Consider the following 56,613-nt stretch of genomic DNA (forward strand, 5'->3'; position numbering starts at 1 on the left):
CCCTCCCCACAAGGGGGAGGGTAAAAGGTGAGGATAGCCCCTCAAAACTCAATCCCCTGCTGTGCTTTAACGCCGGCCGAAAAATGATGCTTGGTCACGCCCATCTCCGTCACCAGATCCGCCGCCTCGACCAGCGCCGGCTTGGCGTTGCGGCCGGTGACGACGACATGCAGACCTTCGCGCCGCGCTTTCAGCGCCGCCACCACTCTGTCGAGATCGAGATAGTCGTAACGCAGCGCGATGTTCAGTTCGTCCAGCACGACGAGGCTGATCGAGGGATCGGCGATCAGTTCCAGCGCCTTGGCCCAGGCGGCTTCGGCCGCCTTAATGTCGCGCTTCAGATCCTGCGTCTCCCAGGTGAAACCCTCGCCCATCGTGTGCCAGACGACGCGGTCGCCAAACGCCGCGAAGGCATCCTTCTCGCCGGTGTGCCATTTGCCCTTGATGAACTGGACCATTCCGACGCGCTTGCCATAGCCGAGCATGCGCAGCGCCAGCCCGAAGGCAGCCGTGGTCTTGCCCTTGCCGGGTCCGGTGTTGACGATCAGCAGCCCCTTCTCGACCGTCTTTTCCGCGACCTCGGCGTCCTGCACCGCCTTGCGCTTGGCCATCTTGGCGCGATGGCGCTCTTCGTCTTTTGTGTCGATATCGGTCATCTCATTTCACCTTGAGCGGCAGCCCCGCCACCATCAGAAGCACCATATCAGCTACGACCGCGATCTGCTGGTTGAGCCGGCCGGCGGCATCGCGGAACCGGCGTGCCAGCGCATTGTCGGGCACGATGCCTTGTCCGACTTCGTTGGAGACCACGAACCACGGTCCGCGCGGCCGCGAAAGCACATCGGCCAGCCGCCGGCACTCCCCCTCCAGATCATGATCGGCCAGCATATGATTGGTTAGCCAAAGCGTCAGGCAGTCGACAAGCACCGGCTGGTTGTCCGGCAATGCCTCGAGCGCACCTGCAAGATCAAGCGGGGCATCGATGGTCGCCCATCCCTCGCCGCGGCGCGAGCGGTGCTGCGCGATGCGCTCGCGCATTTCGCCGTCATAGGCTTGCGCGGNATGCGCGCTCTTGCCGGAGCGCGCACCGCCGATGATGAAGGTCAAACTGCGATCAGGCAAAGCTGTCGCGCAGGCTGGTCGCGGTGCCGGTGAAGCGCGCGCGCACTATGCCGACAACTGCGCCGAGCACCAGCCAGAACACCAGATTGGTCAGCGTCACCGCCACCACGAACTGATGATGCAGGCCCTCCGGGATCGGCGTTACGAAACTGTCAGGCTGCGGCGCGCCGACAATATGCGGGGCGACGATCAGGACGACGGCGAGCACGGTCAGGGGCGCCGACGTGCGGAAGGTGATAAGGGCAAGACCGATCGCGGTTGCCATCACCGTTGCCCACCACCAGATCTGGCGCTGTATGAGATCGGCCGCCGGCATTGCCGGCAGTTCCGGCGGCAGGCCGAGGCCCGGCGCCAGCGTGAACACGGCAAAGCCGGCCAGGCCCCAGAACACGCCCTGGCGCCAGCTGCCGATGCCGCCGGCGAATTCGGAAACCGCCACCAGGACCAGCGCGAAACCGATGCCGGTGACGATATTGGCGACGACACTGAAGGCGAAACGCTCGAAGCCGTCGGCCGGCGCCCAGCCTTCGTCCTCCGCCGGCGCGGCTGCTTCAGCCGGGGCTGCGCTGCTCACGGCATTTTCCGCCGGCGCGGCGGTGCTCATGGCATTGGTGTCCGCAGCGTTGGCGGCGGGCGCCGCGGCATGCTCATGCTCATGGCCGCCATTAGCCTTTTCGTAGACCTCCGCCTTGAGGATCAGCGGCACGGTGGCGTAGGCCTGCATGCAGGCGAGAGCGACACCCGCCACGAGCCCTGCGATCGCCGCGATGAACACGACGTTGCGAAACAGGTTCATGATGTCAGATCCTCGTCAGTGGCAGGGAAACGCCATCGAATGGCGATAGTCGTGCGCCGCATTGTGGACCGCATCGATATGCGAGAAACCGACAACGCCGACGACGAAAATGCCCAGAAACGCGCTAAGCACGAGCTGCATGAAGCGCGACTGCGAGGAGACGGAAGCGCCGAGGGAGACGGAAGCGGAATTCATATCTTGTCCTTTCGCCCTCCACCCGAGGGCATCGAAGTCAGTTCCCTGTCGCCGGCAGGTCTCCTGGCTCGCGGATCAGCGCCCTTCCCCACCTTCCCGAAGAAAAAATCCCCAGTGGCTTGGAGAGGACTACCGCACACAGTTGCGGGGGCAGCCACGGCATTGGGCAACAAGTCAGCCCTCACCGCATTCCCTCTTGGTCCCTAACGGAACCGACGACATGCATGACTATAGGCTGAAAAGGCCGCATCCGGCAAACCAAATTCCGCCGGCCAACAGCGCGAATGCGCCATGCGGCGTTACGGGTTCAACGCGGTGATCCGTTCGGCAACCAGCCGCTGCAGCCGCCACAGATGGCGATCATGAATGCCGCGCTCTTCAAGGTTTTTCACCGTGTTGTAGAGATAGTCGGCGCCCGACCCCCAGTGCCCGCAGGACGTGGCCAGCCTTTCGACGACCTTGCCCTCGTCGAGCGGGCCGGAATAGGTCAGGCCGTTGCGGTTGATGACGAAGGCCAATGCCCTGAGCGGTCCGGCCTCGCTTGCAAGCTTCAGCATGCGCGGCCGGTAGCTTGTCGGCTTCAGCGTGATTTCGCGCCGGAAAAGCCGGCCCAACTGCCCGCGCCGATTACTGTCGGTCAGCCGGAAGGCGACGCCCTTGCATTGTCCGCCACGGTCCAGCGCCATCATCAAGCCGGGGCTGTCCTTGGTGCCGCGCCAGCGCGTCATGTTCATGCAAAAGGACCGATGCCAGCCGCGCGCCAAGGCAACGCGGTCCTCGACATAATCTATTTCCGGTTTCCAGATCAGCGATCCATAGCCGAACAGCCATAGCGGTTCGCTGTCCGGGAGTTCGACCTGCAATTCATCCAGCAGCGCGTCATAGTCGGCTTCATCGAGATGCATCGCGTCCGGATCCGGCCCGGGGTCCCTGATCTCGCGCCAGCAGCGCGCGACCAGCTCCGGCGTAAGCGACATCTGTCGTGCGGCCACTTTCCGAATCCCCCCAATTTCCGAATGTCCCATGTCCACGACATGATTATGCGCCGCGCCTGCAACCGGCAATGCGGCACTCTGATTGACAAACGATTTGCCGGGGTGTCGGCTGACGCTTCATAGGAAGCCAGCCATGCATCCCAGCCCGAGCGAGCGCGACCCCTATAACGGCCTGAGCCGGGCCGAACCGACGCTACCGTCGTCGGCCTATTGGGATAGCGAGGCTTACCAGCGCGATCTCGACGCCATCTGGCACAAAAGCTGGCTGCTCGTCTGCCGCGAGGCCGACCTCGCCCAGCCGCTGGCGTTCAGGACATTCCGCGTCGGCACGCAGGAAATCGTCATTCTGCGGGACGAGACCGGCGAGTTGCGCGCCTTCCACAACACCTGCCGGCATCGCGGCTCGCAGCTTTGCCAGGAAAGCGAGGGCCGGCTGAAAGCGCGGCTCATCACTTGCCCTTACCATGCCTGGTCCTACTCGCTGCGCGGCGATCTCGTGCGCGTTCCCTCGAAATCGCTGCCAGATGGTTTCGACAAGGCAGATCATCCGCTCTACCGGGTGGCGCTGTCGGTGTGGCGCGGCTTTGTCTTTGTGAACCTTCAGCAGGCTGCGGCCGGCTCCGCCGGGACCTCCTTCGATCCCGCATCCGGCGACCTCGCCAACTGGCCGCTGGAACCGCTGGTATCAGGGCATGTCCTGCGCAAGGTGATGAACTGCAACTGGAAGATCTTCTGGGAGAACTTCAACGAGTGCCTGCATTGCCCGGGCGTCCACAAGGACCTGTCTCGGCTGGTGCCGATATACGGCCGCGGCCTGATGAGCCGGCACGACGACCCCGACTGGGTCCGCCATGCCGACAATGACGCGCCGGAGTTTTCGGGTGGCCTGCGCGCCGGCGCCGAGACCTGGTCGCGCGACGGACATGCCCATGGCCCGGTCTTACCGGGCCTGACGCCAGCCGAGCGTGCGGCCGGACAGACCTATGCCACCAGCCTGCCCTCGATGTTCATCGTCGGCCATGTCGATTATGTCAGGACGGTGCGACTGATGCCGCTCGGTCCCGAACAGACCGAACTCACCGCCGAATGGCTGTTCGCGCCCGAGGCGCTCGCCGAGACCGACATCGACAATGTCGTCGCCTTCGGTACCCAGGTGCTGGAGGAGGATGCCGCGATCTGCGAGGTCAACCAGAAAGGCCTGCGCTCGATGCGTCACGCGGCCGGCGTGCTGATGCCGGAGGAGTATGATCTGCATCGCTTCCACAACTGGGTGCGCGAGCGGCATGCGGCCTCCTGATCAAAGCGACTTCGGCAGATAGCGCCAGGTGATAAAGCCGCAAACCGCGGCCAGAATGCCCAGCGTCACGAACACCGAGCCGAGGCCGAAAAACGCCAGCACCACCGAATAGACCAGCGGCGGCGTCAGCTCGGAAAAGTCGAGATAGGTGCGGTAGACCGCGGCCATCTGCGCCCGCTCATAGGACCGCACCGAGCGCATGAAGGCGGTCGAGCCCAGTGCATCGAGCGCGATGGTGAAGAAGGCGCCGCAGAGCAGGAAAAAGCCCGTAAGCAGCGGCGCGGTAGTGCCGACCGCGCCCGCCGCAAGCAGCGTCGCCGACATCGCGAAATAGGCGAAGGTCATGGTGCGCCGGCCGCCGAAGCGTTTTCCAGCCTTGCCCCAGAAGATCGCCATGAACAACAGCGCATTGCCGGCCGAAACCAGCAGGCCGCCGGCAAGCTCGCCCTCGCCGGTAATCACCATGAACAGCGGCCCATAGACGAAGAACGTCGTCCAGAAGCAGGAGCGGCCGAAGGCGATCAGCCAGGCCAGCCTGAGCCTGGGTTGTGCTACGAAGCGGCCGATATTGGCCAGCGGATTGGCCGGCCGCGTCTTGCCAGGCCGGATCGACTGGTTGTCGCCCAGCCTGTAGGTCCAGAACAGCGCCAGCAAGGCCAACGCAAACACCGCCACCGCGCCATGCGCGGCATAGATGCCGTAGCGTGTGTAGAGGAAGATGCCGAGTGTCGGCCCGCCGGTCCAGGCAAGCATCGACCACGCCATGCGCAGCGATTCGGCCTGCATGAAATCGGTCTTGCGGATGTGATCCATGATGTAGAGGTTGAGCGTGATCGACAGCGCGCTCGCCCCCATGACGCGGCACAGCATGCCTGCCAGTTGCCCGGCAAGCGTGTGGGTGACGAAGAACAGCGAGCCCATCGCCAGCAGGCAGGCGCCGGCGGTATAGACCCAGCGCCGGGCAAACCTGCGGATCAGCATCGGCATGAACAAGGTCACCGACAGGCCGAGCAGCGCCACGATGGTGTATAGGATCGAGACGATCTGCTCGTTGTGCAGAATCTCATAGGCCTGGATCGGGATGACGCTCGATACCGTGGCGCGGGCGAAGGATTCGACCGCATAGAGCGAGGCAAAGGTGCGGGCATCCGCCGGACGCAGGGCCGGAAGCCAGATCGGATGGCGCACATGGGTGGACATTTGATCCCCAAATCAGACTCGCAGCCCAAATCTGCGCTGGCGCTTCCTCCGCCGGTAACAGGAAACCGACCCCTTCCCGGCAAAAAGCGAATTCGGCCAAAGGCTTTCCGGCTCTGGCCTAAAGCGCCGCCCGATGCAGCCGCACGGCGCGACCCGGAGCGTAGAGGGCGGCCTTCTTTTGTCCGGTGCAACCGTGATAGTCGTCTTTGGGGCTGAATCAGATCGCGAGACCATGAGCATCCATACCGCACCCCCTGGAGATCAACTGAAGCGAGATCAACCGAAGCGTATCGTCGCCATCGATGTCGTACGCGGTATCGCGCTGATCGCCATGGCGAGCTACCACTTCACCTGGGATCTCGAAAATTTCCACTACACCGACCCCGGCCTCGCCGCCGTCGGCTGGTGGAAGATCTATGCGCGCTGCATCGCCTCGACCTTCCTGTTCCTGGTCGGCGTCAGCCTGTTTCTCGCTCATGGCAGGCAGATCCGCTGGACCGGCTTCTGGAAACGTTTTGCCATGGTCGCCGTCGCGGCCGCCGCCATATCGGCGGTCACGTACTTCATCACGCCGGACAGCTTCATCTTCTTCGGCATCCTGCATCAGATCGCGCTGGCGAGCCTGCTCGGCCTTTTGTTCTTGCGGCTGCCGTCCTTGCTGACGCTTGTCGTGGCGGCGGTGGTGATCGCCGGGCCGATCTATTTCCGATCCGAAGCCTTCGATCATCCGGCGCTGTGGTGGGTCGGCCTGTCGGCGATCAACCCGCGCTCCAACGATTACGTGCCGCTGTTTCCCTGGTTCGGCGCCGTGCTTCTCGGCATCGCCGCGGCAAGGTTTGCGTCCACCACCGGCCTGCTGGCGCGGCTGGCCACGCTGGCATCGGGAAGCTGGACCAGGCCGCTCACCTTCATCGGCCGCCACAGCCTGGCTTTCTACCTGATCCACCAGCCGCTGCTGTTCGGCTGCGTCTGGCTGTTCTCGCAGATCGCGCCGGCGCCGGTCGAGACACGGGAAGTGGTCTTCCTCAAGGAATGCCAGGTATCCTGCGAACAGCAGCGCGACACGGAGTTCTGCACCAGCTATTGTGTGTGCATGCTGGACACGCTGCAAAGCGAAGCGGCATTCGACCGGCTTTACAATGGTGACCAGACCCCGGAGTTCAAAGCGCATCTCGGTGAACTCGCCGGCATCTGCACCGCAAGGACGGAGGAGAGTCCGATGACGCAGGGAGGGCAACAATGACCGACAAGCTAGCAAAACCCGGGCTGGCAAAACCCGATCTACCGAGACCACGGCTGATCCCGTGGCCGCCGCTGATCTACATCGCCGCCATCGCCATCAGCATCGTGCTCGGCCTGTTCTATCCCCTGCCCTGGATCGGCGACCTCTTGGGCGACCTTTTGTTTGCCGCCGGCTTTGTGGTGCTGTTTGCCGTCGCAGCCCTCTGGTTCACCGCTATCCGCACCATGATCCGGGCCAAAACGACGATGAACCCCAATGGCGTGCCGGAGCATCTGGTGACGTCTGGCCCGTTCGGCATCACGCGCAACCCGATGTATCTGGCCAACACGCTGCTTTTGATCGGCGTCGCCTTCGTCTCGGGGATCGTATGGTTCCTGCCGCTGGCCCTGATCGCGGCTTTTGCAACGCAGAAGGTCGCCATCGAGAGCGAGGAGAAGGTGCTGTTCGCCAAATTCGGCAAGAAGTACCGCGACTATGCGAAGCGGGTCAGGCGCTGGATCTGAGGCGGGTGTGATCGCTGGCAGGGTTCGCATGCCTTGGCGACTAGCCGAAACGCCCATCTCTTCGTCATCCACGGGCGAAGCAAGGAGCGTAGCGGCGCAGCGCAGACCCGAGGATCCATGCCGCGACGTACAGGCGTTGCCACGTCCAGAATTCTGCACCGCTGCACTCCACGGCCAATGTCACGGAATGGATTCTAGGGTCTCCGCGACGGAGCCTCGCTCCTGCTTCGCCCTAGAATGACGAAGTGTGGAAGGGCTCCGCTAATCGCGAACGTTTGCGACGGGCGCGCAAACGCTCGACGATCCGCTCAGGTATTTACCCCCAACTCCACCAGCCGCTCGACGCAAGACTCCTCCGCCTGGTGGAGCTCCGCCAGCGTCTCCTCGAGATCGCGGCGCTTCTGGCGCAAATCCTCGCGCTTTTCCTCGATGCGCTTGATCATCAGGTTGAGTTGACCGACCTCGCCGGGCGGTTCCTTGTACATCTGGATGATTTCGCGGATCTCGTTGATCGAGAAGCCGAGCCGTTTTCCGCGCATGATCTGACGGATCAGATGCCGGTCAGATGGGCGAAACAGCCTTGTGCGGCCCCGCCGGACCGGTTGCACCAGCCCCTCGTCCTCATAGAAGCGCAGCGTCCGCGTCGACACGTCGAATTCGCGGGTCAGTTCGGTGATCGAATAATATTCCCGCATCTTTGCTCCAAATGTCGGAACATCGGAAAACGCCCGGTCGCCCGGGATTTCCAACGCATTCCGATCAACCCCGTTCCAAGCCGGACTCGCCATGAAACCCCGCGCAAGCCTCGCACCACATTTACGTAAAAGTCAATTGAACCCGCAACGCCTCTTTCTCAAGGGATAGCGAACCACCAGGTGGCCAGCCCGAGGAAGGCAAAGAAGCCAACGACGTCGGTGACGGTGGTAACGAAAACCGCCGACGCCACCGCCGGGTCGATCTTGAACCGGTCGAGCAATAGCGGGATCAGGATACCGGCAAGGGCTGCCACGAACATGTTGATGATCATCGCCGCCGCTATGATGCCGCCCAGATTGGCATCGCGGAACCAGACGGCCGCGACGATGCCGATCAGCACGGCGAAGATGATGCCGTTGATGGAACCCACGCCCATTTCGCGGCGGATGATGCGGCCGGCATTGTAGATGTCGAGATCCCTGGTCGCCAGCGCGCGCACCGTGACGGTCATGGTCTGCGAGCCGGCATTGCCGCCCATGCCGGCCACGATCGGCATCAGCACGGCCAGTGCCACAATATGCTCGATGGTGCGGTCGAACAGCCCGATCACCGATGCCGCCAGGAACGCCGTCAACAGGTTGACCAGCAGCCAGGGAACGCGCGAGCGCGAGGTCGAAAGAATGCTGTCGGACAGCTCTTCGTCGCCGACGCCGCCCATGCGCAGCAGATCTTCCTCGGCCTCCTGCTGGATGACGTCGACGACGTCGTCGATGGTCAGCACGCCGACCAGCCGCTCGTTCTCGTCGACGACGGCGGCGGACAGAAGATCGTATTGCTCGAAGTCCCGCGCCGCCTCTTCCTGGTCCATGGTTGCCGGAATGGCGTGCCTCGTCTCGTGCATCACGTCTCCGACCTTGGTCGTGCGCTTGGTGCGCAGGATCTGGTCGAGGTCGATGGCGCCGAGCAACTTGAAGCTTGGATCGATGACGAAGATCTGGCTGAAGCGCTCGGGCAGGTTCTTGTCTTCGCGCATGTAGTCGATGGTCTGGCCTATGGTCCAGAACGGCGGCACGGCGACAAATTCGGTCTGCATGCGGCGACCGGCGGTCTCTTCCGGGTAGTCGAGCGAGCGGCGCAGCCTGATCCGCTCGGTGAACGGCAGCTGCGACAGGATCTCGTCCTGGTCTTCCTTTTCAAGGTCTTCGAGAATGTAGACCGCGTCGTCGGAATCGAGGTCCTGCATGCCCTGGGCAATTTGCTCATTGGGCATATTGTCGACGATATCGCGGCGGATCGCCTCGTCGACCTCGGTCAGCGACGAGAAGTCGAAGTCGGCGCCGAGCAGTTCGACAAGGGCGCGACGCTGTTCGGGGTGCAGGGCCTCGAGCAGATCGCCAAGTTCCGACTGGTGCAGGTCGTCGACTTCGCGCTTCAGCGTCAGCGTATCGCGATCGGCGATCGCCGCCCCGATCTGGGCGAGGAATGATGACAGAACGGCGCCGTCCTCGCCATAGATGTCGGCGTGGGCATCGTCAGCGGCTTTGGCGCCGGTCGTGTGGTCGTCCTGGCGTTCCACCAGCGGCTCCCGCCATGGGAATTTCGGAAAAGGTGCCTGTCAGGTCTAGCGCGCAACGCACGGTAATATCAAACGAAATGCGCCCCGCCCTGCATATGGGCGAGAGCGATTTCATCAGGATATGACGCCGCCCAGGATTCAGGCGGCGCGACAGCGCATGTCGCTGGGGAAAGAGCACCCCAGCACGGTTGGGGCAGAATTGTCATGATGCAGGTTCAGGCAAAGGCCGGACCCGCCCAGGCGACAACCAGAACAGCCGGAAGCCCTTGAAGATCAGGTCGCAGACGCAGAAAGCAATCGAGGAACGGCGCGTGCGCGTGGTCGTGGCCGAACGCAATCCGCTCGTGATATCGGCGCTGCGCGACATGCTGGACTGCGACGGGCGCTTCGAGCTCCTGGCCTGCGTGCAAAGCGGCAGGCATTTTCTTGAGTTGGCAGCGGAAGGCGAATTCGACGTCGCAATCATCGGGTGGAAGCTTGCCGACATGGACGGCGCCGATGTGCTGGCCGAGGTTCACAGCCGCAAGCTCGGCGTGCGCATCGCGGTGTTTTCCAACGACCACGACATCGGCATCCTGAAGCAGTGCGTGCGGCTCGGCGCCCAGGGCTACTGCTTCCAGTTCGACGATCCGGCGATCATCTTCGAGACCATCCTGGCCGTCGCGCATGGCCGCATCTGCATCCCCTACATCGACATCAACAAGGTCAACGACACACCCTTGTCGCTGCTCACCGTGCGCGAGCGCGAACTGCTGGCCGTGCTATCCGACGGCTGGACCAATTTGCAGATCGCGACGCGTACCGGGATTTCCGAGAACACGGTGAAGTATCACCTCAAGAATCTCTACGACAAGCTCGACGTCCGCAACCGGGCGATGGCCGTGGCGCTCTACGCGCGGGAGAGGCGTACCCAGAAGCAGCCGTTCGGGTAGGCAAGCGCTGAGCCGCGGGTAGGTCACCCGGGTAGGCAACCCCCACCCACGCGCGGCAAGATGTTACCCCTTGAGGTGTTGTCGCCTTTAGCCGTCGAAACGAAACTCCCCATCACCGCTTTGCTGGATCAGGAGGAGTTCGCGACATGGCCGGTTTCACCCATCTTTTCATTCCCGGACCGACCAACATCCCCGAACAGGTCCGCCAGGCGATGAACCTGCCGATGGAGGACATGCGTGCAGCATCCTTCCCCGATCTCACGCTACCGCTGTTCGAAGACATCAAGACGGTGTTCAAGAACGAGACCGGCCGCGTCTTCATCTATCCCTCCTCCGGCACCGGCGCCTGGGAAGCGGCGATGACCAATGTGCTCAGCCCCGGTGACCGCGTGCTGATGTCGCGCTTCGGCCAGTTCTCGCATCTGTGGGTCGACATGGCCGAACGGCTCGGCTTCGAGGTCGATGTCATCGACTGCGAATGGGGAACCGGCGTGCCGCTCGAGCTCTATGCCGAGCGGCTCAGGGCCGACAAGGCGCACCGCATCAAGGCAGTCTTCTGCACCCAAAACGAGACCGCGACCGGCGTGACCAGCGACGTCGCCGGCTGCCGCGCCGCGCTCGATGACGCCAACCACCCTGCTTTGCTCTTCGTCGACGGCGTCTCGTCGATCGGCTCGATCGACTTTCGCCAGGAGGAATGGGGCGTCGATTGCGCGGTCAGCGGCTCGCAGAAGGGTTTCATGCTGCCCGCCGGCCTCGGTTTCCTCTCCGTCAGCAAGAAGGCGCTGGTGGCCTCGCGGAGCGCCACGCACCGCCGCTGCTTCTTCTCCTTCGAGGACATGATCCGCGCCAACGATGCCGGCTACTTCCCTTATACGCCGGCTACACAGCTGCTGCGCGGCCTGCGGGCCTCGCTCGACCTGATCGCCGAGGAAGGGCTGGAAAACATCTTCGCCCGCCACCATCGTCTCGCCGAAGGAGTGCGCAAGGCGGTCGACGCCTGGGGCCTGAAGCTCTGCGCCAAGGCGTCGAAATGGCACTCCGATACGGTCAGCGCCATCCTGGTGCCGGACGGCGTCGACAGCGGCGATGTGGTCAAGCGCGCCTACCAGAAATACCAGACCGCGCTCGGCGGCGGCCTCAACAAGGTGATCGGCAAGGTCTTCCGCATCGGCCATCTCGGCTGGTTGAACGAGGTGATGGTGCTGGCCTCGCTCTCGGCCGCCGAAATGGCGCTGCTCGACTGCGGCGTACGGCTGGCGCCCGGCTCCGGCGTCGGCGCCGCCATCCAGCACTTCCGCGCCTCGGCCGCCGTGCCGGTCGCCGAAGCCGCCTGAGGAGCCGACAATGAGCCACACCATCAACCACCTCAAGAAATTACGGCTGCAGCGCAGCGAGCTGGCGGTTCCAGGCTCCAGCCCGGAAATGATCGACAAGGCGGCCAACAGCGCCGCCGACTTCATCTTCCTCGACATCGAGGATGCGGTCGCCCCGCCCGACAAGGAACGCGCCCGCAAGAACATCATCCAGGCGCTCAACGACATCGACTGGCGCGCCAAGGGCAAGACCGTCTCGGTGCGCATCAACGGCCTCGACACGCACTACATGTACCGCGACGTGGTCGACGTGATGGAACAGGCCGGTGACCGGCTGGACACCATCCTGGTGCCGAAGGTCGGCGTGCCGGCCGACCTCTACATGGTCGAGGCCATGGTCAACCAGATCGAGATGGCAAAGGGTTTCAGGACCCGCGTCGGCCTCGAAGCGCTGATCGAGACCGCGCTCGGCATGGCCAATGTCGAGGCGATTGCCGCGACACCCGGCCGGCTGGAAGCCATGCATTTCGGCGTCGCCGACTATGCGGCAAGCTGCAAGGCGCGCACCGTCAACATCGGTGGCCTCAACCCCGACTATCCCGGCGACCAGTGGCATTTCGCTTTGTCGCGCATGACCGTCGCCTGCCGCGCCTATGGCTTGCGCGCGATTGACGGGCCGTTCGGCGACTTCTCCGATCCGGAGGGCTACATCGCTGGCGCCAGGCGCGCGGCGGCCCTCGGCATCGAAGGCAAGTGGGCGATCCACCCCTCGCAGATCGCGCTTGCCAACGACGTCTTCTCGCCACCGGAAAAGGAGGTCACCCGTGCCCGGCGAATCCTTGAAGTGCTGAAGGAGGCGGAGGCGCAGGGCAAGGGAGCAGCCGCCCTCGACGGCAAGATGATCGATGCAGCGTCGGAACGCATGGCGCGCAATGTTCTGGTGGTCAACGAGGCAATCGAACGCGCCGGTCAATTCTCTAGCGAGCCGCGTGTCGCCGCGCATTGACCGTTCAGGGAGGACAAAATGGACATCCACGAATATCAGGCCAAGGAACTGCTGGCACGCCACGGCGTGCATGTGCCGCGCGGCGGGCTGGCCTACAGCCCCGAGCAGGCGACCTACAGGGCGCGCGAGATCGGCGGCGCCAAATGGGTCTTGAAGGCGCAGGTGCATTCCGGCGCCCGCGGCAAGGCCGGCGGCATCAAGCTCTGCGCCAATGACGAGGAGATCTCCAACGCTGCCGAAGCCATGCTCGGCCGCAAGCTGGTGACCCAGCAGACCGGCCCGCGCGGCAAGCTGATTTCGCGCCTGTATCTCGAGGAAGCCGTCGATATCGCGCAGGAGCTCTATGTCGGCTTCGTGCTCGACCGCAAGGAAGAGCGCGTCATGATCGTGGCGTCCGCGGCGGGCGGCATGGAGATCGAGGACATCGTCGAGAAGGCGCCCAATTCCATCCTGCGCACATCGGTCGATCCCGGTGTCGGCATGCAGCGTTTCCAGGCGCGCGAGATCGCCTTCGGGCTCGGCCTCGACCACAATCTGATCGGCAAGGCGACCGAGACCATCTTCAGCTGCTACCGGGTGTTTCGCGACTACGACGCCTCGATGCTGGAGATCAATCCGCTGGTGGTGACCCGCGACGGCAATCTGATCGCGCTCGACGCCAAGATGTCGTTCGACGAGAACGCGCTGTTCAGGCGGCCGGAAATCTCCGAGCTGCGCGACAAGAGCCAGGAAGACCCGCGCGAGACCTTCGCCAGCGACCGCGGCCTCTCCTATGTCGGGCTCGACGGCAACATCGGCTGCATCATCAATGGCGCCGGGCTGGCGATGGCTACCATGGACATGATCAAGATCGCCGGCGGCGAACCGGCCAACTTCCTCGACATCGGCGGCGGCGCCTCGCCCGAGCGGGTGGCGAAATCCTTCCGCGCCGTGCTCGGCGACAAGAATGTCGAGACCATCCTGGTCAACATCTTTGCCGGCATCAACCGCTGCGACTGGGTCGCCGAGGGCGTCATCAAGGCGATCCGCGAGGTCGGCGTCAACGTGCCGCTGGTGGTCCGTCTCTCCGGCACCAGGGCCGAGGAAGGCCGCCGCATCCTGGCTGATTCCGGCGAGGCGGTGATCGTCGCCGACACGTTGGCGGAAGCCGCCGAAAAGGCCGTCGCCGCATGGCGCGCGGCCACCAAGAAAAAAGCAGCCTAGAGCCGGATGATTTCAGGTCGAATCGACCTGAAATCTGAATCCGTCTCTAAAATCAAACAGATGGAGCATGATGTCGTCCGAAAACCGCTTCACACTTTTCGGCATCATGCTCTAGGGAGGTCGAGAAAATGGCAATCCTGCTCAACCGCAGCACCCGCGTCATCGTGCAAGGGTTCACCGGCAAGATCGGCAGCTTCCATGCCGAGGACATGAAGCGCTACGGCACCAAGCTGGTCGGCGGCGTTACGCCCGGCAAAGGCGGCCAGAAGCATCTTGGCCTGCCCGTCTTCAACACGGTCAAGGGCGCGGTGCGCGAGACCCGCGCCGAGGCCAGCATCGTCTTCGTGCCGCCGCCCTTTGCCGCCGATTCGATCATGGAAGCGGCGGACGCCGGCATTAAACTCTGCGTCTGCATCACCGACGGCATCCCCTCGCAGGACATGATGCAGGTCAAGCGCTACATGCTGCGCTACCGCTACGAGGACCGCATGCGGCTGATCGGCCCGAACTGCGCCGGCGTCATCACGCCCGGACAGGCGCTGATGGGCATCATGCCCGGCAGCATCTACCTCCCCGGCCGCGTCGGCATTGTCGGCCGCTCCGGAACCCTGGGCTACGAGGCGGCGTCGCAGATGAAGTCGCTCGGCATCGGCGTCTCGACCAGCGTCGGCATCGGCGGCGACCCGATCAACGGCTCGTCCTTCAAGGACATGCTGAAACTGTTCGAACAGGATGACGACACCGACGCGGTGGTGATGATCGGCGAGATCGGCGGACCGCAGGAAGCCGAAGCCGCGATCTGGGCGCGCGATAATATGCGCAAGCCCCTGATCGCCTACATCGCCGGCCTCTCCGCCCCCAAAGGCCGCCGCATGGGCCACGCCGGCGCCATCATCTCGGCCTTCGGCGAGTCGGCGCAGGAAAAGGTGGAGATCCTCAAGGACGCCGGGGTGATCATCGTGCCGACGCCGTCGTCGTTTGGTGAGGTGGTTGCAGAGACGCTGGCGGGGATGAAGAAGGCCGCCTGAACAGCGGCCTTCGCGTTCGACCGCGCCTCATGCCGCCTTGTCGGCTGCCGGCTTCGCGACCTTGGTGCGGGTGGCGCTGCGGCGGCCGTCGACGCTGACCGGAATGTCGCCGTCGACCGTGGCGCGACGCACCACCCGGTGCTGGTCGCCGTAATCGTTGACGGCGTAGTGCTGCGTCGCGCGGTTATCCCAGATCGCCACATCGCCGGCCTTCCAGCGCCAGCGCACGGTGTTCTCCGGCGCCGTGACATAGGACTGGAACACCTCGTAGAGCTTCGCCGAATCGCTTTTGGAAAGACCGATCAGCCGTTGCACGAAATTGCCGAGCAGCAGCGAGCGCTCGCCTGTTTCGGGATGGACGCGGACAACGGGATGCTCGGTCTCGTAGATCGTCGAGGTGAAGATTTCCTCGAAGTGCTTCTTTTCCGCAGCACTCGCACGCGGCCGCACCGCGGCGTAATCGTAGGCGTTGCTGTGAACCGCCCAAAGATTGTCGGCGAGCAGCTTCAACGGCTCGGGCAGATCCTGATAGGCGGCCGCGGTGTTCGACCAGATGGTGTCGCCGCCGGCCGGCGGTATGACGACGCCGCGAAGAACGGAGAATTTCGGATAGGCGTCGACGAAGGTGACATCGGTGTGCCATTGGTCGGCGCGACCGCCGCCACGGCTGGAATCGAGTTCGAGAATGGACGCCGTTCCCTTGACGGGACCTTGGGTCGGATGCGGGACGAGGTCGCCGAGACGCTGGGCAAAGCGCTCCTGCCCGGCATCGTCGAGATGCGCCTGGTCGCGGAAGAACACCACCTTGTGCCGCAACAGGATCTGGTTGATCGCCGCGACCGTCTGCTGCGGCAGATCGCCGGAGAGCCGTATGTTCCTGATCTCTGCGCCGACGCGTCCGGTAAGAGGGACGATATCGGCATCCGGGATGATCTGCTCTACGGGGGTAAGTCTGGTCATGGGAACCTCTGTCCTCTAAGGCCGCGGGGCTGGTGGCAATGCTCCGCCGTCTGCCGGCCGCATAGCGATCGGCGGAGCAACTCCCTCATCGAGAGCCGACTTGCCTGGTAACGAGAGCACTGATCTCAACTCAGGAGGCGAAGGCCGCCAAGGCTGGCGAGCAGTACCGAGATCCCATTCAAAGCGTAATTCTACAAATTCCATAGACATTTCTTTTCAAAGTTCGGCGGCCCTGAGAAAAATGCCTTCTGTCCAGTTCGTTCGTGAGCGGCAGGCGGTGGAGCGCTGCGCGACGCGGCCCGCACCAGTAGTGACGCTGTCGTATCCCCTTCGATATTGGAGATGGCGGGTGAATTGCATGCCTGATATTGATGGCTTCCACGCATCACGCAGGCGCCGAGATGACAGACTCCGATAAGGCTGACGCTGTCGAGCAATTGCTCGATACGCCTGACCTCGCCACCGCGCTGGAAAGCGACCAGTTCAAGAAATTTCTCGACCAGATGCCGATCGCGATCGCCGTCTCGGAATTGATCGCGAAGGAGCGTGTCGTCTACGCCAATCCCGAATTCGAGAAGCTCTCGGACCTCAAGGCGCCGAAGCTTGCGCGGGAAAACTGGGCGGCCCTTTCCGGCAGGGGGCTTCATCGGCAGAAGGACAGGCCGCTCGCCGAGGCTGTCGTTGAAGACACCGATTTCGTCGGCACATTTCGCCTCGAGCGCGGCGAGGACAAGCCGGCAATCGTCGACGTTTATTCCAACGTTATCGAGGACGACAACGGCAAGCTCTGCTTCCGGCTGGTGGCGCTTGTCGACGTCACGGCACACGGTGAGACCGAGGACGCGCGACCCGCGGAGGAGCTCATCCGGGAGAAGGACACCCTGTTGCGCGAACTGCAGCATCGGGTGAAAAACAATCTGCAGATGATCACCGCTTTGATCCGGATGGAAACCCGCAACGCCACCGAACCGGACCAGAAGCGTTTCGAAAGGCTTGCCGGCCGGGTAGACGCATTGGCAATCCTCTACCAGACATTGTCGGCTGACCAGCAGAAGGATGAGGTGGATCTTGGCGTGTATCTTAGCCAGATCGCGTCCGCCGTCATGGCGTCGCACGCAGTCGAAGGTATCCGCCTCGACCTTAAGGTGGATACCTATCCGGTATCCATCAACGTTGCCATGCCGACAGGCCTGGTCGTCAATGAGTTGCTGACCAACGCTCTCAAACATGCATTCGTCGGGCGCGATGGCGGCACGATCACGCTGCACAGCGTCGTCAGCGGCGATGGTTGCCGGGTGACTGTCGCCGATGATGGGATCGGTCTGCCGACGGGTGAGACCTGGCCCAGGCCAGGCAAGCTCGGCTCTTTGATCGCGCGGTCGCTGACCGAAAATGCCAAGGCGCAATTCGACGTCAAGTCGAGTGCCGGCGAGGGAACCAGGGTCACCATCGTCTTCAAGCGATCGGCGGCGACGGACTGAGGCTATGCAACGGCGCGCCGGCAAATCCCGGCCGGACAGGTGCTTCGGGCGCTCGCGGGTGTGGCCTTAAGTCGCAAACGATTTGGCTGCAGAAGCGGGGCGCCGGGCTTCTTTGACGGTGCGATAAGCACCATATGTGGTCCACAGCCCTCCAAAACGAGAGAAGCTCGCTCCGGCGGGTCGCACCGCGGCCGTCAGCCGGCAATGGCTATGAACCAGGAAATTGAAAACCATCATGCATGAAAATATCAGACCAGCGTCTAGAGACGTCCCCCTCATTCAGCTAGGCCTCAACCAGTGCCGCTTCCCGGTGAGCGAAGACCGCTCGGTACCCGGTGGCTACCGTTTTTGTGCCGGGCCAACGTCGCCGGATCGCGTCTATTGCGATCACCACCACACCGTCGTGACGGCCGTTGACCCTCGTCGAGCCCGTCCGGGTCTCCATTTCCCTCAACGACGCGCCGCTTAGGTCACCCACATCCCCTGCCCGCCACCGCCAAAGCCGGGGACTCGGGTGCAGGAGGCTGGCCGGTGCGAGCCAAGCGGCGTTCGCGTGCGGCTCTGCGACCTCTTGTTGCAACTCTGCTGCGGCCGGTTCAAGCGCCAAAGGCGATGATTTGGCGTCGACGGCCTGAGAAGTCGCAATGAATTCAATGGCCGAAAAATTATGGTGCGGTCGAGAAGACTCGAACTTCCACGGGTTGCCCCACAGCGACCTCAACGCTGCGCGTCTACCAATTCCGCCACGACCGCCCGTGGTAGGAGCCGGAACGAACCGGCTCGCGGCGTGTAGCAAATCGTTTCCGGCGAAACAAGGGCGCGGCGCGCAATAATCGCCGCGAATTGGCATATCGGCCTCTACAGCGCCGCGCGTCCTGTGGGACGCGCAAAGGACGCAGCAGCACTTTGATTTGGCGCATGATCCTTTCCGAAGATCGTTCCTATCTTCGGGGTCGTGCGCGAAGGCCGAAATGCGTGGCGAACTGGACGTTTCAGCCGGATACCGCCATATGAAGGGCAAATGCATTTGGCCCCAGAGCGCAAGGCGGTTTCGCCAAGCCGGCGTGCATCACGCGAAAAACGAAAAAGCCATGACCGAACGCAGCCAGATCGCCACGTCGTTCCTGCCCTTGCCGGGTTCGGCGCCGGTCGAATGGCGCATCGAGCCTGGCCTGGCCGGCTACACCGATGCGCTGGCCCTGATGGAAGCGCGCGCCGAGGCGATCCGCACGGGTGCGGCCGCCGAGATGGTCTGGCTGGTCGAGCATCCGCCGCTTTACACCGCCGGCACCAGCGCCCGCATCGAGGATTTGATCGACCCCGACCGTTTCCCGGTGTTTGCCGCGGGGCGCGGCGGCGAATACACCTATCACGGGCCGGGGCAGCGGGTTGCCTATGTCATGCTTGACCTGAAGCGCCGGCGCGAGGATGTGCGCGCCTTCGTCGCCGCGCTCGAGCAGTGGATCATCGGCACGCTTGCCGCCTTCAATGTACGCGGCGAACGCCGCGAGGACCGCGTCGGAGTCTGGGTGGTGCGGCCCGAGCGCCCGTCCCTGCCCGACGGCTCGCCGGCTGAAGACAAGATCGCGGCCATCGGCATCCGGCTGCGGCGCTGGGTGAGCTTTCATGGCATTGCCGTCAATGTCGAGCCGGATCTCAGCCATTTCAGCGGCATCGTGCCATGCGGCGTGCCGGATCACGGCGTCACCAGCCTCGTCGACCTCGGCCTGCCCGTGACCATGGCCGATTTCGACCTGGCGCTGAAATCCGCCTTCGAGGATGTTTTCGGGGCAGCGGAGTCAACTTCTGCAGAACCGGCTCGCAAGGCCGGCTGAGTCTCGCCTCGACCAACGCTCAAAGCAACCGCGCCGAGGCCCACAACAGCCCGAAACCGTGAATGGCGAAGACGGCCAGCAGCGCGCCGGCCATGGCGAAACGGTCGAAGATGCGGATCGGCTTCAATTCGTGGCGCGGTTTTACCCCGCTACCCACTGCCATCAGGCTGAGGATGGCAAAGACGGCGCCCGCCACCAGCAGAAAGCTTTGGGAAAAGCCGGCCAGCCAGCCAAGCCATAGCAAGGCCGAGAGCAGGGAAAACGAGGCGAGCGCCAGGGCGACCGGCCCCGGGCAGATCTGGCGCAGCACCTGACCGCCGTCGAATTTCCACACCGGCACCAGATTGGCGATGTTGAACAGCGCGGCAAAGCCGGCAAGCGTCGCCAGAAGGGCCGCGGCGAGCCGATGTCCCTCGCCGGATGCGAGCCCGCTGGCGACGATCAGCAGCGGTACCAGGAACGCGGAAAAACCAGCGCCCATCAGCGCCACGAAGGCGACCTCGAAGCGGCTGTCATAAGGCCGGCCGCCAATGGCGATGCCGCCGAGCAGCGGGATAAAGATCATCCGCGCCTTGCGATGACCGGTTAGCCGAAAGGCCGCCATGTGGCCGAGCTCATGCAGGGCAACCACCGAGGTCAGGATCGCGGCCAGCGCCAGGCCGCCGAGATTGAGCCCGAAGAACGGCCAAAGGATGAAAGCCGACAGAACGGCGAAACCGACCTGGCTCAGCGGATGCTCGAACCAGCCGCCCTTGCGATACTGTCCGGTCCTCGCCCAGATCTCCAGCTTGCCGAGCTCGCGGCGCATGGCGAAGTAGCGGAACACCAGGAAGGCGACGCCGCGATAGCGATCGGTCTGACTGAGCGTCACCCGCGTGCCGGCACCTTCCGAGGTGAGTTCGGTGGTCTCATAAAAATCCTTCCAGAACGACGCGTCGAGCGCGGTATCCTCGATGACCCGCATCGAAAAACGACTGCCTTCGACGACGTCCTCGAAGCGCGACCTGCGCTCGATCGGCTGGCCGTCGCGGCCTTCCCACGACAGCAGGATGCGGGCCGTGCCCTGCCCGTCCAGCGGCTGGGCCGAGAGTATCTCGCCGGACCAGCCGGCATCGCTGCCTAGCGGCCACAGCGCCTGCCAGAGGCGCTGCCGGTCCATCGTAATCACGCGGCTGAGCCTCACCGTGCGCAAACCGAGCGGCGCAGTCATCAAAAGGAAAATCAATCCGAGATTACCGGCCACCAGAAGGGCCGTCACGATCGGCGACACCTGAGGTTTTTGCTCCCTGTATTTGGCAGGGCAGTCTAGCGGCACGGCGGCAAGAAAGGCTTAACGGCACAACGCCCTCCTGCCCGCCTAAAACACTGCGGCGAACAGCAGTTGCATCACATGGCGCCGATCCAGACGGCCATGGAAACCAGAAACGCACTCATGCACACCAACGAAACGACGTCCTGAACAAGATCGCTCATAACTCTCTCCTGTTGTTGCTATGTTCGTATTTTGTTCTAATTTTGTTCGAAAGTCAATGAGCGGAAAGCGGCATGCCGACAAATCCTGACAGCCGGTTTGGGCAGGGTTAAGGAAAGGTTGACGGGGTGACGGCAGTGCTGACGGAGGGCGCATCGCATGCCTTTGCGATCGGCCGACACGCACCAATCACTTCGTCATCCTAGGGCGGAGCAAGGAGCGCAGCGACGCGGCGCAGACGCTAGGATGACGAAGTTGGGGCCTACAACGGAACGACCTTGCCGTCCGCCAGCGTCACCCGGCGGTCCATGCGCGAGGCGAGCTCGTGATTGTGGGTGGCGATCAGCGCGGCAAGGCCGGACTGCTTGACCAGCGCGCCAAGCGCCTCGAAGACATAGGACGCGGTGACCGGGTCGAGATTGCCGGTCGGCTCGTCGGCCAAAAGCAGCAAGGGCGCATTTGCGACCGCGCGAGCAATGGCGACGCGCTGCTGTTCGCCGCCGGACAGCTCCGACGGCCGGTGCGACGCGCGCTTGCCAATCTGCATATAGTCGAGCAGCTGTGCTGCGCGCTCCGACGCCTCCTTGCGCGAAAGCCCTTTGATCAGCTGCGGCATCATGATGTTTTCCAGTGCCGAAAACTCCGGCAGCAGATGATGGAACTGATAGACGAAGCCGACATCGTTGCGGCGGATTGCCGTGCGTTCGTCGTCGGAGAGCCGTCCGCAGGCGCGGCCGGCCAGAATGACGTCACCGGCGTCGGGGCGCTCGAGCAGGCCCGCCGTATGGAGCAGCGTCGACTTGCCGGTGCCCGACGGCGCCACCAGCGCCACCATCTCGCCGCGCTTCAGCGAAAAGTCGGCGCCGTTCAAAATGGTGAGCTTGCGCGGCCCCTGGACATAGTGCCGCTCGACGCTCTTCAGCTCGATAATGATCTCGGACTTCATTCGTATCTCAAGGCCTCGACCGGATCGAGCCGTGCGGCGCGCCATGCCGGAAACACCGTTGCCAGGAAGGACAGGCCGAGCGCCATCAGGATGACATAGGTGGTCTCGCGCGGGTCCATCTTTGCCGGCAGCTGGCTGAGGAAATAGAGCTCCGGGTTGAACAGCACCTTGCCGGTCATCCAGGAGAAGAACTGGCGGATGGATTCGATGTTGGTGCAGATGAGCACCCCGAGCAGCACGCCGGCCAGCGTGCCGGTGACGCCGATCGCAGCACCCGTCATCAGGAAGATGCGCAGGATGGCGCCGCGCGAGGCGCCCATTGTGCGCAGGATGGCGATATCGTGGCCCTTGTCCTTCACCAGCATGATCAGGCCGGAGATGATGTTGAGCGCCGCCACCAGCACGATCAGCGTCAGGATCATGAACATGACGTTGCGCTCGACCTGCAGTGCTGAAAAGAACGTCTCGTTGCGCTGGCGCCAGTCGACCATGTCGATCGGCCGTTGCGCCGCCGCATCCACCAGCGGTTTCAGCGCGTCGACATTATCGGGATTGTCGACATAGATCTCGATCGTCTGCGCCCTGCCGTCCATGTTGAAATAGAGCTGCGCTTCGGAAAACGGCATGTAGACGATGGAGCTGTCATATTCCGACATGCCGACCTCGAAGATCGCCGCCACCTTGTAGCCCTTCAGCCGCGGCGTCGTGCCCATCGGCGTCACATCGCCGTCCGGCGAGATCAGCGTGATGGTGTCGCCGAGCACAAGGCCGAGATTCTCCGCCATGCGCTTGCCGATAGCGACGCCCTCGCCGGAGTCGAAGCCGTCAAGCGTGCCTTGCTTGACGTTCTGGGCGACGATGGCGATCTTGCCGAGGTCTTCGGCCCTGATACCGCGCACCAGCGCGCCCATGCCGCCGCCGACATTGCCTTGCGCCAGCACCTGGCCGTCGATCAGCGGTATCGCGTATTTGACGCCGGCCACGCCGTTGATGCGGGCGGCGACCTGCGCATAGTCCTCAAGCGGCGAATCCAGCGGCTGCACGATCAGATGGCCGTTGACGCCGAGGATGCGGGTCAGAAGTTCGGCTCGAAACCCGTTCATGACAGCCATGACGACGATCAGCGTGGCGACGCCCAGCATGATGCCGAGGAAGGAGATCGAGGCGATGACCGAGATCACCGTCTCCTTGCGGCGCGACCGCAAATAACGCCAGGCGACCATGCGTTCGAACATGGAGAACGGGCCGGCGACCGGAGACTTGGTGACCGGAGACTTGGCGACCGGAGACTTGCCAACCGGAGACTGGGCTACCGAAGACTTCGCTGCCGCGGCTTCGCTCATGCGGTTGCACCGAAGCGTTTCCTGGCCTCCGCGACCGGCAGCGTCTCGCGCTCGCCGGTCCGGCGGTTCTTGATCTCGATCTCGCCGGCGGCCACGCCGCGCGGCCCGACGATCACCTGCCAGGGCAGGCCGATCAGGTCTGCGGTGGCGAACTTGCCGCCCGGCCGCTGGTCGGTGTCATCGTAAAGCACATCCTTGCCGGCGCTGGTGAAGGCGGCGTAGAGCTCGCCGCAGACGCGGTCGCACTCGGCGTCGCCGGCCTTCATGTTGATCAGGCCGATGTCGAACGGCGTCACCGCTTCCGGCCAGATGATGCCGTTATCGTCATGGCTGGCCTCGATGATCGCTGCCACCAGCCGCGACGGACCGATACCGTAGGAGCCGCCGGAAACGAAATGATCCTTGCCGTCGGGCCCGGTCACCTTGGCGCCCATGGGCTTGGAATATTTGTCGCCGAAATGAAAGATGTGGCCGACCTCGATGCCGCGTGCCGAGACCCGGTCGGCTTCGCCAAGCTTGTCCCAGGCCGCCTCGTCATGCATCTCGTCGGTGGCGGCGTAAGGCGTCGTCCACGTTTTGACGATGTCGGCGATCTCGCCGTCATTGCCGAAGTCGGTTTTCTCGCCGGGCACCTGGAGCGACAGATATTCGCGGTCGCAATAGACCTGGCTCTCGCCGGTGTCGGCCAGGATGATGAATTCATGGCTGAGATCGCCGCCGATCGGCCCGGTGTCGGCCCGCATCGGAATGGCCTGCAGCCCCATGCGCGTGAACGTCCTGAGATAGGATACGAACATGCGGTTATAGGCGGCCTTCGCGCCCTCGAAATCGAGGTCGAAGGAATAGGCATCCTTCATCAGGAATTCGCGCGAGCGCATGACGCCGAAGCGCGGCCGCACCTCGTCGCGGAACTTCCACTGGATGTGGTAGAGGTTTAGCGGCAAGTCCTTGTAGGACTTGACGTAGGCGCGCACGATCTCGGTGACCACTTCCTCATTGGTCGGACCGTAAAGCATGTCGCGGTCCTGCCGGTCCTTGATGCGCAGCATCTCCTTGCCGTAATCGTCATAGCGGCCGCTTTCGCGCCACAGATCGGCCGACTGGATGGTCGGCATCAGGATTTCCAAAGCGCCGGCGCGGTTCTGCTCCTCGCGGATGATGCGGCAGACCTTGTCCAGCACCAGCTTGCCCAGCGGCAGCCAGGAAAAGCTGCCCTGCCCCTGCTGGCGGATCATGCCGGCACGCAGCATCAGCCGGTGCGAGACGATCTCGGCCTCGCGCGGATTTTCTTTCAGGATGGGCAGGAAAAACTGCGACAAACGCATGGACAGGTCCGTGAGAGAGGAGGCTGCGCCGGAATCGGCGCGGCTGGCTTGCTTGCCCCGGCTTCATAGCTATTTCGTGACGGAATGGAAACCCGACCGGCCGCATCGGCCGGAAATCGCAAAAATCGATTCTTCTTCCAAAGACCTTCGCACCGAAAACGATAATGCTTTTGATACAAAATGATGACCTGACTCCGAAGTGCTCACACACGCTTTGCGCGTCCGGGCGACGCGGCACACCTGACCAGATTAAGGCGGCAGCCCCGGTGTTGTTCGTTTCGCAAGCAAAGCCTGCCGCACTATTGTGCACTGCAGCACAGATTGCCCGATTGCGGGCAAAATTCTGCGTGACAATTTCATCAGGGTTAGGCTAGTGTGCCCCGATAACCGAGAGGGTGGAGAAAAATCTGCTCTCCTACGCGGTCAAAGTCTTGGGAGGATGCGATCTAGGCGCGGTTACCCGCTGCCGCCGGAAACCGGAAAACAGATCGGAACGCGTTTAAATTGCAAGGCCTTGTGCCTTGCATTTTTTTTGCCCGATCATCTGGTTAGATCAACCTGTTCCCAAATCACGTGAGCTTGCGTCAGCCTGATGCCCAGTCGTGATTCTAATACGGGTGGGCCATGCCTGGCCGCCTATTGCGCATCGCAGGCTGGTGAGACAAAACCTGAGTTTGGCGCTTCGAAAACAGGCACGAACACCCCACCCGATCTGTCGGCGGGAAAGTGGTTAGTTAGCCGGTGCCCGGCTGGCTTCGGGGATGATGTGCGGGACTTCGTCGAGGCTGTAGCCCAGCCCGTGCGTCAGGCTGTAGAAAACCCCCATGACGACAGCCGTGACGATGGTGGTGCGGATCACGGCGCGCAGCATATGCGGTCCGCGCGGCGCGCTCGCAACCGTGCCCAGCGTCACGTCCTGGTCGTCATCCTGCGTCTTGACGCTGAACGGCAGCACGATGAACAGCATCAGCCACCAGGTGATGAAGAACAGGGCGGCAAACGAAATCCAGCTCATGCCTGCTCCAGTTCGACCAGCGTGCCGAAGAAATCCTTGGGATGCAGGAACAGCACCGGCTTGCCGTGGGCGCCGGTTTTGGGATTGCCGTCGCCCAGCACGCGGGCGCCGCTCGCTTTGAGGTGATCGCGCGCGGCAAGGATGTCGTCGACCTCGTAGCAGACATGATGCATGCCACCCGAGGGGTTCTTCGCCAGAAAGGCCGCGATCGGCGACCGTTCGCCCAGCGGCTCCAGGAGTTCGATCTTGGTGTTGCCGACATCGACGAACACCACGGTAACGCCATGCTCGGGCAGCGCTTGCGGCGCGGTGACCTTCGCGCCAAGCGTATCGCGATAGGCCGCAATCGCCGCGGCCAGGTCCGGCACGGCAAGCGCTACATGGTTCAGGCGTCCGAGCATGAAGTGCTCCACAAGTTAAGAGAGTAGGGAATGGGCAGTAGGCAGTAGTGATACATCTGCATTTTTTTCCACTGCCTACCGCCTACTGCCTATTCCCTCACCTCGTCACAAACACCGTCACCAGCGGCTTCTTGCCCCAGGCCTCGTTGGCGGCGCCGCGCACGGCGCGGCGCACCGCTTCCTGCACCAGGTCGAGGTCCTTGCGGCGCTGGCGAGGGATCGAGTCGACCGCGCCGACGGCCGCGTCGAGCATCAGATCTTCCATGTTTTCGCCACGGGCATCGGCCTCGGCGACGCCGATGGCGACCAGGTCGGGATCGCCGGCGAGCTCATATTTGTCGTCGAGCACGACATTGACCGCGACATGGCCGGCAAAGGATAGCTTGCGCCGGTCGCGTATGCCCATCGCCTGGTCGGTGCCGATCAGCCTGCCGTCCTTGTAGATGCGGCCGAACGGCACCTGGTCGATGATCGTGGCCGGACCCGGCGCCAGCCGCAGCATGTCGCCGTCGCGCACTTGCGGCACCTGGCCGATGCCCGACGTCGACATCAGCGACCCCTGCGCCACCAGATGCGCGGCTTCGCCGTGCACGGGAACGCCGATCTGCGGCCGCACCCATTCATACATCCTGCGCAATTCGCTGCGGCGGGGATGGCCGGAGACATGCACCAGCGCGTCGCCATCCTCGATGATCTTGATGCCGAGGTCGATGAGGCGGTTCTTGATCTCGAGGATCGCCTTCTCGTTGCCGGGAATGGTGCGTGAGGAAAACACCACCGTGTCGCCGGCCGTCAGCGACACCGACTTCATCTCGTCGCGCGACAGTTTTGCCAGCGCTGCCAGCGCCTCGCCCTGGCTGCCGGTGCAGATGATGACGAGGTTCTCGCGCGGGATGAAGCCGAAATCCTCTTCGGCGATGAACTCCGGCAGCCCGTCCATGTAGCCGAGCTCGCCGGCGACATCGATGACCCGCTTCAGCGAGCGGCCCAGCACCAGGCACTGGCGGCCGGCATCGCGCGCCGCCTTGGCGATCGAGACGATGCGCCCGACATTGGAAGAGAAGGTGGTGACGGCGACACGGCCGACAGCGCTCTGGATGACGCCCCTGAGGCCTTCGCCCACCGCCACTTCCGACGGCGATTCGCCTTCGCGCAGCGCATTGGTGGAATCGCAGACCAGCGCCAGAACGCCCTTGTCGCCATAGGCGCGAAACCGCGCCTCGTCGGTTTTCGGACCGATCGTCGGTTCCGGATCGATCTTCCAGTCGCCGGTATGGATGACGGTGCCGGCCGGCGAGGTGATCGCCAGCGACATCGGCTCGGGGATCGAGTGCGCCACCGGAATGGCCTCGATCGAGAACGGGCCGACGGTGAATGTTTCGCCTGCCCGGTAGATCGTCACCGGAATTTTCTTCGGCGCGCCCTGCTCGCCCTGGCGCTTGGCGTCCAGCAGTCCGGCGCTGAACGGTGTCATCCACACCGGCGCCTTCAGCTTTGGCCAGATGTCGAGCAGCGCCCCGTAATGGTCTTCATGCGCGTGGGTGATGATGATGCCGCGCAGGCCGGCGAGGTTCTCCTCGATGAAGCGCGTATCGGGCAGGATCAGGTCGACGCCCGGATGCGCCGCGTCGGGAAAGGTCACGCCGACATCGACGACGATCCACTCGCGCGCGCTAGGCGGCCCATAGCCGTAAAGGGCGAAGTTCATGCCGATCTCGCCGACGCCGCCGAGCGGCACGAAGACGAGTTCGGCGTTTTGCGCTTTCGCCATCAATTTTCCCTTCCCGGCCCTTGCGACCAGCTCTAAATCTTTGCCGACGCGACGGCGCCGAAATGCACGTCGCCGGCGGCTACCGTCACGACCGACCCCTCATCATCGCGGATCACGAAACGGCAGTCCGCGTCAATGGTCTCGAAGGTACCGCGCACCACATTCCCGTCAATCCTGACAGCAACCTCGCCGCCAAGCCCCGCCGCGCGCGCCAGCCAGCGACGCCGGATGGCGTCGAGCCCGCGTCCGTCATCCCACAGCCGGGCATTGTCGGTCCAGGCATCGGACAGCGCCAAGAACAGCGTTTCGGCGTCGCATGTCGCGCCCAGCGCCTGAAGCGATGTCGCCGGATACGGCAAATCCGGCGGATGCGCCACCACATTGACGCCGATGCCCACCGCCACCGCGAAACGGCCGCCATCGAGAATGGCCGATTCCAGCAGGATGCCGGCCAGTTTGGCGCCGGAGGCAAGCACATCGTTCGGCCATTTCAGCTCGAAGCGGTTCTGCCCTTGGCTGGCGCCGTCGAGGCCGATGGCGATCCTGCCCTTCGGCACCACGGCGTCAAGCGCATCGGCCAGCGACAGGCCGGCGACGAAGCCCAGCGTCGCCGCCAGACGCAACTCACCGCCGGTGATGACCAGCAATGTCGCCGCCAGATTGCCCTCGGGAGATACCCAGGCCCTGCCGCGGCGGCCACGGCCGCTTTCCTGCTTCTTGGAAACGACCCACAATTTGCCGGGGTCGCCTGCCCTTGCATGGTCCAGCGCAAGCGTGTTGGTGGAACCCACGCTGTCATGGGCCTCGAGCCGGAACCCTTCCGTCTCAGAGGTTGGAGCCAGCCGAAATGCCATCCGGTCAGAAAAATGTCTTGGCGGCGGCTTCGGCGTAGGTCGCGATCGGACCGCCGATCAGCACATAGAACAGCACGAAAGCGCCGGAGACACCAAGCACGAGGCGCAGCTCAACCGCCATCGGAACGAAGCCACCGGCCGGTTCGTCGAACCACATGATCTTGATGATACGCAGATAGTAGAAAGCGCCCACGACGGAGGCCAGCACGCCGATGATCGCCAGCGCATAGAGGTTGGCGTTGATGGCGGCGAGGAACACGTACCATTTCCCCCAGAAGCCGGCGAGCGGCGGGATGCCGGCCAGCGAGAACATCAGGATGGTCAGGATCGTCGCCATGATCGGGTTGGTCGACGACAGACCGGCGAGATCGCTGATCTGCTCGACATTGCCTTCCTTGCGCCGCATGGCGAGGATGAAGGCGAAGGTGCCGAGCGTCATGACGAGATAGATCAGCATGTAGATGGCGACGCCGCGCACGCCGGCCTGGCTGTTGGCGGCAAGGCCGACCAGCGCGTAGCCCATATGGCCGATCGAGGAGTACGCCATCAGCCGCTTGATGTTGGTCTGGCCGATGGCGGCAAAGGAGCCGAGCGCCATCGAGGCGATCGAGATGAAGACGATGATCTGCTGCCAGTCGGAAGCGATCGGCTTGAAGGCGCCCATGGTGACGCGCACGATCAGCGCCATCGCCGCCATTTTGGGGGCGGCCGCCAGGAAAGCGGTGACCGGCGTCGGTGCGCCCTCGTAGACATCGGGCGTCCACATATGGAACGGCACCGCCGAAATCTTGAAGGCAAGGCCGGCCAAAACGAAGACCAGGCCGACGACGAGGCCGAGCTGGCGCTCACCGCTGCCAAGCGCCGAGGCGATTTCCTGGAAGCCGACATTGCCGGTGTAGCCGTAAATGAGGCTGATGCCGTAAAGCAGCATGCCCGACGACAGCGCGCCCAGCACAAAATACTTCAAACCGGCCTCGGTCGAACGCAGATTGTCGCGATTGATCGCCGCCAGCACGTAGATCGCCAGCGACTGCAGCTCGAGGCCGAGATAGACCCCGATCATGCCGTTGGCCGAGATCATCAGCATCATACCGAGCGTGCAGAGCAGGATCAGCACCGGGTATTCGAACTTGTCGAAATGCTCCTGCCTGGCGAAGCGCATCGACATCACCAGCGTCACCGCCGAACCGATCAGCGACAGCACCTTCATGAAGCGGGAGAACGGATCCTGGATGAAGGCGTTGCCGTAGGCTGCGCCCTGTCCCGTGGGAAAGATCAGCCATAGGCCTGCGATCACCAGCACGGCGACGGCAAGGACAGTCACCAGAATGGCAGTGTTGGCGCGCGAATAGGCGCCCACCATCAACAGCGCCAGCGCGCCGATGGCGAGGATCAGCTCCGGCGTCGAGAGCGAAAGGCTGGAATAAAGGTCCGGCGTCATGGTTCGCAAAACCTCTGGTCAGTTCGCCGCCGCGGTCTGCGCGGCGCCGATGGATGCGGTGACATTGGTGACGAGCGCCTTGACCGACTGGGCCGTGGCATCGAAGACGGGAGCGGGATAGACGCCGAAGAAGATGACCAGCACGACCAGCGGGTAGATGATCGCCTTCTCGCGCGTCGACAGATCGAGCAGGCCCTTCAGGCTTTCCTTGGTCAGCGCGCCGAAGATCACCCGGCGGTAGAGCCAGAGCGCGTAGGCCGCCGACAGGATGACGCCGGTGGCGGCGAAGAACGCCACCCAGGTGTTGACCCGGAACACGCCGAGCATGGTCAGGAACTCGCCGACGAAGCCTGATGTGCCGGGCAAGCCGACATTGGCCATGGTGAAGATCAGGAACACCGTGGCGTATTTCGGCATGTTGTTGACCAAGCCGCCATAGGCGTCGATCTCGCGTGTGTGCATGCGGTCGTAAATGACGCCGACGCACAGGAACAGCGCGCCCGAGACGAGGCCGTGGCTCAGCATCTGGAAGATCGCGCCCTGCACGCCTTCCTGGTTCATGGCGAAGATGCCCATGGTGACGAAGCCCATATGGGCGACGGAGGAATAGGCGATCAGCTTCTTCATGTCCTCCTGCATCAGCGCCACCAGCGAGGTGTAGATGATGGCGACGACCGACAGCGTGAACACCAGCGGTGCGAACATTTCCGACGCCAGCGGGAACATCGGCAGGGAGAAGCGCAGGAAGCCGTACCCGCCCATTTTCAACAGTATGCCCGCCAGGATCACCGAGCCCGCCGTCGGCGCTTCGACGTGGGCGTCGGGCAGCCAGGTGTGCACCGGCCACATCGGCATCTTCACCGCGAAGGAGGCGAAGAAGGCTAGAAATAGCCATGTCTGCATGTGGGCCGGGAAGTTGTGCGTCAGCAGCGTCGGGATGTCGGTGGTGCCCGCCTGGAAGAACATCGCCATGATGGCGAGCAGCATCAGCACCGAGCCGGCCAACGTGTAGAGGAAGAACTTGAACGAGGCATAGACGCGGCGCTTGCCGCCCCAGACGCCGATGATGATGAACATCGGGATCAGGCCGGCCTCGAAGAAGACGTAGAACAGCACGATGTCGAGCGCGCAGAACACGCCGATCATCAGCGTTTCCAATAGCAGGAAGGCAATCATGTAGGCCTTGACCCGCTTGTCGATCGCTTCCCACGACGCCAGGATGCAGAGCGGCATCAGGAACGTCGTTAGGATGACGAACAGCATCGAAATGCCGTCGACGCCCATATGGTAGGAGATGCCGGAATCCAGCCAGGCAAACTTCTCGACGAACTGGAAGCCGGCCTGCGAATTGTCGAAGCCGGTCCAGATGAACAGCGAGATGATGAAGGTGGCTGCCGTCGTCGTGAACGCGATGGCGCGGATGTTGCGACGTGCATTCGGGCTGTCATCCCTGATGAACAGGATCAGCAGCACACCTACCAGCGGCAGGAAGGTGACCAGCGAGAGGATTGGCCAGGCGGTCATCAGAGCATCATCCAGGTGACGAGTGCTGCCACGCCGATCAGCATGGCGAAGGCATAGTGATAGAGATAGCCGGTCTGCAGCTTGACGACGCGGTCGGTGACGTCGACGACGCGCGCCGAAATGCCGTCAGGACCGAGCCCGTCGATGATGGTGCCGTCGCCGGTCTTCCACAGGAACCGGCCCAGCGCCTTTGCCGGCCGCACGAACAGGACGTCGTAGAGCTCGTCAAAGTACCATTTGTTGAGCAGGAAGGCATACAGCAGCCGATGGTTGGCGGCGACACTCCGGGGCAGTTCCGGCGAGCGGATGTAGAACTTCCAGGCGACTGCAAAGCCGATGACCATGGCGACGAACGGTGCCAGCTCGACCCACAGCGGCAATTCATGGATGTCGTGCAGGATGTGGTTGTCCGGCAGCGTGAACAGCGACGCCTTCCAGAATTCGGCATAGCCTTCGCCGATGAAGGCGCCATGAAAGATAACGCCGGCAAACAGCGCGCCCGCGGCCAGGATGAACAGCGGCACCAGCATCACCGGCGGCGATTCATGGACATGGTGCATGACGTCGTGGCTCGCCCGCGGCTCGCCGTGGAAGGTCATGAAGATCAGCCGCCAGGAGTAGAAGGAGGTGAAGCAGGCGGCGATGACCAGCAGGACAAAAGCGAGGCCGGCGACCGAATTGTGGCCGGCAAAGGCAGCCTCGATGATGGCATCCTTGGAGAAGAAGCCGGCGGTGCCGATGACGGTCACCGGAATGCCGACGCCGGTCAGCGCCAGCGTGCCGATCACCATCATCCAGTAGGTCTTCGGAATGAGCTTCCGCAGGCCGCCCATCTTGCGCATGTCCTGCTCGTCGGAGACGGCATGGATGACCGAGCCCGAGCCCAGGAACAGCAGCGCCTTGAAGAAGGCGTGCGTGAACAGATGGAAAATCGCCGCGCCATAGGCGCCGACGCCGAGCGCCACGAACATGTAGCCGAGCTGCGAGCAGGTCGAATAGGCGATGACGCGCTTGATGTCGTTCTGGACCAGGCCGACGGTCGCCGCGAAGAAGGCGGTGAAGGCGCCGATGAAGGTCACCACGGTCAGCGCCGAATGCGACAGTTCGAACAGCGGCGACAGCCGCGCCAGCATGAACACGCCGGCCGTGACCATGGTGGCGGCATGGATCAGTGCCGAGACCGGGGTCGGGCCCTCCATCGCGTCCGGCAGCCAGGTGTGCAGCGGCACCTGCGCCGACTTGCCCATAGCGCCCATGAACAGCAGCAGGCAGACGATGGTCATGGCTGCCTGCTTGTCCAGCGCGTAGCCGAGGAAGGTCAGCACGGCCGCGCCTTGTGGGGCGCCTTCAGCCGGAATGAACGTCGCGGCATTGGCGAAGATGGTGCCGAGATTGACCGAGCCGAACAAAACGAAGACGCCGAAAATGCCGAGCGCGAAGCCAAAATCGCCGACGCGGTTGACGACGAAGGCCTTGATGGCAGCAGCATTGGCCGACGGCTTCTTGTACCAGAAGCCGATCAGCAAATAGGAGGCGAGACCCACCCCTTCCCAGCCGAAGAACATCTGCACGAGGTTGTCCGCCGTCACCAGCATCAGCATGGCGAAGGTGAACAATGACAGATAGGCGAAGAAGCGCGGCCGGTTCGGATCGTGGTGCATGTAGCCGATCGAATAGATGTGGACCAGCGCCGACACCGTGTTGACCACCACCAGCATGACCACCGTCAGCGTATCGATCCTGAGCGCCCAGGACGCGTCCAAGCCGCCGGATTGGATCCAGCGCAGTACCGGCACGGTGAACACCTCGCCTTCGCCGAAGCCGACGGAGAAGAAGGCGACCCAGGACAGCACGGCCGAGATCACCAGGAAGCCCGAGGTGATGTATTCCGATGCCTTGGCGCCGAGCGCATTGCCGAACAGGCCGACAATCAGGAAGCCGAGCAGCGGAAGGAAGACGATCGCTTGATACATGTTAGCCCCGTCAACCCTTCATCTGGTTCACGTCTTCGACCGCGATCGAGCCGCGGTTGCGGAAGAAGACGACGAGAATGGCAAGACCGATGGCCGCTTCGGCGGCCGCGACCGTCAGGACGAACAGGGCAAACACTTGGCCGACGAGATCGCCCAATGCCGCCGAGAAGGCGACGAAATTGATGTTGACCGCCAAAAGGATCAGCTCGATCGACATCAGGATGACGATGATGTTCCTGCGGTTCAGGAAGATGCCGAACACGCCGAGCGTGAACAGGATCGCCGATACGGTCAGGTAATGTGCGATGCCGACGACCATCTCAGAGCCCCTCGCCCGACTTGACCTTGCGGATTTCCATGCCTGTCGCCGGCGTGCGGCCGACCTGGGCTGCGATCGACTGCCGCTTGACCCCTTCCTTGTGGCGCAGCGTCAGGACGATGGCGCCGATCATGGCGACCAGCAGGATGAGGCCCGAAATCTGGAAGTAGTAGAGGTAGTCCGTATAAAGGATGTCGCCGAGTGCTGCGGTGTTTGTCCGCGCGGCAAGATCCGGGATGGGTTTGGAGACCGTCGAGGCCAGTTGCGGCGAGAAGGTGTAGCCGCCGAGCACCACGATCAGCTCGGCCGCCAGGATCAGCCCGACCAGCGCGCCGATCGGCGCATATTGCAGGGCGCCTTCCTTCATCTCGGCGAAGTCGACATCGAGCATCATGACGACGAACAGGAACAGCACCATGACCGCGCCGACATAGACGACAAGCAGGATCATCGCCAGGAACTCGGCGCCGGTCAGCATGAACAGGCCGGCGGCGTTGAAGAAGGTCAGGATCAGGAACAGCACGGAATGCACGGGGTTGCGCGACGAAATGACCATGAAGGCCGACGCCACCGCGACAAAGGCGAAGAGGTAGAAAAAGGCCGCCTCTAGTCCACTCAGCATTGGGGATCCCCCGGGTTCCTGTCCAAACAGGACATCCGTCCTGTTTGATTTCTGCGACCGCCTCCGGTCGGCAAGTTGCGTTGTCCTTAGACGAGGCCCCTCGCCCCGTCCATGCGTCAAATGTCAGCGATAGGGCGAGTCCAGCGAGATGTTGCGCGCCAGTTCGCGCTCCCAGCGGTCGCCATTCGCCAGCAGCCTGTCCTTGTCGTAGTAAAGCTCCTCGCGCGTCTCCGTCGCGAACTCGAAATTCGGCCCCTCGACGATGGCGTCGACCGGGCAGGCTTCCTGGCAGAAGCCGCAATAGATGCACTTCACCATGTCGATGTCGTAGCGCACGGTGCGGCGAGTGCCGTCATTGCGGCGCGGGCCGGCCTCGATGGTGATCGCCTGCGCCGGACAGATCGCTTCGCACAATTTGCAGGCGATGCAGCGTTCCTCGCCATTGGGATAGCGGCGCAGCGCATGCTCGCCACGGAAGCGCGGGCTGGTCGGCCCTTTCTCGTGCGGATAGTTGATCGTCTCCTTCGGCGCGAAGAACTGGCGCATCGACAGGAAAAAGGCGCTGACGAAATCCTGCAGCAGCAGCGATTTGGCGGCCTGGCCAAAAGCGGACATCACGCAAACCCCGTGATCTTGAGGAAGGCCGCGGTGGCAACGACCATGAATAGCGAAATCGGCAGGAACACTTTCCAGCCAAGGCGCATCAGCTGGTCGTAGCGGTAGCGCGGCACGAAGGCCTTCACCATCGAGAACATGAAGAACATCAGGCAGATCTTGAGCACGAACCAGATCACGCCGGGCACCCAGGTGAAGGGGGCGAAGTCGAAGGGCGGCAGCCAGCCGCCGAGGAACAGGATGGTGGCCAGCGCGCACATCATCACCACGGCGACATATTCGCCGAGGAAGAACAACAGGAACGGCGTCGACGAATATTCGACCATATGGCCGGCGACCAATTCGGACTCGGCTTCCACCAGGTCGAAGGGCGGGCGGTTGGTCTCGGCCAGCGCCGAGATGAAGAAAATGACGAACATCGGGAACAGCGCCAGCCAGTGCCAGTCGAGGAAGCTGTTGGGCAGGCCAAGCTTGGTGCCCAGCCCATCCTGCTGCGACAGCACGATGTCCGACAGGTTGAGCGAGCCGACGCAGAGCAGCACGGTGACGATGACGAAGCCGATCGAGACTTCGTAGGACACCATCTGCGCCGCCGAGCGCAGCGCGCCGAGGAACGGGTATTTCGAGTTGGACGCCCAGCCGCCCATGATCACGCCGTAGACCTCGAGCGAGGAGATGGCGAAGACGTAGAGGATGCCGACATTGACGTTGGCGATCCCCCAGCCCGCATTGACGGGAATGACCGCCCAGGCCGAGATTGCCAGCACGGCCGACACCAGCGGCGCCAGCAGGAACACGCCCTTGTTGGCGCCGGACGGAATGACCGGTTCCTTGAAGACGAATTTCAGCAGATCGGCGAAGGCCTGCAGCGTGCCCCAGGGGCCGACGACGTTCGGGCCGCGGCGCAATTGCACCGCCGCCCAGATCTTGCGGTCGGCGTAAAGCAGGTAGGCGACCCCGATCAGCAAAACGACGATCAGCACGACCGACTTCAAAATGATGATCAGCGCCGGCAGCACGTAGAAGGAGAAGAAAGTGTCCATATCTACTCTGCCGCCTGCCTGAAGCCGTTTTTCGCCAGCGCCGAGCATTCCGCCATGACGGCGGAGGCCCGCGCGATCGGGTTGGTCAGATAGAAATCCGTGACCGGCGAGGTGAAAGTGCCCTTGTTCAGCCGCCCGCCGAGCTTCGCCACCCTGGCGATGTCGTCGGGGTTGCCTGAGACAACATGGTCGATGTGGGCGAGATGCGGATATTCGCCATAGAGCCTGGCGCGCAGTTGCTGCAGCGAATCGAATGGCAGTTTCTTGCCGAGCACATCGGACAATGCCCTCAGGATCGCCCAGTCCTCGCGCGCATCGCCCGGCGCGAAGCCGGCGCGGTTGGTCTGCTGCACGCGTCCCTCGGTGTTGACATAGGTGCCGGACTTTTCGGTGTAGGCGGCTCCCGGCAGGATGACATTGGCGCGGTGCGCACCGGCGTCGCCATGCGTTCCGACATAGACAACGAAGGCGCCGCCGGTCTTGGACATGTCGATCTCGTCGGCGCCGAGCAGGAACAGAACCTCGCTCTCCCCCAGCATGCCGGCAACGTTCTTGCCGCCCTTGCCAGGCACGAAGCCGACATCGAGACCGCCGACGCGCGCGGCCGCAGTGTGCAGCACGGCAAAGCCGTTCCAGTCGGCGCGGGCAGCGTTCACGGCCGTGGCGAGTTTCGCCGCCTGGCCGAGCACCGCCGCGCCGTCGGCACGCGATAGTGCGCCCTGGCCGACGATGATCAGCGGATGCGTCGCCTTCTTCAGCACCTGGAAGAACTTGCCGTTGCCATCGGCCAAGTCTTTCAGCGACTCCGGACCGGCGCCGAGCTGTTCATAGTCGTAACGCGTGTCGCCGACCTCGCCGATGACGCCGACCGGCAGATTGCCGATCCGCCAGCGCTTGCGGATGCGGGCATTGAGCACCGAGGCCTCGAAGCGCGGATTGCCGCCGATGATCAGCACCGCGTCGGCCTGCTCGATGCCCTCGATGGTGGGGTTGAAGATGTAGCTGGCGCGGCCGAGCGCGGGATCGAGTGCGGCGCCGTCCTGGCGGCAATCGGTGTTCTTCGAGCCCAACGCAGCCATAAGCTGCTTAAGCGCGTAGATTTCCTCGACGGCGGCAAGATCGCCCGCAATCGCGCCGATTTTCTCGGGCGCCGCATTCGACACCGCATCCCTGATCGCAACGAACGCTTCGGCCCAGCTGGCCGGCGCCAGCTTTCCGTCCTTGCGGACATAGGGGCGGTCGAGGCGCTGCGTGCGCAATCCGTCCCAGATGAAGCGGGTCTTGTCGGAAATCCACTCCTCGTTCACCGCTTCATTGACGCGCGGCAGGATGCGCATCACCTCGCGGCCACGGCTGTCGACGCGGATTGCCGAGCCGACGGCGTCCATGACGTCGATGGATTCTGTCTTGGTCAGCTCCCACGGCCGCGCCTGGAAGGCGAACGGCTTCGACGTCAGCGCGCCGACCGGGCAGAGGTCGATGACATTGCCCTGCAGCTCCGAGGTCATGGCGCTTTCGAGATAGGTGGTGATCTCGGCATCCTCGCCGCGGCCGATCAGGCCAAGCTCGGAAATGCCCGCAACTTCCGTGGTGAAGCGAACGCAGCGCGTGCAGTGGATGCAGCGGTTCATAACCGTCTTGACCAGTGGGCCGATATACTTGTCTTCGACCGCGCGCTTGTTCTCGTGATAGCGCGAGGAATCGACGCCGAAGGCCATCGCCTGGTCCTGCAGGTCGCATTCGCCGCCCTGGTCGCAGATCGGGCAATCCAGCGGATGGTTGATCAAAAGGAATTCCATCACGCCTTCGCGGGCCTTCTTGACCATCGGCGTGTTGGTGAAGATTTCAGGCGCCTCGCCATTCGGACCCGGACGCAGGTCGCGCACATTCATGGCGCAGGAGGCCTGCGGCTTCGGCGGCCCGCCCTTCACCTCGATCAGGCACATGCGGCAATTGCCGGCGATCGACAGCCGCTCATGGAAGCAGAAGCGCGGCACTTCCGCGCCGGCGTCCTCGGCCGCCTGCAGCAGCGTGTAGTGGTCGGGTACAGTGATCTCTTTCCCGTCGACCTTGAGCTTTGCCATCAATTGCCCCCGGCGGTCTGCGCCGTCTCATATGCCTGAAACAGATCGCTCAGCCTGATGCCATTGATCATCATGCCGGCGACTTCAGCGTTTTCTATCTTCAAATTGCTCATATTCACATTGCTGAAAAACGCGTCCGAGAGGTTCGCGTCGTCCACAACGGCCGCCGACAGGTCGACGTTGTGAAACTGCGTGTTCGACAAGTTCACATCGTCAAATCTGGAGTTGCTGACGATGGCATTGCGCACATCGAGAACATCGCTCCTGTCGTGGATCTCCATGCCTGCCACCCCTACTTCTTCGCCTTGGCGGCCAGCGTCAGCGCCGCGGCCTGGCGGGTCCACTCGTCGCGGCCGATTCGGCCGGTGAGCGACAGGTAGTCCTCGACCCAGGCGATCTCTTCCGGCGTCCACGCCGCGATCTGGGCAAAGGTCCAGATGCCGAGGCCGTTCAGCACTTTTTCCAGCTTCGGTCCAACGCCGGTGATCGCCTTGAGATCCGACGGCTTGGCCGGACGAGCCACGGCCTTGGGCTGTCTGAAATCCTCCGGCATCAATCCGATCGTCGCGCCTTCGGCGACGGCATCGGTCTTCTCCGGCTCGGCATCGACGGTGCGAGCGGCAATATCGGTCACATCCTGGGCAAAACTCTGCGCCTCGGCGATCAGGGTTCTGGTCGCCGCGCGCGCCTTGGTGGCCGGCGCGGTCTCGGAGAACTCTTGGGTGCGCTGCTCGAAATCGTCGATGATCGGCTGGAAAATCCGCTGCGATGCCTCGGCAGCACCCGACAAGGCGCCTAGCCACACGCCAAAGGCATGGTTGGCAAGGCCGAAGCCCAGCGCCGACATGGCGGCGGCACCCGCGACAGGATGCGCGAGAAGGTTGACGGCGCTGGCCATCTCCTTCGGCATCATCCTTGTCAAATCCTGGTTCATCTTCTCAAGCTGGTCCAAATTGGGCATCAAAGGGTTCGAATAGGGCGCCATAGACATCTCCTGGTCGTTTCTTCGTCAGCCCCGCCCCTATATTTCCGTCCGGGGCTTGCGCCCGATTTCAATCTACTCAGCAGCCACCATCACCGGTTCGGCCCGGTGCGCGTTGCGCGAAAACTCGTCGATGCGCCGCTCCACCTCGCCGCGGAAATGCCGCATCAGGCCCTGGATCGGCCATGCCGCGGCATCGCCCAGCGCGCAGATCGTATGACCCTCCACCTGTTTGGTGACGTCGAGCAGCATGTCGATCTCGCGCTTCTGCGCCTCGCCGCGCACCAGCCGCTCCATCACCCGCCACATCCAGCCGGTGCCTTCGCGGCATGGCGTGCACTGGCCGCAGCTCTCATGCTTGTAGAAATAGGAAAGCCTGGCGATCGCCTTCACGATATCGGTCGATTTGTCCATGACGATGACAGCCGCCGTGCCAAGGCCGGATTTCAGGTCGCGCAAAGCATCGAAATCCATCGGCGCATCGATGATCTGCTCGGCCGGCACCAGCGGCACCGAAGCGCCGCCCGGAATGACCGCCAGGAGATTGTCCCAGCCGCCGCGAATGCCGCCGCAATGGGTTTCGATCAGCTCGCGGAACGGGATCGACATCGCCTCTTCGACGGTGCACGGATTGTTGACGTGACCCGAGATGCAAAACAGCTTGGTGCCGACATTGTTGGGCCGGCCAAAGGACGAGAACCAGGCGGCGCCACGGCGCAAAATGGTCGGCGCGACCGCGATTGACTCGACATTGTTCACGGTAGTCGGACAACCGTACAAGCCGACATTGGCTGGGAATGGCGGCTTCAGCCGGGGCTGGCCCTTCTTGCCTTCGAGGCTTTCGAGAAGTGCTGTTTCCTCGCCACATATATAGGCGCCGGCGCCGTGATGCATGTAGATGTCGAAATCGTATCCGGACGTGTTGTTCTTGCCGATCAGCCTGGCCTCGTAGGCCTCGTCGATGGCGCGCTGCAGCGCCTCGCGCTCACGGATGAACTCGCCGCGCACATAGATGTAGGCGGCGACCGCGCCCATGGCGAAGCCGGCGATGAACGAGCCCTCGACCAGGGTGTGCGGATCGTTGCGCAGGATATCGCGGTCCTTGCACGTGCCGGGCTCGGACTCGTCGGCGTTGACAACGAGATAACTCGGCCTTCCATCGCTCTGCTTGGGCATGAACGACCATTTCAGCCCGGTCGGGAAGCCGGCGCCGCCACGGCCGCGCAGGCCGGACGCCTTCATCTCATTGACGATCCACTCTCGCCCCTTGGCGATGATGCCGGGCGTGTTGTCCCAGGCGCCGCGCGCCATCGCGCCGGCCAGTGACTTGTCGAAGAGCCCGTAGATGTTGTTGAAGATGCGGTCTTTGTCAGCCAGCATGACTTACCTCTTTCCCCGCAAGACGATCGAGACCCACACCAGCACGCCTATGCCGGTCGCGGCCATCGATTCCAGGGTATCCGAAAACGGCAATTCGACGAGGCGCCGAAGCCCCTCCAGAAGGATGTTGGCAGCAGCGATGCAGACAACGCCGATGACAATGCTGCGCAGCGACAGCAAAGATCCGGTGCTTTGCGCTTCAGCCATCAACGTGGCTCCTTGCCGAAGACGCGGATGTATTCGGCGACGCCGCCCTTGGCGAGCGCCTTGGCCTGCTTGCCCCAGTCGTCGCGCTCGATGCGGCCCTGGAAAGCGAGATATCCATCCACCCAGTCGCGCTCGGCCTTATTCCAGGATGCGACCTGTGTGAAGGTGAAGATGCCAAGCGAATGAAGGATGCCCTCGATCTTCGGGCCAATGCCCGAGATCAGCTTGAGATCGTCGACCGCAGCCGGCCTGTCGATTCCGGCCGGACGGTTCTTGTCCTCGAGCGACGGCTTTGCGGGTCTGGCTGTCGGCGCCTTGACGGTCGGGGCCACCGGGGCGTTGGCCGCTGGCGCCTTGAATTCCGGAGCGATGAAGGCAGCTGCCGGCGTGGAGGTGGTCTTCGGGCCATTACGCTGCTTGGCGACCTTCTCGACTTCAGGCGCCGCGGTGTTGGCGTTGGCGGCCGAATGCAGGGGCGCCGGGACGCTCGCCGCTTTTTCCGCCGCCGGTGCAACCTTGGCCCTGGAGGGCGACTTCAACGCCGAGCTGGTTTCCGGCGCATCGGTTTTCGGTTTGCCGGCGTTGGATGGCGCGACCGGGGCGGCCGCTGCAGGAGCGGCAGGAGCCGGAACAGGCGCCGCAATGATTGCGTCGGGCGCCGCGTGGGCAGCCTTGCTCGCCGCCCTGGCTTCCTTGTCGCGCGTTGCTTTGAGGATCGCCTTTTCGCTCTTCAGCGTCGTCAGGCCAGGCGCCGGCTCCGAGCCGGTTCTGCCGTTTTGCGGTCCCGTGGGAACCGAGGCGCCCTTGCCCGCATCGTAAAGATCGATGATTTCGGCCAGCCGCTCGGGGGTGAGATCCTCGAACGTATCCTTGAAGACCATCACCATCGGCGCGTTGACGCAGGCGCCGAGGCATTCGACTTCCTCCCACGACAGTGTGCCCTTGTCGTTGGTGTGGAATTGGTCGTGATGGATTTTCGAGCGGCACACATCCATCAGCGCTTCCGAGCCGCGCAGCATGCAGGGCGTGGTGCCGCAGACCTGGATATGTGCGCGCGTGCCGACCGGATTGAGCTGGTACTGCGTGTAGAAGGTCGCGACTTCGAGGCCGCGAATGCGCGGCATGCCGAGCATGTCCGAAATCGTCTCGATCGCCGCCTTGGTGACCCAGCCTTCCTGCTCCTGCGCAATCATCAGCAAGGGAATGATCGCCGACTGCTCGCGGCCCTTCGGATATTTCTTGATCCATTGCTTCGCAACCGCCGCATTCGCCCGGTTGAAGGCGAAGGAGGCTGGCTGGACGCTTGCTTCTGCGAGACGGCGGACTGACATTTAGCGATCGGGCCCCTGCTCTGCTACGAGAGCTATTGCGGTTTCACATTCTTTCTGATGAGAAAACGGAATGCGTTCGGCAGATCGAGCAACACTCGCAAATCGCTCTGCGGGCAACATGTATTGCCACAGCCCCAGAACAGTTTGCCTTACTTGAGGCGAGATCCATGCCATGACCGCATCAGCGTCGATGTCATCGTCGAACAAGTGCTCGTAAAAAGCGACACCAGCCGCATTCCAAATCTGTTTGTTCGGGTGAACGGCAGCCCATTGGGCGAACCCGTGCATTCTACCCAGCTTGTCGACGTCATTGTCGCGGTGGGCAAGGCGCGTCTTGGGTAGCAGGGTAAAAAAGAAGTCATAGATCGAACAGTGCTGAGTCGAGTTGTAAGAAGCCTCTGCGAACTCGACCGGCAGCATGGCTTTTGCCAATTCGCGCCACCGCGGTAGGGCAGCGTCGGCATTCCCTCGAACACCGACCTGAGAGCGCACTGTAGGATTGGCTGCCGCCATCACCGATCAACCTCCCCGAAGACGATATCGAGGGAACCCAGGACGGCAGTGACGTCGGCCAGCATGTGGCCGCGGCAGAGGAAATCCATGGCTTGCAGATGCGCGAAGCCGGGCGCGCGCAGCTTGCAGCGATAGGGCTTGTTGGTGCCGTCGGAGACGAGATAGACACCGAACTCGCCCTTCGGCGCCTCGACGGCAGCATAGACCTCGCCGGCCGGCACGCGATAGCCCTCGGTGTAGAGCTTGAAATGATGGATCAGCGCTTCCATCGAGCGCTTCATCGCCTGGCGCTTCGGCGGCACCACCTTGCCGTCGAGGTTCGACACCGGCCCGGTGCTCTCCTTGCCGAGCAGAAGGTCGACGCACTGGCGCATGATTTTCGCCGACTGGCGCATCTCTTCCATGCGCACGAGATAACGGTCGTAGCAGTCGCCGTTCTTGCCGATCGGGATGTCGAAATCCATCTCGGAATAGCATTCATAAGGCTGCGACTTGCGCAAATCCCAGGCCGCACCCGAGCCGCGCACCATGACGCCGGAAAAGCCCCAGGCCCAGGCGTCGGCAAGCGACACGATACCGATATCGACATTGCGTTGCTTGAAGATGCGGTTGCCGGTAAGCAGCCTGTCGAGGTCGTCAAGCGACTTCAGGAACGGGTCGATCCACTTGCCGATGTCCTCGACCAGCTTCGCCGGCAGATCCTGGTGCACGCCGCCGGGACGGAAATAGGCCGCATGCATGCGCGAACCGGAAGCGCGCTCATAAAACACCATCAGCTTTTCGCGTTCGACGAAACCCCACAGCGGCGGCGTCAGCGCGCCGATATCCAGCGCCTGCGTCGTCACATTGAGGATGTGCGACATGATGCGGCTGAGCTCGGAATAGAGCACGCGGATCAACTGGCCGCGCTTCGGCACTTCGATGCCGAGCAACCGCTCGGTGGCGAGCGCGAAGGCATGCTCCTGGTTCATCGGTGCGCAATAGTCGAGCCGGTCGAGATAGGGCACTGCCTGCAGATAGGTTTTGTGCTCGATCAGCTTTTCGGTGCCGCGATGCAGCAAGCCGATATGCGGATCGACGCGGTCGACCACCTCGCCGTCAAGCTCCAGCACAAGACGCAAAACACCGTGCGCCGCAGGGTGCTGCGGTCCGAAGTTGATGTTAAAGTTGCGGACGGAGGTTTCAGCCATTCTGGCGCCTCTGGCGAAGAGTCAGTAGTGAGTAGTGAGTAGTGATCATCAATCTCAATGCCTGCTTCATTCCGCCTGCTTGGCCTGCACCGTTCGGATAAGAGATCTCATCATTTTTCCAATCTCTTCGCATCGCAGCAGCAGCTCAATCTCATTGTCTTTTCGCAGCAGGCCAACCCGACATGCCAGCAGTATGTGTGTCTCCAGTTCCTTCAACGAGCCTTGCGCCATGCGCAAAAATTGAACGAACGACCCTCTGTTCTCCCGACCGTATCCCTCCGCGACGTTCGCTGCGACCGAAACCGCCGATCGGCGCATCTGAGAGGTCATGCCGTAAATCTCATCCCTCGGAAACTCTTTGGTGAAACGGTAGCAATCCTCAGCAAGCGTCATCGCCGATTGCCACACCTTCAAGTCGCGATAAGATTCGATCCGTTGCTCCAAATCTTTTGCTACTGACTACTCACTACTTCCTACTCACTGTTTCGCCTTCTCATCGCCCGGCAGGACGTAGTCCGTCCCTTCCCATGGCGAGAGAAAATCGAAGTTCCTGAATTCCTGCTTCAATTCCACCGGCTCGTAGATCACGCGCTTGGCTTCGTCGTCGTAGCGCACCTCGACGAAACCGGTCAGCGGGAAGTCCTTGCGCAGGGGATGGCCCTCGAAACCGTAGTCCGTGAGGATGCGGCGCAGGTCCGGATGGCCGGAGAACAGCACGCCATAGAGATCGTAGGCCTCGCGCTCATACCAGTCGGCGCCGGGATAGACAGCGGTGAGCGACGGCACCAGCGTCTCTTCGTCGGCCTGCACCTTGATGCGGATGCGCAAATTCTGCTTCGGCGAAAGCAAATGATAGACGACATCGAAACGCTTGACGCGCGACGGGTAGTCGGCGCCGCAGATATCGATGATCGAAATGAACTGGCAGCCCGAATTGTCACGCAGGAAGCTTGTCACCTCGATCAGATTGTCTGTAGCAACCGAGATCGTCAGTTCGCCATAGGCAAGCACCGCATCGGTGACGCGGCCCGGCAGCTTTTCGCCGAGATAGGTCGACAGTTCGCTCAGGGATGCGGCCATGGGTCTACCGTTCGATCGTGCCGGTGCGGCGGATCTTCTTCTGCAGGAGAAGAATGCCGTAGAGCAGCGCTTCGGCGCTCGGCGGGCAGCCGGGCACATAGATGTCGACCGGCACGATGCGGTCGCAGCCGCGCACCACCGAATAGGAATAGTGATAATAGCCGCCGCCATTGGCGCAGGAGCCCATCGAGATGACGTAGCGCGGCTCCGGCATCTGGTCGTAGACCTTGCGCAAAGCGGGGGCCATCTTGTTGGTCAGCGTTCCCGCCACGATCATTATGTCCGACTGGCGCGGCGACGCGCGAGGAGCCACGCCAAACCGCTCCGAATCATAGCGCGGCATCGAGGTGTGGATCATCTCGACGGCACAGCAGGCGAGACCGAAGGTCATGAACATCAGCGAGCCGCTGCGTGCCCAGGTGATCAGCGCCTCGGTCGAGGTGACCAGAAAACCCTTGTCGGCCAGTTCATTGTTGATCTCGAGGAAGAACGGATCGTCGGAACCGACCGGACGTCCGGTATTTGGGTCGATCAGGCCTTTGGGCTTCGGCGCGACGAGCGTTCCGGAACTGTCGTTCAATCCCATTCCAGCGCTCCTTTTTTCCACTCATAGGCAAAGCCGATGGTCAGCACCGCCAAAAACACCATCATCGACCAGAAACCGAGCATGCCGATCTTCGAGAACGACACCGCCCACGGAAACAGGAAGGCCACTTCCAGATCGAAGATGATGAACAGGATCGACACCAGGTAGAAGCGGATGTCGAATTTCATCCGGGCATCGTCGAACGAGTTGAACCCGCACTCGTAGGCGGAAAGCTTCTCCGGATCGGGATTGCGATAAGCCACCAGGAACGGCGCGATGATAAGCGCCAGGCCTACAACTGCGGCCACGGCGATGAAGAGGACGATGGGCAGGTATGAACTGAGGAGTACGTTCATGCTCGGCTTTCCGTTGGCGGCCAATCCACTTTGATTACAGCAACCAACCCTAATGCGGAAGCGCGACAGTTTAACCGCTGAACCGTTTTAGGTGCCTTTGCTGCAACGCGGCGAGGGTTAGCGCACGGCTTTCAGCGAAGCAAGTCAAACCTTGTTCAAAAGACAGTGCTGGACGGCAGGCCGGGAAAAACTGGTCCGATCTCCTCCTGTTTGATTTCCTTCATCTTTCACTCCACTTTTGTCTCCTGACACATCTCCCGCCATTTGCCTGCTAGCATGACCGGAATCGCCGGCTAAAGTCGGGAAAATGGTTCGAGGCAAGACACTTTGACGAAGGACAAAATCTCACTCCCCGCGGCCAGGCGCATCGCGCTCGCCGCGCAAGGATTTCTCGATCCCCGCCCGGTCGGCACGCCCGATCGCCGCCACCTCGCCCGCGTGCTGTCGCGCACCGGCTTGCTGCAGATCGATTCCGTCAGCGCGGTGGTGCGCGCCCACTATATGCCGCTCTATTCGCGGCTTGGCCCCTACCCGCTGGCTTTGCTCGACAATGCGGCCATCACCCGCAAACGCACGGTGTTCGAATACTGGGCGCATGAGGCCTCGTTCCTGCCGGTCGAGACCTACCCGCTGATGCGCTGGCGCATGCAGCGGGCCGAGCAAGGCGACGAAATGTATCTCGGCCTCGCCAAATGGGGCCGCGAGCACGCCGCCTATATCGAAGAGATCTACCGCGCGGTCGCCGAGCGCGGCCCGATTGCCGCTTCGGCACTGGAAGGCCAGAAAGGTTCGGGCGGCTGGTGGGGCTGGAGCCACGCCAAGCACGCCTTCGAATGGCTCTTCTGGGCCGGACGCATCACCACGGCGCACCGCCGTGGCTTCGAACGCTTCTATGACCTGCCCGAGCGCGTGCTGCCGCAGGCGATCCTCGACCTGCCGGTGCCGGCGGCCGAGGACGCGCACCGCGAATTGCTGCGCATTTCCGCCCGCGCCCACGGCATCGCGACGTCGGGTGACCTGCGCGACTATTTCCGCCTGTCGCCGGCCGATATGAAGGGCCGGCTGGAGGAACTGGTCGAGTTGGGCGAACTGCTGCCGGTGCGCGTCGAAGGCTGGGACAAACAGGCTTACCTCCACAAGGACGCCCGCCTGCCGCGCAAGATCGAGGCGCGTGCGCTGCTGGCGCCGTTCGACCCGGTCGTCTTCGAACGGTCGCGCTCGGAGCGCCTGTTCGATTTCCACTACCGCATCGAGATCTACACCCCGGCCGAAAAGCGCCAATACGGCTATTACGTCCTGCCCTTCCTGCTCGGCGACCGCATCGTGGGGCGCGTCGACCTCAGGGCCGACCGCCCGGCCAGCGTGCTTCGCGTCCACGCCGCCTACGCCGAGCCCGGCGCACCGCCGGAGACAGCTGCCCAGCTGCTCGAGGAATTGAAGCAGATGCAGGGCTGGCTTGGCCTTGAGCGCATCGAAGTGACGCCGGCCGGCAATTTGGGGAAGCCTTTGGCCGACATTGCCATGTCGTAGCCGTGCGTTGACACCGCTGCCTGCAAAAGCCTAAATCCGCTCCAGACGGTCCCCTGCCCGCAACGGCAAGGGCCAAGAGGGAATGCGGTGCGGGACGAAAAAATCCCAAATCCGCGGCTGTCCCCGCAACTGTAAGCGAAGAGCCAAGGCCGAAAGCCACTGGGTAACACCGGGAAGGCGGCTAACCAAGGCGATGACCCGCGAGCCAGGAGACCTGCCGTCTGAGACAAAGTATCCGATCGCCTGGCGGGTTTCCGGGCAAGGAGCACGGTTTTTGGACCAGAACAGCAGTTTTTCGGCTGGCACAGCGGATGTTTCGTCTGCCAATAGCGACGCGTTGGCTGGCGTGACCGTCATCGTCTGCGCCTCATGCCGCGATGAAACCGGCTCAGACGCTCACCCCCGCGCCGGCGAACTGCTGGCCGACGACACGCGCCTCGCCGCAGCCGATGACAACATCCGCGTCCGCACCGCCGAATGTCTCGGCAATTGCAAGCGCCGCCTCAGCGCCGCGATCCTGCGTGATGGCTGCTGGAGCTATGTCTTCGGCGATCTGGCCCCAACCAGCGGCGCCGATCTCGTCACCGGCGCAAAGCTCTTCGCGACTTCGACCGACGGTCTCATCCCGTGGCGCGGCCGGCCCGATAGCCTCAAGCGCGGCCTCGTTGCCCGCATCCCACCCCTCGATATGCTGAAGGACTGACGATGAACGTTTCAAACCCGACCGGCAATCTCTCCCGTGTTCCCTGCACCGTCGTCACCGGCTTTCTCGGCGCCGGCAAGACGACGCTGGTCCGCCATCTCCTGGAAAACCCCGGGGGCAAGCGCATTGCCATCATCGTCAACGAGTTCGGCGACATCGGCATCGACGGCGAGATTCTCAAAGGGTGCGGCATCGACACTTGCCCCGAGGAAAACATCGTCGAACTGGCCAATGGCTGCATCTGCTGTACAGTCGCCGACGATTTCGTGCCCGCCCTCGACAAGATCCTCGCGCTGACACCGAAGGTTGACCACATCCTGATCGAGACCTCGGGCCTGGCTCTGCCCAAGCCGCTGGTCCAGGCGTTCCAGTGGCCGAGCGTGAAGAGCCGGGTAACCGTCGACGGTGTCATCGCCGTGGTAGACGGCCCGGCGCTGGCCGAAGGCCGCGTCGCCAACGACATGGACGCTTTGCAGGCACAGCGCGCTCAGGACGAGACGCTCGACCATGACGATCCTGTCGAAGAAGTGTTCGAGGACCAGATCGCCTGCGCCGATTTGATCATCCTGTCGAAGAGCGATCTGATGGACGCCCCCGGTTCGGCCCGCGCCAACGCCATCATCAATGAACATTCCGCCCGCGCGGTAAAAATCGTGCCGACTGCGCATGGCAAGGTCGACCCGTCGGTGCTGCTTGGCCTCGGTCTCGCCGTCGAAGACGACATCGAGAACCGCAAGTCGCATCACGACGGCGCTTTCGATCATGAGCATGACGATTTCGACACCTTCATCGTCGACATCCCCTCGATCACCAATCCGGACGAACTGGCAAAGCGCGTCGCTGCCGCCGCCGAACAGGAAAACGTGCTTCGCGTGAAAGGCTTCGTCGAGGTCGGCGGCAAGCCGATGCGGCTTTTGCTGCAGGCCGTCGGCCCACGCGTCAACCATTACTATGATCGCGCCTGGACGGCCGAGGACGATCGCCGCTCGCGTCTCGTCGTCATTGGCCTGAAGGGGCTGAACCGTCCGGCGATCGAGCGTATACTCGCCGGTTGATCTCAGGCACGAGCCGCGATGCACATACTCACCACGACCTCCGCCTCGCTCGACGATCTCGCCGAGCCGGTTGATCTCCGGCAGACGCCGGCGGATATCGTGGCGCTGTCCTTCACCGACAGCGACCTCGCCGGCCTCGCGGCGGCCTGGAAGGCCGATGCCGCCCGCCTGCCGTCGATGCGGCTGGCGGCGTTGCGCGACCTGCGTCATCCCATGTCCGTGGACCTCTGGATCGACAGCGTCGCCCGCCAGGCCAAGGTGATCTTGGTGCGCATCCTCGGCGGCTATGACTGGTGGCGCTATGGCTGCGACCAACTCGCGGTGACTGCTCGCGAACGTGGCATCAAGCTGGCGCTGCTGCCTGGTGAAAGCCATGACGAGGACCTCAGGCTGATCGAAGCCTCGACGCTGCCGCGCGAGGAGCAGGACGGCCTGCTGGGCTATTTCCGCGAGGGCGGGCCGGAGAATATGGCAGCGCTGATGCAGCGGCTGGCGGGGTTGGCTGGGCAGGATGCGGCGGCGGCTGAGCCGGTCAGCGTGCCGAAAGCTGGCTACTACGAGCCAGGCTGCGGCGTCGTAGGCAAGTTGGATTTTGCCGATGTCGGCGTTCCTTCACACCCCCCTCTGTCCTGCCGGACATCTCCCCCGCAAGGGGGGAGATCAGCCGGCGCGGACCTCGGCACTTTTTCTGCCCAGCCGATAATAGATTCCTCTGCAACATCCCCGATCGGCGAAAGCGTCGATGACAGCGCAATCTCCCCCCTTGCGGGGGAGATGTCCGGCAGGACAGAGGGGGGTGGGCGGGAACTCGGCGCAGACAACATCAACCCTCCCATCATCCCCATCCTCTTCTACCGCTCGATGCTGCTGGCCGCCGATGTCGCGCCAATCGATGCCCTCTTTGATGCACTCCGCCAGCGCGGCATGAGACCGATCCCGATCTTCGTCTCCAGCCTCAAAGACCCGACCTCCCTGGCCTTCGTCGAAACTGCTCTGGCCGCGCTCAACCCCGCCGCCATCATCACCGCGACCGCCTTCGCTTCCGGCGCCGAACCGGGCGTCGAAACCTTGTTCGACCGCGCCGGCGTGCCTGTCTTCCAGGTCATCGTCGCCACCACCCGCCGCGACGTCTGGGACAACAACCAGCGCGGCCTGGCGCCCGCCGACCTCGCCATGCATGTCGTGCTGCCCGAACTCGACGGCCGCATCCTCGCCGGCGCGATTTCCTTCAAGGGCGAGAGCGAGACCGACCCGGCGCTCGGCCACCGCGCCTTCGCCAACCGCCCGGAACCGGATCGCGTGGCGCAAGTGGCGGACAGGCTAGCGGCGTTCACACGGTTGCAGCAGACGCCCCGCGCGACGCGTAAGTTGGCGATCCTCATTCCGGACTATCCGAGCGCGCCCGGCCGCACTGGCTATGCAGTGGGCCTGGATGTGCCGTCCAGCGTGCTGGCCATGCTGCATGACCTGAAGGAGCAGGGCTATCGCGTTGACGGGATTCCAGAAACGCCGCGTGCGTTGCTGGACGCGTTGGAGCGGAGCGATGGTGGGCTGGGGCTGGATGAGTATCTGGACTTCTCAAAGGATTTGCCGGCTGAGGCACTGGCTGCAGTCGAGGCGGCATGGGGTGCTCCTTCACCCTCCCCCTTGTGGGGAGGGTNCGGGGTGGGGGTAGCGGTGCACCACCCCCACCCGGCCCTGCGGGCCACCCTCCCCACAAGGGGGAGGGTAAGAGCGGCTTCCCCTTCCGCGCCGCCACCTTCGGCAACATCACTGTCGCTCTCGCCCCCGACCGTGGCCGCTCGGCCGACCGGCGCGCCGATTACCACGACCCGACGCTGCCGCCGCGCCACGATCTGCTGGCCTTCGGCCTGTGGCTGCGCAAATCGCTCCGCATCCATGCTCTCATCCATGTCGGCGCCCATGGCACGCTGGAATGGCTGCCCGGCAAGACGGTTGCGCTCTCACAAAACTGCTTCCCCGAGATCGCCACCGGCTCGCTGCCCGTCATCTATCCCTTCATCGTCTCCAATCCCGGCGAGGCGGCGCAAGCCAAGCGGCGCATAGCAGCCGTCACGCTTGGCCATCTGCCGCCACCACTGGCAGCTGCTGGCCTTGATGAAGAGCAGCACAAGCTCGAGCGCCTCGTCGACGAATACGCCCAGGCCGACGGCCTCGACCGCCGCCGGCGCGATCGTCTGGCCAAGCTGATCGTCGACACCGCGCAGAAGACCGGCCTCGCCTCCGAAGCCGGCGTCGCCAAAACCGACGCGCCCGACGAGGCGCTGCGCCGCATCGACGCCTGGCTCTGCGACCTCAAGGATTTCGCCATCAAGGACGGCCTGCACATCTATGGCCGCGCTCCCGACGACGAGCCCGACGCCATGCGCCGGCAAAGTGCCGAAGCCGAGAAGGCTTCGCTGCTGGCAGCCCTCGACGGCCGCCACGTCAAGGCCGGCCCGGCCGGCGCGCCGGCGCGCGGCCGCTCCGATGTGCTGCCCACCGGCCGCAACCTGTTCACCTCCGACCCGCGCACCATGCCGACGCCGACCGCCTACGATCTGGGAAAGGCGGCGGCAGAAGAAGTCGTGCGCGGCTATATGCAGTCGCATGGCGACTGGCCGCGCTCGCTGGTCATCGACCTCTGGGGCTCGGCCTCGCTGCGCACCGGCGGCGAGGAGATCGCGCAAGGCCTGGCGCTGATGGGCTGCCGGCCGCAATGGGACAGTGCCACCGGCCGCATCACCGGCATCGAAGTGCTGCCGCCGGCCACGCTCGGTCGCCCGCGCGTCGATGTCACCTGGCGCATTTCGGGCCTGTTCCGCGACATGTTCCCGACCCAGATCGCGCTGATCGACGCCGCTGCCAACGCCGTTGCCGCGCGCGACGAGGACGATTCGGAAAACCCGCTCGCCGCCAGAACCCGTGCCGATGGCAAGATCGGCCCGCGCATCTTCGGCACCTCGCCCGGCACCTATGGCGCCGGCGTCGAGGACCTGTTGTCGAGTGGCGACTGGGCCGCGCGCGAAGAAATCGGCCGCGCCTATCTCGATGCGACATCGCATGCCTATGGCGGCGCCGAGGGCGAAGGCATCGCCTCCCCCGGCGCTTTCGAGACCCGCATCGCCGAGGCCGATCTGCTGGTCCACACCGGCGACGATCCCGGCCGCGACATTCTCGAGGGCTCCGCCGACGTCGCCTTCATCGGCGGCTTTTCGGCCGCCCTTGCGGCATTGGGCCGAAATGCCGACGTCATCGTGCTCGACACCACCGACCCGCAAAAGCCGCAGCCGCGCTCGGTCGGCGAGGCTGTGTCGCGGGTTGTGCGGGCGCGAGCCGTCAATGCGCGTTTCATCGCCGGCCAGATGCGGCACGGCCCACGCGGCGCCTCGGAATTCGCCGAGACCGTCGACCGTCTCATCGGTTTCGCCGAAACCACCCACGCCATTTCAGGCGCGCTGATCGAGGCTGTACATGACGCCTATGTCGGCGACGCCAACGTTCGCGCTTTCATCCTGCGCGAAAACCCGGCCGCAGCCAAAGTCATCGCAGAACGCTTCCTGTCGGCACGGCGGCGCGGTCTCTGGCATCCCCTGCGCAACTCGATAGACGATGATCTCGCGGCCCTCATCGCCGAGGCCGAGTGGCTCGGGGTCGCGGCATGAACGCCTTCTCGCGCCGCGGCGCCTGTCCGGCTCTCTCGGCGCCGATGCAGACCGGCGATGGCCTGCTGGTGCGGCTCAACCCGGTTGCTGGAGGGCTTTCCCCCAAGTCGCTGATCGGACTCTGCGAATCCGCCTTGAAGCGCGGCAACGGCATCATGGAAGTGACCGCACGAGGCAGCCTGCAGATACGCGGCCTGACGGCGGAAAGTGCGGTGCTGTTGGCGGCGGAGGTCGATGCACTGGGGATTGCAGTGCGTACCGGCGTGCCGGTCGAGACCGGGCCGCTGGCTGGCATCGATCCGCGGGAGATTGCCGATCCGCGATCTTTGGCTGAGCGGGTCAGGGCTGCGGTCGAGGAAGCTGGGCTGACGCCAAGGCTCGGGCCGAAGGTTTCGGTGGTTGTCGATGGCGGCGGGCAGTTGACGATGGATGGGGTGACGGCCGATGTCAGGCTGAAGGCGGTGCGATTCAGCGCTAGCGTTCTGTGGGCTTTGTCTGTTGCCGGCGATGGCCAAAGCGCGAGGCCGCTTGCGACGGCCGATGAGGATGCAGCGCGCGATATTGCGGTTGCTGTGCTCAGGATGACCGCGGAGAAAGGCCGGGAGGCACATGCGAGGGATTTGCCGGAGAGGCAGCTAGCGTCTCTCGCAGGTTGGCATTCCTTCGCGCCCCCCTCTGTCCTGCCGGACATCTCCCCCACAAGGGGGGAGATCAGCAGCTTCGCTGTCAGCTCTTCGCCTTCGACGTTGAAAACTGGCGAAACCGGCGGCGACAGCACAATCTCCCCCCAAGTGGGGGAGATGTCCGGCAGGACAGAGGGGGGCGCCGTAGAGCGCTCTCGCTCGCCGATTGGCCGCTTCGACTTGAACACCGGCCACGCCCTCGGCATCGGCCTGCCCTTCGGCAGCATGCCAGCGCAAAACCTTATCGACCTTGCCAGCCGAGCGTCGAACCTCGGCACCGCCGAAATCCGCCTCGCCCCCGGCCGCGCCTTGCTGTTCCTCGGCCAACCACCAGCCGCGAACCCCCTCCTCCAAACCACCGCCGCCGCCCTCGGCTTCGTCACCACCGCCGCCGACCCGCGCACCCGCATCGCCGCCTGCCCCGGCACCCCTGCGTGTGCCTCCGGCCGCATCGCCACGCGCGACATCGCCGAGACAATCGCCGCCGAAAACGCTGATATCCTCGACTTCACACTGCACATTTCCGGCTGCGCCAAGGGCTGCGCTCACCCCGGCTCTGCCGCGCTAACAATCGTCGGCGGCGAAAACGGAGCCGGACTTGTCGTGAACGCGACGGCAAAGGCCCTTCCTGCGGGCTACAGGCCGGGCTATGACGCCGCACGCGGCGTCAGCAGCGTCGCGGCGATGGTCCGCAGCGCACGATTTCAGGGCGAAACCGCCGCCGCTTGCCTGACAAGGCTCGGGCCGGCGGCAATCGCCGAAAGCTACCGACAGGAATAAGCATGGCCGCCTACGATTACATCCATGACGGCAACGCCATCTATGAGCGCTCTTTTGCCATCATCCGCGCCGAGGCCGATTTGTCCCGCTTTTCCGAGGCCGAGGCCGACGTTGCCATCCGCATGATCCATGCCTGCGGCCAGGTCGAAGCATCAAGTCATTTTGTTTTCTCCAGCGATTTCGTCGCCGCCGCCCGCAGCGCCTTGACGGCCGGCGCACCGATCTTCTGCGACGCCGAAATGGTCTCGCATGGCGTCACCCGCGCCCGGTTGCCGGCCGGCAACGAGGTGATCTGCACCTTGCGCGACCCGCGCACGCACGACATCGCCAAGCAGATCGGCAACACCCGCTCGGCCGCGGCAATCGATCTGTGGGGCGAGCGTATGGCCGGTTCGGTGGTCGCCATCGGCAATGCGCCGACGGCACTGTTCTATCTCCTGGAAAAATTGCGCGACGGCGCGCCGAAGCCGGCAGCCATCATCGGCATGCCGGTCGGCTTCGTCGGTGCCGCCGAATCCAAGGATGCGCTGGCCGAAAACTCCTATGGAGTGCCCTACGCCATCGTGCGCGGCAGGCTTGGCGGCAGCGCCATGACCGCAGCCGCGCTCAATTCGCTGGCGAGGCCCGGCCTGTGAACGCAGCTGTCAAAGAAGATCTGGCAAAAGGCCGCCTCGTCGGCGTCGGCACGGGGCCTGGCGACCCCGAGCTGCTGACGCTGAAGGCCGCGCGCGTTCTGGCCGAGGCCGATGTCGTCGCCTACTTCGCCAAGCGCGGCAACAACAGCAATGCGCGCGCCATCGTCGAGGCGCGCTTCCGGCCGGATATGCTGGAACTGCCGCTGCTCTACCCCGTCACCACCGAGATCGACAAGGATCACGACGACTACCGTTCGCAGATCACCGATTTCTACGAGGAGTCGGCCGAGAAGGTCGCCGACCACCTCGAAGCCGGCCGGATGGTCGCCGTGCTCTCCGAAGGCGACCCGCTGTTCTACGGCTCCTACATGCACCTGCATGTCCGGCTGGCACACCGCTTCCCGACCGAAGTCATCCCCGGCGTCACCGCCATGTCGGGCTGCTGGTCGCAGACCGGCGTGCCGATCGTCCAGGGCGACGATGTGCTGACGGTTTTGCCCGGCACGATGAGCGAGTTCGAGCTGACGCGCCGTCTCGCCGACACCGACGCCGCCGTCATCATGAAGGTCGGCCGCAACCTGCCCAAGATCAGGCGGGCGCTGGAGGCCACCGGCAAGATCGCCCGCGCCGTCTATGTCGAGCGCGGCACCATGGCCGGTAGCATCTCGATGAAGCTTGCCGACAAGCCGGACGACAAGGCCCCCTATTTCGCCATCGTGCTGGTCGCCGGCTGGTCCGGCCGGCCTGGCGTTATGGGAGCCAAGCCATGAGCGGCCGCCTCACCGTCATCGGCCTTGGGCCCGGCAATGCCGATCAGGTGACGCCGGAGGCGAGCCGGGCCGTGGCGCAGGCAAAATTCTTCTATGGCTACAAACCTTATCTCGACCGGCTTGATCTTCGCACCGACCAAACCCGCGTCGCCTCGGACAATCGCGAGGAACTCGCCCGCTCCAAGGACGCGCTGGTCAAGGCCGCCGAGGGCCATGACGTCGCCGTCGTTTCCGGCGGCGATCCCGGCGTCTTTGCCATGGCCGCCGCGGTCTGTGAGGCGATCGAGGCCGGTCCGGCCGAGTGGCGCGCGGTCGATGTCGCCGTCGTGCCGGGCATCACTGCGATGCTGGCTGTCGCCGCCCGCATCGGCGCCCCGCTCGGCCATGATTTCTGCGCCATCTCGCTATCCGACAATCTGAAGCCGTGGGAGCTGATCGAACTGCGCCTGCTCGCTGCCGCCGGCGCCGGCTTCGTCATCGCGCTCTACAATCCGATCAGCAAGGCGCGCCCCTGGCAGCTCGGCCGTGCCTTCGAATGCCTGCGCGCCATCCTGCCCGGCACCACGCCGGTCATCTTCGGCCGCGCCGCCGGCCGCCCGGACGAGCGCATCGAGGTTTTTCTGTTGGCCGATGTCGAGGCGGAAAGGGCCGACATGGCGACCTGCATCATCATCGGCTCGCCGGAGACACGGATCATCAAGCGCGGTGACAAACCGGCGCTGGTCTACACACCGCGTTCCGCGACGGGGTCGAGACCATGATCGATCATCGCGGCCAATGCTTCGACAGTTTCGGCCGACGGCACCTCCGGCAGGATGGGCCTGCGCACCATCACCACCTCGATACCGAGCGCCCGCGCCGCCGCGATCTTGCCGTAGGTGGCCTCGCCGCCGCTGTTCTTGGATACGACGACATCGATGCGGTGCTCCTCGAGCAGCGCGCGTTCATCCGCCTCGCGAAACGGCCCACGCGCCAGCAGGTAGGTCGCATCCGGCACCGCCAGTTTCGGCTCGACCGGATCGACGCTGCGGACAAG

At 63.6% G+C, this 56,613-nt stretch carries 55 protein-coding genes, 1 tRNA gene, 1 pseudogene and 2 riboswitches (1 of these 59 only partly in view); of the genes and pseudogenes, 19 read left to right on the forward strand and 38 right to left on the reverse strand.

Annotated features, from left to right (window positions below; genetic code table 11):
- Positions 1-41: 41 nt before the first annotated feature.
- From cobO to X757_RS138755, 5 genes are all read right to left on the reverse strand, one after another.
- Positions 42-656: a cob(I)yrinic acid a,c-diamide adenosyltransferase gene (gene cobO, locus X757_RS138775; protein ID WP_023706118.1), complete on the reverse strand. Its 615-nt coding sequence runs from the start codon at positions 654-656 to the stop codon at positions 42-44.
- 1 nt (position 657) lies between these two features.
- A complete protein-coding gene (locus tag X757_RS138770) occupies positions 658-1,122 on the reverse strand; it encodes a bifunctional adenosylcobinamide kinase/adenosylcobinamide-phosphate guanylyltransferase (RefSeq protein WP_023727674.1) in 465 nt (154 codons plus the stop codon).
- Entirely contained in the window at positions 1,115-1,918 is an 804-nt protein-coding gene (locus X757_RS138765; RefSeq protein WP_023727675.1) for a CbtA family protein, read from the reverse strand. The genes X757_RS138770 and X757_RS138765 overlap by 8 nt, the downstream gene beginning before the upstream one ends.
- Positions 1,919-1,933: 15 nt before the next feature.
- On the reverse strand, positions 1,934-2,113 hold the full coding sequence (locus X757_RS138760; RefSeq protein WP_023706121.1) for a CbtB domain-containing protein: 180 nt from the start codon (positions 2,111-2,113) through the stop codon (positions 1,934-1,936).
- Positions 2,114-2,148: 35 nt separating this feature from the next.
- A riboswitch (cobalamin riboswitch) is annotated at positions 2,149-2,345 on the reverse strand.
- Between the two features lie 67 nt (positions 2,346-2,412).
- Complete coding sequence (locus X757_RS138755; protein WP_031205435.1) at positions 2,413-3,105, reverse strand: gamma-glutamylcyclotransferase; 693 nt, start codon at positions 3,103-3,105, stop codon at positions 2,413-2,415.
- Positions 3,106-3,241: 136 nt separating this feature from the next.
- Between X757_RS138755 and X757_RS138750 the strand changes: the two genes are divergently transcribed.
- The gene (locus X757_RS138750) at positions 3,242-4,405 is read left to right on the forward strand and encodes an aromatic ring-hydroxylating dioxygenase subunit alpha (protein WP_023727677.1); all 1,164 of its coding nucleotides are present in this window, start codon (positions 3,242-3,244) and stop codon (positions 4,403-4,405) included.
- On the opposite strand, the gene X757_RS138745 is transcribed toward X757_RS138750, so the two are convergent.
- Positions 4,406-5,605, reverse strand: coding sequence for an MFS transporter (locus X757_RS138745; RefSeq protein ID WP_023727678.1), 1,200 nt, complete (start codon positions 5,603-5,605; stop codon positions 4,406-4,408).
- Between the two features lie 232 nt (positions 5,606-5,837).
- On the opposite strand from X757_RS138745, the gene X757_RS138740 reads away from it, so the two are divergent.
- Positions 5,838-6,848 carry a DUF1624 domain-containing protein gene (locus X757_RS138740; protein WP_023727679.1) on the forward strand — a complete coding sequence of 337 codons (1,011 nt, stop codon included), beginning with the start codon at positions 5,838-5,840 and terminating at the stop codon, positions 6,846-6,848.
- Complete coding sequence (locus X757_RS138735; protein WP_031246111.1) at positions 6,845-7,351, forward strand: isoprenylcysteine carboxylmethyltransferase family protein; 507 nt, start codon at positions 6,845-6,847, stop codon at positions 7,349-7,351. The genes X757_RS138740 and X757_RS138735 overlap by 4 nt, the downstream gene beginning before the upstream one ends.
- A 308-nt stretch (positions 7,352-7,659) precedes the next feature.
- Here the strand turns inward: X757_RS138735 and X757_RS138730 are convergent, their stop codons facing one another.
- Together X757_RS138730 and mgtE are read right to left on the reverse strand one after the other, a co-directional pair.
- Entirely contained in the window at positions 7,660-8,046 is a 387-nt protein-coding gene (locus tag X757_RS138730) for a MerR family DNA-binding transcriptional regulator (protein ID WP_023727681.1), read from the reverse strand.
- A 158-nt stretch (positions 8,047-8,204) separates the two neighbouring features.
- Positions 8,205-9,623, reverse strand: coding sequence for a magnesium transporter (gene mgtE / locus X757_RS138725; RefSeq protein WP_023670790.1), 1,419 nt, complete (start codon positions 9,621-9,623; stop codon positions 8,205-8,207).
- 266 nt (positions 9,624-9,889) lie between these two features.
- Between mgtE and X757_RS138720 the strand changes: the two genes are divergently transcribed.
- The 5 genes from X757_RS138720 to sucD all read left to right on the forward strand — a co-directional run bounded on the left by X757_RS138720 (position 9,890) and on the right by sucD (position 15,108).
- The gene (locus X757_RS138720; protein WP_023670791.1) at positions 9,890-10,555 is read left to right on the forward strand and encodes a response regulator transcription factor; all 666 of its coding nucleotides are present in this window, start codon (positions 9,890-9,892) and stop codon (positions 10,553-10,555) included.
- A gap of 146 nt (positions 10,556-10,701) precedes the next feature.
- On the forward strand, positions 10,702-11,892 hold the full coding sequence (locus X757_RS138715; RefSeq protein ID WP_023690974.1) for an aminotransferase class V-fold PLP-dependent enzyme: 1,191 nt from the start codon (positions 10,702-10,704) through the stop codon (positions 11,890-11,892).
- Positions 11,893-11,902: 10 nt separating this feature from the next.
- Positions 11,903-12,877 carry a CoA ester lyase gene (locus X757_RS138710; RefSeq protein ID WP_023727682.1) on the forward strand — a complete coding sequence of 325 codons (975 nt, stop codon included), beginning with the start codon at positions 11,903-11,905 and terminating at the stop codon, positions 12,875-12,877.
- Positions 12,878-12,895: 18 nt separating this feature from the next.
- A complete protein-coding gene (locus tag X757_RS138705; RefSeq protein ID WP_023727683.1) occupies positions 12,896-14,080 on the forward strand; it encodes a malate--CoA ligase subunit beta in 1,185 nt (394 codons plus the stop codon).
- Positions 14,081-14,208: 128 nt separating this feature from the next.
- Complete coding sequence (sucD, locus tag X757_RS138700) at positions 14,209-15,108, forward strand: succinate--CoA ligase subunit alpha (protein ID WP_023727684.1); 900 nt, start codon at positions 14,209-14,211, stop codon at positions 15,106-15,108.
- Positions 15,109-15,135: 27 nt separating this feature from the next.
- Here the strand turns inward: sucD and X757_RS138695 are convergent, their stop codons facing one another.
- Positions 15,136-16,068 carry a TauD/TfdA family dioxygenase gene (locus tag X757_RS138695; protein ID WP_023727685.1) on the reverse strand — a complete coding sequence of 311 codons (933 nt, stop codon included), beginning with the start codon at positions 16,066-16,068 and terminating at the stop codon, positions 15,136-15,138.
- A gap of 401 nt (positions 16,069-16,469) precedes the next feature.
- Here X757_RS138695 and X757_RS138690 point away from each other — a divergent pair, with 401 nt between their 5' ends.
- Together X757_RS138690 and X757_RS1000000169835 are read left to right on the forward strand one after the other, a co-directional pair.
- Complete coding sequence (locus X757_RS138690) at positions 16,470-17,549, forward strand: sensor histidine kinase (protein ID WP_023685214.1); 1,080 nt, start codon at positions 16,470-16,472, stop codon at positions 17,547-17,549.
- Positions 17,550-17,784: 235 nt separating this feature from the next.
- A complete protein-coding gene (locus X757_RS1000000169835; protein WP_081726779.1) occupies positions 17,785-18,018 on the forward strand; it encodes a GcrA family cell cycle regulator in 234 nt (77 codons plus the stop codon).
- 199 nt (positions 18,019-18,217) lie between these two features.
- Here X757_RS1000000169835 and X757_RS138680 read toward each other — a convergent pair.
- Positions 18,218-18,302, reverse strand: a tRNA-Leu gene (locus X757_RS138680).
- A 338-nt stretch (positions 18,303-18,640) separates the two neighbouring features.
- On the opposite strand from X757_RS138680, the gene lipB reads away from it, so the two are divergent.
- Positions 18,641-19,384, forward strand: coding sequence for a lipoyl(octanoyl) transferase LipB (gene lipB / locus X757_RS138675; protein WP_023727687.1), 744 nt, complete (start codon positions 18,641-18,643; stop codon positions 19,382-19,384).
- 19 nt (positions 19,385-19,403) lie between these two features.
- Here lipB and X757_RS138670 read toward each other — a convergent pair whose 3' ends face one another.
- From X757_RS138670 to X757_RS138545, 27 genes are all read right to left on the reverse strand, one after another.
- Positions 19,404-20,654: a peptidase M50 gene (locus X757_RS138670; protein WP_023727688.1), complete on the reverse strand. Its 1,251-nt coding sequence runs from the start codon at positions 20,652-20,654 to the stop codon at positions 19,404-19,406.
- 463 nt (positions 20,655-21,117) lie between these two features.
- Positions 21,118-21,801 (reverse strand): ABC transporter ATP-binding protein, encoded by a 684-nt coding sequence (locus X757_RS138665; protein ID WP_023685211.1) that lies wholly within the window; start codon positions 21,799-21,801, stop codon positions 21,118-21,120.
- Entirely contained in the window at positions 21,798-23,036 is a 1,239-nt protein-coding gene (locus tag X757_RS138660; protein WP_031194713.1) for a lipoprotein-releasing ABC transporter permease subunit, read from the reverse strand. Before X757_RS138660 ends, X757_RS138665 begins: the two co-directional genes overlap by 4 nt.
- 104 nt (positions 23,037-23,140) lie before the next feature.
- A complete protein-coding gene (gene proS, locus X757_RS138655) occupies positions 23,141-24,469 on the reverse strand; it encodes a proline--tRNA ligase (protein ID WP_023670802.1) in 1,329 nt (442 codons plus the stop codon).
- A gap of 730 nt (positions 24,470-25,199) precedes the next feature.
- Positions 25,200-25,484 (reverse strand): DUF1467 family protein, encoded by a 285-nt coding sequence (locus X757_RS138650; RefSeq protein ID WP_023698332.1) that lies wholly within the window; start codon positions 25,482-25,484, stop codon positions 25,200-25,202.
- On the reverse strand, positions 25,481-25,885 hold the full coding sequence (gene mce / locus X757_RS138645; protein ID WP_023727689.1) for a methylmalonyl-CoA epimerase: 405 nt from the start codon (positions 25,883-25,885) through the stop codon (positions 25,481-25,483). The genes X757_RS138650 and mce overlap by 4 nt, the downstream gene beginning before the upstream one ends.
- A gap of 97 nt (positions 25,886-25,982) precedes the next feature.
- Positions 25,983-27,656, reverse strand: a complete 1,674-nt coding sequence (locus X757_RS138640) for a ribonuclease J (protein WP_023727690.1) — start codon at positions 27,654-27,656, stop codon at positions 25,983-25,985.
- 32 nt (positions 27,657-27,688) lie between these two features.
- Positions 27,689-28,510 (reverse strand): biotin--[acetyl-CoA-carboxylase] ligase, encoded by an 822-nt coding sequence (locus tag X757_RS138635; RefSeq protein ID WP_023670806.1) that lies wholly within the window; start codon positions 28,508-28,510, stop codon positions 27,689-27,691.
- Positions 28,511-28,514: 4 nt separating this feature from the next.
- Positions 28,515-29,951: an NADH-quinone oxidoreductase subunit NuoN gene (gene nuoN / locus X757_RS138630; protein WP_023727691.1), complete on the reverse strand. Its 1,437-nt coding sequence runs from the start codon at positions 29,949-29,951 to the stop codon at positions 28,515-28,517.
- 18 nt (positions 29,952-29,969) lie between these two features.
- Complete coding sequence (locus X757_RS138625) at positions 29,970-31,475, reverse strand: NADH-quinone oxidoreductase subunit M (protein WP_023670808.1); 1,506 nt, start codon at positions 31,473-31,475, stop codon at positions 29,970-29,972.
- Positions 31,475-33,448: an NADH-quinone oxidoreductase subunit L gene (nuoL, locus tag X757_RS138620; RefSeq protein WP_023700374.1), complete on the reverse strand. Its 1,974-nt coding sequence runs from the start codon at positions 33,446-33,448 to the stop codon at positions 31,475-31,477. The genes X757_RS138625 and nuoL overlap by 1 nt, the downstream gene beginning before the upstream one ends.
- A 10-nt stretch (positions 33,449-33,458) precedes the next feature.
- Positions 33,459-33,767: an NADH-quinone oxidoreductase subunit NuoK gene (gene nuoK / locus X757_RS138615; RefSeq protein WP_023670810.1), complete on the reverse strand. Its 309-nt coding sequence runs from the start codon at positions 33,765-33,767 to the stop codon at positions 33,459-33,461.
- Position 33,768: 1 nt separating this feature from the next.
- Positions 33,769-34,389, reverse strand: a complete 621-nt coding sequence (locus tag X757_RS138610) for an NADH-quinone oxidoreductase subunit J (RefSeq protein WP_023727692.1) — start codon at positions 34,387-34,389, stop codon at positions 33,769-33,771.
- A 123-nt stretch (positions 34,390-34,512) separates the two neighbouring features.
- Positions 34,513-35,004, reverse strand: a complete 492-nt coding sequence (gene nuoI / locus X757_RS138605; RefSeq protein ID WP_023685203.1) for an NADH-quinone oxidoreductase subunit NuoI — start codon at positions 35,002-35,004, stop codon at positions 34,513-34,515.
- Positions 35,004-36,047 (reverse strand): NADH-quinone oxidoreductase subunit NuoH, encoded by a 1,044-nt coding sequence (gene nuoH, locus X757_RS138600; protein ID WP_023727693.1) that lies wholly within the window; start codon positions 36,045-36,047, stop codon positions 35,004-35,006. The genes nuoI and nuoH overlap by 1 nt, the downstream gene beginning before the upstream one ends.
- Before the next feature lie 2 nt (positions 36,048-36,049).
- On the reverse strand, positions 36,050-38,131 hold the full coding sequence (nuoG, locus tag X757_RS138595) for an NADH-quinone oxidoreductase subunit NuoG (protein ID WP_023727694.1): 2,082 nt from the start codon (positions 38,129-38,131) through the stop codon (positions 36,050-36,052).
- Complete coding sequence (locus tag X757_RS138590; protein ID WP_023690954.1) at positions 38,131-38,412, reverse strand: pentapeptide repeat-containing protein; 282 nt, start codon at positions 38,410-38,412, stop codon at positions 38,131-38,133. Before X757_RS138590 ends, nuoG begins: the two co-directional genes overlap by 1 nt.
- 11 nt (positions 38,413-38,423) lie before the next feature.
- Positions 38,424-39,116, reverse strand: a complete 693-nt coding sequence (locus X757_RS138585) for an NADH-ubiquinone dehydrogenase subunit (protein WP_023690305.1) — start codon at positions 39,114-39,116, stop codon at positions 38,424-38,426.
- Positions 39,117-39,188: 72 nt separating this feature from the next.
- A complete protein-coding gene (gene nuoF / locus X757_RS138580) occupies positions 39,189-40,493 on the reverse strand; it encodes an NADH-quinone oxidoreductase subunit NuoF (RefSeq protein WP_023670819.1) in 1,305 nt (434 codons plus the stop codon).
- A 3-nt stretch (positions 40,494-40,496) separates the two neighbouring features.
- On the reverse strand, positions 40,497-40,700 hold the full coding sequence (locus tag X757_RS138575; protein WP_023670820.1) for a hypothetical protein: 204 nt from the start codon (positions 40,698-40,700) through the stop codon (positions 40,497-40,499).
- Entirely contained in the window at positions 40,700-42,031 is a 1,332-nt protein-coding gene (locus X757_RS138570) for an NADH-quinone oxidoreductase subunit E (protein ID WP_023670821.1), read from the reverse strand. Before X757_RS138570 ends, X757_RS138575 begins: the two co-directional genes overlap by 1 nt.
- On the reverse strand, positions 42,032-42,544 hold the full coding sequence (locus X757_RS1000000165910; protein ID WP_023700376.1) for a hypothetical protein: 513 nt from the start codon (positions 42,542-42,544) through the stop codon (positions 42,032-42,034).
- Positions 42,544-43,734, reverse strand: a complete 1,191-nt coding sequence (locus X757_RS138565; protein ID WP_023685196.1) for an NADH-quinone oxidoreductase subunit D — start codon at positions 43,732-43,734, stop codon at positions 42,544-42,546. The genes X757_RS1000000165910 and X757_RS138565 overlap by 1 nt, the downstream gene beginning before the upstream one ends.
- A 66-nt stretch (positions 43,735-43,800) precedes the next feature.
- Positions 43,801-44,178, reverse strand: coding sequence for a four helix bundle protein (locus X757_RS138560; RefSeq protein WP_031193090.1), 378 nt, complete (start codon positions 44,176-44,178; stop codon positions 43,801-43,803).
- Positions 44,179-44,211: 33 nt separating this feature from the next.
- Positions 44,212-44,814, reverse strand: coding sequence for an NADH-quinone oxidoreductase subunit C (locus X757_RS138555; RefSeq protein ID WP_023685194.1), 603 nt, complete (start codon positions 44,812-44,814; stop codon positions 44,212-44,214).
- 4 nt (positions 44,815-44,818) lie between these two features.
- A complete protein-coding gene (locus tag X757_RS138550) occupies positions 44,819-45,400 on the reverse strand; it encodes an NADH-quinone oxidoreductase subunit B family protein (protein WP_023670824.1) in 582 nt (193 codons plus the stop codon).
- On the reverse strand, positions 45,391-45,756 hold the full coding sequence (locus tag X757_RS138545; RefSeq protein ID WP_023670825.1) for an NADH-quinone oxidoreductase subunit A: 366 nt from the start codon (positions 45,754-45,756) through the stop codon (positions 45,391-45,393). The genes X757_RS138550 and X757_RS138545 overlap by 10 nt, the downstream gene beginning before the upstream one ends.
- Positions 45,757-46,083: 327 nt before the next feature.
- Here X757_RS138545 and X757_RS138540 point away from each other — a divergent pair, with 327 nt between their 5' ends.
- The 8 genes and pseudogenes from X757_RS138540 (at position 46,084) to X757_RS138510 (ending at position 56,338) form a co-directional block, all read left to right on the forward strand.
- Positions 46,084-47,286 carry a winged helix-turn-helix domain-containing protein gene (locus tag X757_RS138540; protein WP_023727695.1) on the forward strand — a complete coding sequence of 401 codons (1,203 nt, stop codon included), beginning with the start codon at positions 46,084-46,086 and terminating at the stop codon, positions 47,284-47,286.
- Positions 47,287-47,315: 29 nt separating this feature from the next.
- Positions 47,316-47,523, forward strand: a riboswitch (cobalamin riboswitch).
- A 37-nt stretch (positions 47,524-47,560) separates the two neighbouring features.
- A complete protein-coding gene (locus tag X757_RS138535; protein ID WP_023727696.1) occupies positions 47,561-47,989 on the forward strand; it encodes a DUF1636 family protein in 429 nt (142 codons plus the stop codon).
- Positions 47,990-47,991: 2 nt separating this feature from the next.
- The gene (cobW, locus tag X757_RS138530) at positions 47,992-49,044 is read left to right on the forward strand and encodes a cobalamin biosynthesis protein CobW (RefSeq protein WP_023727697.1); all 1,053 of its coding nucleotides are present in this window, start codon (positions 47,992-47,994) and stop codon (positions 49,042-49,044) included.
- Positions 49,045-49,062: 18 nt separating this feature from the next.
- Positions 49,063-52,709, forward strand: a pseudogene (cobN, locus tag X757_RS1000000168695) (cobaltochelatase subunit CobN).
- The gene (gene cobG / locus X757_RS138525) at positions 52,706-54,172 is read left to right on the forward strand and encodes a precorrin-3B synthase (RefSeq protein WP_023727698.1); all 1,467 of its coding nucleotides are present in this window, start codon (positions 52,706-52,708) and stop codon (positions 54,170-54,172) included. Before cobN ends, cobG begins: the two are co-directional and overlap by 4 nt.
- 2 nt (positions 54,173-54,174) lie before the next feature.
- Positions 54,175-54,807, forward strand: coding sequence for a precorrin-8X methylmutase (locus X757_RS138520; protein ID WP_023727699.1), 633 nt, complete (start codon positions 54,175-54,177; stop codon positions 54,805-54,807).
- Positions 54,804-55,577: a precorrin-2 C(20)-methyltransferase gene (locus tag X757_RS138515; RefSeq protein ID WP_031251632.1), complete on the forward strand. Its 774-nt coding sequence runs from the start codon at positions 54,804-54,806 to the stop codon at positions 55,575-55,577. Before X757_RS138520 ends, X757_RS138515 begins: the two co-directional genes overlap by 4 nt.
- Positions 55,574-56,338 (forward strand): precorrin-3B C(17)-methyltransferase, encoded by a 765-nt coding sequence (locus X757_RS138510; RefSeq protein WP_023727701.1) that lies wholly within the window; start codon positions 55,574-55,576, stop codon positions 56,336-56,338. Before X757_RS138515 ends, X757_RS138510 begins: the two co-directional genes overlap by 4 nt.
- Here the strand turns inward: X757_RS138510 and X757_RS138505 are convergent.
- On the reverse strand, positions 56,302-56,613 hold the final stretch of the coding sequence (locus tag X757_RS138505) for a cobalt-precorrin-6A reductase (RefSeq protein ID WP_023727702.1). Its footprint extends 456 nt past the window's final position; the window shows 312 of its 768 coding nt (coding positions 457-768); the start codon falls outside the window, past its right edge; the stop codon is at positions 56,302-56,304. The two genes, X757_RS138510 and X757_RS138505, sit on opposite strands and share 37 nt — an antisense overlap.

This window comes from Mesorhizobium sp. LSHC412B00, from assembly GCF_000503035.1.
GTDB lineage: Bacteria > Pseudomonadota > Alphaproteobacteria > Rhizobiales > Rhizobiaceae > Mesorhizobium.

Excerpts from the sequence above, each read along its gene's own strand:
- cobO (WP_023706118.1), bottom strand. The coding sequence starts at position 656 with ATGACCGATATCGACACAAAAGACGAAGAGCGCCATCGCGCCAAGATG.
- X757_RS138765 (WP_023727675.1), bottom strand. The coding sequence starts at position 1,918 with ATGAACCTGTTTCGCAACGTCGTGTTCATCGCGGCGATCGCAGGGCTC.
- X757_RS138760 (WP_023706121.1), bottom strand. The coding sequence starts at position 2,113 with ATGAATTCCGCTTCCGTCTCCCTCGGCGCTTCCGTCTCCTCGCAGTCG.
- X757_RS138750 (WP_023727677.1), top strand. The coding sequence starts at position 3,242 with ATGCATCCCAGCCCGAGCGAGCGCGACCCCTATAACGGCCTGAGCCGG.
- X757_RS138745 (WP_023727678.1), bottom strand. The coding sequence starts at position 5,605 with ATGTCCACCCATGTGCGCCATCCGATCTGGCTTCCGGCCCTGCGTCCG.
- X757_RS138740 (WP_023727679.1), top strand. The coding sequence starts at position 5,838 with ATGAGCATCCATACCGCACCCCCTGGAGATCAACTGAAGCGAGATCAA.
- X757_RS138735 (WP_031246111.1), top strand. The coding sequence starts at position 6,845 with ATGACCGACAAGCTAGCAAAACCCGGGCTGGCAAAACCCGATCTACCG.
- X757_RS138730 (WP_023727681.1), bottom strand. The coding sequence starts at position 8,046 with ATGCGGGAATATTATTCGATCACCGAACTGACCCGCGAATTCGACGTG.
- X757_RS138715 (WP_023690974.1), top strand. The coding sequence starts at position 10,702 with ATGGCCGGTTTCACCCATCTTTTCATTCCCGGACCGACCAACATCCCC.
- X757_RS138710 (WP_023727682.1), top strand. The coding sequence starts at position 11,903 with ATGAGCCACACCATCAACCACCTCAAGAAATTACGGCTGCAGCGCAGC.
- X757_RS138705 (WP_023727683.1), top strand. The coding sequence starts at position 12,896 with ATGGACATCCACGAATATCAGGCCAAGGAACTGCTGGCACGCCACGGC.
- sucD (WP_023727684.1), top strand. The coding sequence starts at position 14,209 with ATGGCAATCCTGCTCAACCGCAGCACCCGCGTCATCGTGCAAGGGTTC.
- X757_RS138695 (WP_023727685.1), bottom strand. The coding sequence starts at position 16,068 with ATGACCAGACTTACCCCCGTAGAGCAGATCATCCCGGATGCCGATATC.
- X757_RS138690 (WP_023685214.1), top strand. The coding sequence starts at position 16,470 with ATGACAGACTCCGATAAGGCTGACGCTGTCGAGCAATTGCTCGATACG.
- X757_RS1000000169835 (WP_081726779.1), top strand. The coding sequence starts at position 17,785 with ATGCATGAAAATATCAGACCAGCGTCTAGAGACGTCCCCCTCATTCAG.
- lipB (WP_023727687.1), top strand. The coding sequence starts at position 18,641 with ATGACCGAACGCAGCCAGATCGCCACGTCGTTCCTGCCCTTGCCGGGT.
- X757_RS138665 (WP_023685211.1), bottom strand. The coding sequence starts at position 21,801 with ATGAAGTCCGAGATCATTATCGAGCTGAAGAGCGTCGAGCGGCACTAT.
- X757_RS138660 (WP_031194713.1), bottom strand. The coding sequence starts at position 23,036 with ATGTTCGAACGCATGGTCGCCTGGCGTTATTTGCGGTCGCGCCGCAAG.
- proS (WP_023670802.1), bottom strand. The coding sequence starts at position 24,469 with ATGCGTTTGTCGCAGTTTTTCCTGCCCATCCTGAAAGAAAATCCGCGC.
- X757_RS138650 (WP_023698332.1), bottom strand. The coding sequence starts at position 25,484 with ATGAGCTGGATTTCGTTTGCCGCCCTGTTCTTCATCACCTGGTGGCTG.
- mce (WP_023727689.1), bottom strand. The coding sequence starts at position 25,885 with ATGCTCGGACGCCTGAACCATGTAGCGCTTGCCGTGCCGGACCTGGCC.
- X757_RS138640 (WP_023727690.1), bottom strand. The coding sequence starts at position 27,656 with ATGGCGAAAGCGCAAAACGCCGAACTCGTCTTCGTGCCGCTCGGCGGC.
- X757_RS138635 (WP_023670806.1), bottom strand. The coding sequence starts at position 28,510 with ATGGCATTTCGGCTGGCTCCAACCTCTGAGACGGAAGGGTTCCGGCTC.
- nuoN (WP_023727691.1), bottom strand. The coding sequence starts at position 29,951 with ATGACGCCGGACCTTTATTCCAGCCTTTCGCTCTCGACGCCGGAGCTG.
- X757_RS138625 (WP_023670808.1), bottom strand. The coding sequence starts at position 31,475 with ATGACCGCCTGGCCAATCCTCTCGCTGGTCACCTTCCTGCCGCTGGTA.
- nuoL (WP_023700374.1), bottom strand. The coding sequence starts at position 33,448 with ATGTATCAAGCGATCGTCTTCCTTCCGCTGCTCGGCTTCCTGATTGTC.
- nuoK (WP_023670810.1), bottom strand. The coding sequence starts at position 33,767 with ATGGTCGTCGGCATCGCACATTACCTGACCGTATCGGCGATCCTGTTC.
- X757_RS138610 (WP_023727692.1), bottom strand. The coding sequence starts at position 34,389 with ATGCTGAGTGGACTAGAGGCGGCCTTTTTCTACCTCTTCGCCTTTGTC.
- nuoI (WP_023685203.1), bottom strand. The coding sequence starts at position 35,004 with ATGTCCGCTTTTGGCCAGGCCGCCAAATCGCTGCTGCTGCAGGATTTC.
- nuoH (WP_023727693.1), bottom strand. The coding sequence starts at position 36,047 with ATGGACACTTTCTTCTCCTTCTACGTGCTGCCGGCGCTGATCATCATT.
- nuoG (WP_023727694.1), bottom strand. The coding sequence starts at position 38,131 with ATGGCAAAGCTCAAGGTCGACGGGAAAGAGATCACTGTACCCGACCAC.
- X757_RS138590 (WP_023690954.1), bottom strand. The coding sequence starts at position 38,412 with ATGGAGATCCACGACAGGAGCGATGTTCTCGATGTGCGCAATGCCATC.
- X757_RS138585 (WP_023690305.1), bottom strand. The coding sequence starts at position 39,116 with ATGGCGCCCTATTCGAACCCTTTGATGCCCAATTTGGACCAGCTTGAG.
- nuoF (WP_023670819.1), bottom strand. The coding sequence starts at position 40,493 with ATGCTGGCTGACAAAGACCGCATCTTCAACAACATCTACGGGCTCTTC.
- X757_RS138575 (WP_023670820.1), bottom strand. The coding sequence starts at position 40,700 with ATGGCTGAAGCGCAAAGCACCGGATCTTTGCTGTCGCTGCGCAGCATT.
- X757_RS138570 (WP_023670821.1), bottom strand. The coding sequence starts at position 42,031 with ATGTCAGTCCGCCGTCTCGCAGAAGCAAGCGTCCAGCCAGCCTCCTTC.
- X757_RS1000000165910 (WP_023700376.1), bottom strand. The coding sequence starts at position 42,544 with ATGGCGGCAGCCAATCCTACAGTGCGCTCTCAGGTCGGTGTTCGAGGG.
- X757_RS138565 (WP_023685196.1), bottom strand. The coding sequence starts at position 43,734 with ATGGCTGAAACCTCCGTCCGCAACTTTAACATCAACTTCGGACCGCAG.
- X757_RS138555 (WP_023685194.1), bottom strand. The coding sequence starts at position 44,814 with ATGGCCGCATCCCTGAGCGAACTGTCGACCTATCTCGGCGAAAAGCTG.
- X757_RS138550 (WP_023670824.1), bottom strand. The coding sequence starts at position 45,400 with ATGGGATTGAACGACAGTTCCGGAACGCTCGTCGCGCCGAAGCCCAAA.
- X757_RS138545 (WP_023670825.1), bottom strand. The coding sequence starts at position 45,756 with ATGAACGTACTCCTCAGTTCATACCTGCCCATCGTCCTCTTCATCGCC.
- cobW (WP_023727697.1), top strand. The coding sequence starts at position 47,992 with ATGAACGTTTCAAACCCGACCGGCAATCTCTCCCGTGTTCCCTGCACC.
- cobG (WP_023727698.1), top strand. The coding sequence starts at position 52,706 with ATGAACGCCTTCTCGCGCCGCGGCGCCTGTCCGGCTCTCTCGGCGCCG.
- X757_RS138520 (WP_023727699.1), top strand. The coding sequence starts at position 54,175 with ATGGCCGCCTACGATTACATCCATGACGGCAACGCCATCTATGAGCGC.
- X757_RS138510 (WP_023727701.1), top strand. The coding sequence starts at position 55,574 with ATGAGCGGCCGCCTCACCGTCATCGGCCTTGGGCCCGGCAATGCCGAT.